The 57,671-nt window shown below is 62.1% G+C and carries 47 protein-coding genes (2 of these 47 only partly in view); 12 read left to right on the forward strand and 35 right to left on the reverse strand.

Annotated elements, in window-relative coordinates:
- Positions 1–2,318, reverse strand: the 5' portion of a protein-coding gene (locus D6B98_RS26825; RefSeq protein ID WP_126259970.1) for an alpha/beta hydrolase. It extends 190 nt beyond the left edge of the window; only the first 2,318 of its 2,508 coding nucleotides appear in the window; its start codon is at positions 2,316–2,318; its stop codon lies off the left edge, out of view.
- Positions 2,319–2,450: 132 nt separating this feature from the next.
- Between D6B98_RS26825 and D6B98_RS26830 the strand changes: the two genes are divergently transcribed.
- The 5 genes from D6B98_RS26830 to D6B98_RS26850 all read left to right on the forward strand — a co-directional run bounded on the left by D6B98_RS26830 (position 2,451) and on the right by D6B98_RS26850 (position 5,838).
- Complete coding sequence (locus D6B98_RS26830; RefSeq protein WP_126259972.1) at positions 2,451–3,377, forward strand: alpha/beta fold hydrolase; 927 nt, start codon at positions 2,451–2,453, stop codon at positions 3,375–3,377.
- A 35-nt stretch (positions 3,378–3,412) separates the two neighbouring features.
- The gene (locus D6B98_RS26835; protein ID WP_349644825.1) at positions 3,413–3,982 is read left to right on the forward strand and encodes a hypothetical protein; all 570 of its coding nucleotides are present in this window, start codon (positions 3,413–3,415) and stop codon (positions 3,980–3,982) included.
- A gap of 81 nt (positions 3,983–4,063) precedes the next feature.
- Positions 4,064–4,711 carry a CoA transferase subunit A gene (locus D6B98_RS26840; protein ID WP_126259976.1) on the forward strand — a complete coding sequence of 216 codons (648 nt, stop codon included), beginning with the start codon at positions 4,064–4,066 and terminating at the stop codon, positions 4,709–4,711.
- A gap of 4 nt (positions 4,712–4,715) precedes the next feature.
- Entirely contained in the window at positions 4,716–5,366 is a 651-nt protein-coding gene (locus D6B98_RS26845; RefSeq protein ID WP_126259978.1) for a 3-oxoacid CoA-transferase subunit B, read from the forward strand.
- A 13-nt stretch (positions 5,367–5,379) separates the two neighbouring features.
- A complete protein-coding gene (locus D6B98_RS26850; protein ID WP_126259980.1) occupies positions 5,380–5,838 on the forward strand; it encodes a MaoC family dehydratase in 459 nt (152 codons plus the stop codon).
- A gap of 181 nt (positions 5,839–6,019) precedes the next feature.
- On the opposite strand, the gene fabI is transcribed toward D6B98_RS26850, so the two are convergent.
- The 5 genes from fabI to D6B98_RS26875 all read right to left on the reverse strand — a co-directional run bounded on the left by fabI (position 6,020) and on the right by D6B98_RS26875 (position 12,392).
- A complete protein-coding gene (gene fabI / locus D6B98_RS26855; protein ID WP_126259982.1) occupies positions 6,020–6,808 on the reverse strand; it encodes an enoyl-ACP reductase FabI in 789 nt (262 codons plus the stop codon).
- Positions 6,805–8,019: an acetate/propionate family kinase gene (locus tag D6B98_RS26860; RefSeq protein WP_126259984.1), complete on the reverse strand. Its 1,215-nt coding sequence runs from the start codon at positions 8,017–8,019 to the stop codon at positions 6,805–6,807. The genes fabI and D6B98_RS26860 overlap by 4 nt, the downstream gene beginning before the upstream one ends.
- 5 nt (positions 8,020–8,024) lie before the next feature.
- Positions 8,025–8,987: a phosphate acetyltransferase gene (locus D6B98_RS26865; RefSeq protein WP_126259986.1), complete on the reverse strand. Its 963-nt coding sequence runs from the start codon at positions 8,985–8,987 to the stop codon at positions 8,025–8,027.
- A 29-nt stretch (positions 8,988–9,016) separates the two neighbouring features.
- Entirely contained in the window at positions 9,017–11,236 is a 2,220-nt protein-coding gene (locus tag D6B98_RS26870) for a DUF3141 domain-containing protein (protein WP_126259988.1), read from the reverse strand.
- A 64-nt stretch (positions 11,237–11,300) separates the two neighbouring features.
- Positions 11,301–12,392 carry an AI-2E family transporter gene (locus D6B98_RS26875; protein ID WP_164718880.1) on the reverse strand — a complete coding sequence of 364 codons (1,092 nt, stop codon included), beginning with the start codon at positions 12,390–12,392 and terminating at the stop codon, positions 11,301–11,303.
- A 160-nt stretch (positions 12,393–12,552) separates the two neighbouring features.
- Here D6B98_RS26875 and D6B98_RS26880 point away from each other — a divergent pair, with 160 nt between their 5' ends.
- From D6B98_RS26880 to D6B98_RS26890, 3 genes are all read left to right on the forward strand, one after another.
- A complete protein-coding gene (locus tag D6B98_RS26880; RefSeq protein WP_126259989.1) occupies positions 12,553–13,074 on the forward strand; it encodes a GNAT family N-acetyltransferase in 522 nt (173 codons plus the stop codon).
- Between the two features lie 77 nt (positions 13,075–13,151).
- Positions 13,152–13,529, forward strand: a complete 378-nt coding sequence (locus D6B98_RS26885) for an HdeA/HdeB family chaperone (RefSeq protein WP_235885158.1) — start codon at positions 13,152–13,154, stop codon at positions 13,527–13,529.
- A gap of 270 nt (positions 13,530–13,799) precedes the next feature.
- The gene (locus tag D6B98_RS26890) at positions 13,800–15,413 is read left to right on the forward strand and encodes a sensor histidine kinase (protein ID WP_126259991.1); all 1,614 of its coding nucleotides are present in this window, start codon (positions 13,800–13,802) and stop codon (positions 15,411–15,413) included.
- A 315-nt stretch (positions 15,414–15,728) separates the two neighbouring features.
- Here D6B98_RS26890 and D6B98_RS26895 read toward each other — a convergent pair whose 3' ends face one another.
- The 9 genes from D6B98_RS26895 to D6B98_RS26935 form a co-directional block, all read right to left on the reverse strand.
- Positions 15,729–17,051: an NAD(P)/FAD-dependent oxidoreductase gene (locus D6B98_RS26895; RefSeq protein ID WP_126259993.1), complete on the reverse strand. Its 1,323-nt coding sequence runs from the start codon at positions 17,049–17,051 to the stop codon at positions 15,729–15,731.
- Between the two features lie 166 nt (positions 17,052–17,217).
- A complete protein-coding gene (locus tag D6B98_RS26900) occupies positions 17,218–18,681 on the reverse strand; it encodes an aldehyde dehydrogenase family protein (protein WP_126259995.1) in 1,464 nt (487 codons plus the stop codon).
- Between the two features lie 38 nt (positions 18,682–18,719).
- A complete protein-coding gene (locus tag D6B98_RS26905; protein ID WP_126260149.1) occupies positions 18,720–19,889 on the reverse strand; it encodes an alanine racemase in 1,170 nt (389 codons plus the stop codon).
- A gap of 26 nt (positions 19,890–19,915) precedes the next feature.
- Positions 19,916–20,788: a GNAT family N-acetyltransferase gene (locus tag D6B98_RS26910; RefSeq protein ID WP_126259997.1), complete on the reverse strand. Its 873-nt coding sequence runs from the start codon at positions 20,786–20,788 to the stop codon at positions 19,916–19,918.
- 186 nt (positions 20,789–20,974) lie between these two features.
- Complete coding sequence (locus D6B98_RS26915) at positions 20,975–22,285, reverse strand: NAD(P)/FAD-dependent oxidoreductase (protein WP_126259998.1); 1,311 nt, start codon at positions 22,283–22,285, stop codon at positions 20,975–20,977.
- 67 nt (positions 22,286–22,352) lie between these two features.
- Positions 22,353–23,231 carry an ABC transporter permease gene (locus D6B98_RS26920; RefSeq protein ID WP_126260000.1) on the reverse strand — a complete coding sequence of 293 codons (879 nt, stop codon included), beginning with the start codon at positions 23,229–23,231 and terminating at the stop codon, positions 22,353–22,355.
- Positions 23,232–23,268: 37 nt separating this feature from the next.
- Positions 23,269–24,219 carry an ABC transporter permease gene (locus tag D6B98_RS26925; protein WP_126260001.1) on the reverse strand — a complete coding sequence of 317 codons (951 nt, stop codon included), beginning with the start codon at positions 24,217–24,219 and terminating at the stop codon, positions 23,269–23,271.
- Between the two features lie 74 nt (positions 24,220–24,293).
- On the reverse strand, positions 24,294–25,961 hold the full coding sequence (locus tag D6B98_RS26930) for a peptide ABC transporter substrate-binding protein (protein ID WP_126260003.1): 1,668 nt from the start codon (positions 25,959–25,961) through the stop codon (positions 24,294–24,296).
- Positions 25,962–25,997: 36 nt separating this feature from the next.
- Positions 25,998–27,659, reverse strand: a complete 1,662-nt coding sequence (locus tag D6B98_RS26935; protein WP_126260150.1) for an ABC transporter ATP-binding protein — start codon at positions 27,657–27,659, stop codon at positions 25,998–26,000.
- 650 nt (positions 27,660–28,309) lie between these two features.
- On the opposite strand from D6B98_RS26935, the gene D6B98_RS26940 reads away from it, so the two are divergent.
- On the forward strand, positions 28,310–29,635 hold the full coding sequence (locus tag D6B98_RS26940) for an NAD(P)/FAD-dependent oxidoreductase (RefSeq protein ID WP_126260005.1): 1,326 nt from the start codon (positions 28,310–28,312) through the stop codon (positions 29,633–29,635).
- Between the two features lie 115 nt (positions 29,636–29,750).
- On the forward strand, positions 29,751–30,227 hold the full coding sequence (locus tag D6B98_RS26945; protein WP_126260007.1) for an Lrp/AsnC family transcriptional regulator: 477 nt from the start codon (positions 29,751–29,753) through the stop codon (positions 30,225–30,227).
- A gap of 34 nt (positions 30,228–30,261) precedes the next feature.
- Here D6B98_RS26945 and D6B98_RS26950 read toward each other — a convergent pair whose 3' ends face one another.
- Complete coding sequence (locus D6B98_RS26950; protein WP_126260009.1) at positions 30,262–31,638, reverse strand: aspartate aminotransferase family protein; 1,377 nt, start codon at positions 31,636–31,638, stop codon at positions 30,262–30,264.
- A gap of 334 nt (positions 31,639–31,972) precedes the next feature.
- Here D6B98_RS26950 and D6B98_RS26955 point away from each other — a divergent pair, with 334 nt between their 5' ends.
- Positions 31,973–32,662, forward strand: coding sequence for a haloacid dehalogenase type II (locus D6B98_RS26955; protein WP_126260011.1), 690 nt, complete (start codon positions 31,973–31,975; stop codon positions 32,660–32,662).
- Between the two features lie 134 nt (positions 32,663–32,796).
- On the opposite strand, the gene D6B98_RS26960 is transcribed toward D6B98_RS26955, so the two are convergent.
- From D6B98_RS26960 to D6B98_RS26970, 3 genes are all read right to left on the reverse strand, one after another.
- Entirely contained in the window at positions 32,797–34,254 is a 1,458-nt protein-coding gene (locus D6B98_RS26960) for an NAD-dependent succinate-semialdehyde dehydrogenase (protein WP_164718881.1), read from the reverse strand.
- Positions 34,255–34,460: 206 nt separating this feature from the next.
- Positions 34,461–34,817 carry a cupin domain-containing protein gene (locus tag D6B98_RS26965; protein WP_126260013.1) on the reverse strand — a complete coding sequence of 119 codons (357 nt, stop codon included), beginning with the start codon at positions 34,815–34,817 and terminating at the stop codon, positions 34,461–34,463.
- 13 nt (positions 34,818–34,830) lie between these two features.
- Complete coding sequence (locus tag D6B98_RS26970) at positions 34,831–35,754, reverse strand: 2-hydroxyacid dehydrogenase (RefSeq protein WP_126260015.1); 924 nt, start codon at positions 35,752–35,754, stop codon at positions 34,831–34,833.
- A 374-nt stretch (positions 35,755–36,128) separates the two neighbouring features.
- Here D6B98_RS26970 and D6B98_RS26975 point away from each other — a divergent pair, with 374 nt between their 5' ends.
- Complete coding sequence (locus D6B98_RS26975) at positions 36,129–37,007, forward strand: GNAT family N-acetyltransferase (protein WP_126260016.1); 879 nt, start codon at positions 36,129–36,131, stop codon at positions 37,005–37,007.
- 227 nt (positions 37,008–37,234) lie between these two features.
- Here the strand turns inward: D6B98_RS26975 and D6B98_RS26980 are convergent, their stop codons facing one another.
- The 16 genes from D6B98_RS26980 to D6B98_RS27055 form a co-directional block, all read right to left on the reverse strand.
- Positions 37,235–38,563: an aspartate aminotransferase family protein gene (locus tag D6B98_RS26980; protein ID WP_126260018.1), complete on the reverse strand. Its 1,329-nt coding sequence runs from the start codon at positions 38,561–38,563 to the stop codon at positions 37,235–37,237.
- 80 nt (positions 38,564–38,643) lie between these two features.
- Positions 38,644–39,810 (reverse strand): phosphotransferase enzyme family protein, encoded by a 1,167-nt coding sequence (locus D6B98_RS26985; protein WP_245481473.1) that lies wholly within the window; start codon positions 39,808–39,810, stop codon positions 38,644–38,646.
- Positions 39,811–40,427: 617 nt separating this feature from the next.
- Entirely contained in the window at positions 40,428–41,603 is a 1,176-nt protein-coding gene (locus D6B98_RS26990; protein WP_126260020.1) for a Gfo/Idh/MocA family protein, read from the reverse strand.
- Positions 41,604–41,616: 13 nt separating this feature from the next.
- A complete protein-coding gene (locus D6B98_RS26995; RefSeq protein ID WP_126260022.1) occupies positions 41,617–42,672 on the reverse strand; it encodes a sugar phosphate isomerase/epimerase family protein in 1,056 nt (351 codons plus the stop codon).
- 477 nt (positions 42,673–43,149) lie between these two features.
- A complete protein-coding gene (phaC, locus tag D6B98_RS27005; RefSeq protein WP_126260024.1) occupies positions 43,150–44,868 on the reverse strand; it encodes a class I poly(R)-hydroxyalkanoic acid synthase in 1,719 nt (572 codons plus the stop codon).
- A 112-nt stretch (positions 44,869–44,980) separates the two neighbouring features.
- Positions 44,981–46,357 (reverse strand): sigma-54-dependent transcriptional regulator, encoded by a 1,377-nt coding sequence (locus D6B98_RS27010; protein WP_126260026.1) that lies wholly within the window; start codon positions 46,355–46,357, stop codon positions 44,981–44,983.
- Complete coding sequence (locus tag D6B98_RS27015; protein WP_164718882.1) at positions 46,347–48,188, reverse strand: sensor histidine kinase; 1,842 nt, start codon at positions 48,186–48,188, stop codon at positions 46,347–46,349. The genes D6B98_RS27010 and D6B98_RS27015 overlap by 11 nt, the downstream gene beginning before the upstream one ends.
- A gap of 49 nt (positions 48,189–48,237) precedes the next feature.
- Entirely contained in the window at positions 48,238–49,242 is a 1,005-nt protein-coding gene (locus D6B98_RS27020) for a cytochrome d ubiquinol oxidase subunit II (protein ID WP_126260031.1), read from the reverse strand.
- Entirely contained in the window at positions 49,239–49,481 is a 243-nt protein-coding gene (locus D6B98_RS42010) for a cytochrome ubiquinol oxidase subunit I (RefSeq protein ID WP_502699938.1), read from the reverse strand. Before D6B98_RS42010 ends, D6B98_RS27020 begins: the two co-directional genes overlap by 4 nt.
- Positions 49,448–50,377 (reverse strand): cytochrome ubiquinol oxidase subunit I, encoded by a 930-nt coding sequence (locus D6B98_RS27025; protein ID WP_502699933.1) that lies wholly within the window; start codon positions 50,375–50,377, stop codon positions 49,448–49,450. Before D6B98_RS27025 ends, D6B98_RS42010 begins: the two co-directional genes overlap by 34 nt.
- A 50-nt stretch (positions 50,378–50,427) precedes the next feature.
- Positions 50,428–51,750, reverse strand: a complete 1,323-nt coding sequence (locus D6B98_RS27030; RefSeq protein ID WP_126260033.1) for an NAD(P)/FAD-dependent oxidoreductase — start codon at positions 51,748–51,750, stop codon at positions 50,428–50,430.
- Between the two features lie 33 nt (positions 51,751–51,783).
- Positions 51,784–54,060 (reverse strand): NADP-dependent malic enzyme, encoded by a 2,277-nt coding sequence (locus D6B98_RS27035; RefSeq protein ID WP_126260035.1) that lies wholly within the window; start codon positions 54,058–54,060, stop codon positions 51,784–51,786.
- 173 nt (positions 54,061–54,233) lie between these two features.
- Positions 54,234–54,581 carry an acyl-CoA thioesterase gene (locus tag D6B98_RS27040; RefSeq protein WP_126260037.1) on the reverse strand — a complete coding sequence of 116 codons (348 nt, stop codon included), beginning with the start codon at positions 54,579–54,581 and terminating at the stop codon, positions 54,234–54,236.
- 54 nt (positions 54,582–54,635) lie between these two features.
- Complete coding sequence (gene phbB / locus D6B98_RS27045; RefSeq protein ID WP_126260039.1) at positions 54,636–55,361, reverse strand: acetoacetyl-CoA reductase; 726 nt, start codon at positions 55,359–55,361, stop codon at positions 54,636–54,638.
- A 125-nt stretch (positions 55,362–55,486) separates the two neighbouring features.
- Positions 55,487–56,659: an acetyl-CoA C-acetyltransferase gene (locus tag D6B98_RS27050; RefSeq protein ID WP_126260041.1), complete on the reverse strand. Its 1,173-nt coding sequence runs from the start codon at positions 56,657–56,659 to the stop codon at positions 55,487–55,489.
- Between the two features lie 48 nt (positions 56,660–56,707).
- Positions 56,708–57,671, reverse strand: partial view of a dicarboxylate/amino acid:cation symporter gene (locus D6B98_RS27055; protein ID WP_126260043.1) — the 3' portion only. The gene runs 407 nt beyond the window's last position; 964 of the gene's 1,371 nt are visible here — the last part of the coding sequence; the start codon falls outside the window, past its right edge — the gene reads right to left on this strand; it ends in the stop codon at positions 56,708–56,710.

Here is a 57,671-nt window from a genome sequence, read left to right on the forward strand (position 1 = left end):
GTCTCCGGATAGACCTTCAGCATCGGTCGGTTGCCCGCATTGGTCATGCGGGTCATGAACGGCGTGATGACGTCGCGTCCGAGGTCCGTCAGCCCGTTAAAGGCGGGCGTCGGGATGAACGGCTCCTTGTCGCCGAAGGCCAGGAAAATCGGCGCCTTGATCTGCGTTAGCCGCTCGTAGAGGTTCTTCGGATCATCCTGCTGGAGCTCGGCCCCGATCGTGTAGACGTCGAAGATGAAGACGTTGCACCACTGCTCGAGCTCCTTCGGGTTGCCCTTGGTCAACCCGACGCGCTGCTCGGTGTGGAAGCGGGCATATTCGCTGTCGCCGAAGAAGTAGCCGCTCTTGGCCGCGGACACGGCGTTCGTGTCGGGGTCGCGCTTCTTGAAGTAGAAGAAGTCCCGGATGTTCTGCTCGTTCCGCGCCTTCTCGGCGGCCAGGATCCCGGTCTGGTCCCAGGCCAGCTTCCACTTCTCGAAGTCACGGCCGAAGGCGTCGTCGAACAGGCGCGCCTTCTTGTCCTTGGCGATGGTGATGTCGCGCGGATATTCCTCAAGGCCGGACGGCGCTTCCAGGGCGAGCCCCTGCACCGCATCCGGCCACGTCAAGGCGTAGCCCATGACGAACTGGCCCCCGAGCGAATGGCCGAGGTAGTAGGCCTTCTTGACGCCGAGCTGGTTGACCACGAGGTCGTAGATGACCTCGCGCATGTCCTGCATGGTGCGTGCCGGGCTCTTGTCGAGATTGCCCGGTCCGGACATGCCGTAATGCGGCAGATCGGGCACGATGACGCGAACTCCGTTGCGCAGGGCATACCGCATGACGTTGCCGTAATGCCCGCCGAAGGCACCCTTGCCATGGATGATGACAAGCGTCTTCGGGTCCCTGTCGGTCCCCGCATATTCGTCCATGTAGCCGATCTGCCAGGTGGTGCCGTTCTTGTCCTTCGCGTTGGCGTATTTCACCGGATAGGGATAGGTCACGAAGTCCTTCCAGAAGGACTTGCTCGGGTCGATCTTCTCGGCCACTCCAGGCACGCGATAGTTCTTGTCGACGAACTTTTGTGCACGATCGAGCGCTGCGACGTCGTCCATGAAGGCGACGAATTTCGGATCGTTCTTGCGCTGGTTGATGATCGGGAAGACGCCGTAATGGGCGACCGGGCTTTCCTGCGCGATAAGGTCCGCGCCGGGCACGCGATCGACAGCCTTCTCGGCCAGCTTGAAGTTTAGCCAGAGATCGTTGGTGATGTGCATCACCAGCGTCCGCGCCTGGATGCGGCCGAGATAAGGATTGACGTTGTGCGTCTCGCCAACCCGGTTGCGCCAGACGAGATCGACCGCGTCGTAGAGCTTGGCACGATTGGTGACGTTCAAGCCGGCCTTCTCGTTCGGCGAGTCCCAATAGAAAATTTCGGGCTGGACGGCAGCCCAGTTCTGGCTCGTGCGGTAGGCGAAGTCATACCCCGTCATGCCGAGAATTGACCAGCCGAACGCCACGCCGGGGACCGGATGCTTCTCCTTGGGCAGCTTGTAATAATCGCCCTTGCTCGCCTGCCACACCGGATCGGATTCGATCGCCGCCGTCATCATCTGGAAGGTCCAGTTGCCGACGGGGTCGTCGCCGTCCGACTGCGTCGTGCCGCCGATCGGCATCAGCGCGTTGATGTATTCCGGATGCATGACGCCCCAGACATAGGTCTGCGTGCCACCCATGGACACGCCGGTCACCAGCGCGACGCGCGCAACCTTCAGCTCGTCGCGCAGCAGGCGGTAGTTGGCCTGCACCATGTCGTAATAGCTGTACTGCGGGAACTTGATGCCGAGGCCGTCGGACGGCTTGCTTGCGCCCCAGGTACCGAGCGGATCGACCATGATCACGTAATAGCGGTCGGTATCGATCGGCCGGCCCGGGCCAATGATCGGCACGCCGCCCGAGAGCGGTGCGCCCTTGACCCACTGCTCGTACATGTCGGTGGAGTCGCCCGAATAATAGGAGTTGATGACGATCGCATTGGTGATCTCGCCGGCGGCGTTGCGGCGTGCATTGCCGATCGCGATGTAGCCGGTCCGCAGCTTACCGCCGCCGAGCGATTCCAGCGTGACGCCGCCTTCACCGCCGCTCTCCCATTTGGACGGATTGGCGAGATCGTACTTTCCCCCGAGGCGGAAGTTGGAGATCTCGTAGGACTTCTTCAAACCATCGTGCTGCATCTGCGACGAGCGCCGCGTGAAGGGCTGGGCAACGGCTAGGGCCGTGCCGACCAGCAGCAAAACGAGGGTGACGAGGCAATGCCTCAGAGCGCCTCTCCCGGACATGACGTATCCCTCCCGATGATGTTTCTTGCGAAAACGCTAGGTGGGGCGACATGGGGAGGCTTGATCTAACTCAATGGAATCCTCTTCCGAGGATCGAGGATAGCGCGACAGAATATCTGGCTGGTCGTCCCAATGCCTTTCCTCGATCATGGCTCATATCGGATACGCTATGAGCTGGAAGGGCCGGCCGGCGCGCCCACCTACGTCCTCGTCAACGGCCTGACCCAGTATGCCGAGTTGTGGGCCGCCTACCGCGATGCACTCGTGGCCCGACATTTTCGCGTTGCGACATTCGACCTGCTGGGGCAAGGCGGATCCGACAAGCCTGCCCTCTTCATCAACCAGGATGACCAGGTTACGGCACTTCGTCTCCTTATCGACGAACTGGGCGACGGACCGGTCTTCCTCAGTGGCATCAGCTTCGGCGGCCTGATCGCGCTGCGCTATGCCATCGCGCATGGCAAGCGTCTGTCCGGCCTGGTGCCCATGAGCTGCTTTGCGGAACTCTCGCCGCAATTGCTGCTGATCGGCAATGCTTTGCGCACCGGACTGATTCTCGGCGGCACCGGCTATCTCCAGGATCTGCTGCTGCCCATGAACCTGTCCGACCAATGGTTGACGCCGCTCCTGGACAAGCTCGACAGCGTCAAGCGGCAGGGCTGGCTCGTCAACGACGTCTACGCGCTTCAGAACCTGATGGAATCTTTCCTCGACTTTCAGCCACTGACGCCGCAGCTCTCGTCGATCTCCGTCCCGACCATGATCCTCAACGGCGAGTTCGACTTCCTGACGCCGCGGCCTCTGCATGAAACGCTCAGGGTTGAAATTCCGGACAGCGCATTGGTGATCATTCCGAAGGCGTATCATGCGTTTACGCTTGAAAGAGGCGCACTCACGGCCGACCTGCTGGCACGCTTCGCCGAGAACGTGCTGGCCGGGCACTGGCAGGGCAACAAGGCAGTCTGGATCGCCCCGGAAGACCCGGGCGGCGAGCTTACGCCGTTCCCGGCCGGCTACGATCATCTGCGCGCGATCCCCGTTCAGAGGACGGCGACATGAGCGGATTTTTCGGCCCGCTCGATTCCGAGGGCCGCGTGCCGGCGAACCAGCAGACGCGCGTCGCGGCCTTCCTGATCTCGGCCCATGGGGCGCTGGCGCGCCAGTTCGCATTCACTCTGCCCTTGAAGCTCGACACCGCCTGGCAGACTGAACTGAACGCACAGCTCTACCGTGAGGCCGAGATCGTCTCGCTTCTGATGCGCGCGACGGCATGGGTGCCTGATCTTGCCCTGGGTTATATAGTTGCATCCTGGGAGACCGCCTGGCTTCCCGCACCGATCGACGGCGTTGCAGACCGTTCTCTTGCCGGCGCGATCCACCTCGCGACGCTCGCACACGCGATTCATGCCGGCATCCGGCCAGCGGCTCTTTTGCCAGTGAACGCCAAGGCCGACGAACCCTTCGTCATGGCGCTGCGCCGCATCGAATTCGAGAGCGGTCGGCTGCTGCAGGGCCAAATCCTGTTCCTGAAAGGTCCCGAGCTGGTGCCCTTGCGCGATGCCGTGAGCGCGGCGCTCGAAAAGCGCCACGCCGGCGTGCGCAAGCTCTGGCGAGAAGCGCTGGAAAGCGTCGGTATCACGTTCACGAATGATGCGGAGCGTTGACGCAGATCAAAGGACCGGAGCGACCGCCGACCAACATTCCCGCACCGCCGCCTTCGACACGCCCCGACCGGAGTTTCAATCATGAAGGCCGTCTCCATCGAAGAAGCCGTTGCCATGATCCCATCGGGCGCGACCGTCATGGTGGGCGGGTTCATGGGCGTCGGAACGCCGGAGCGACTGCTCGACGAGATGGTCCGGCAGCATAAGACCGGCCTGTCCCTGATTTCCAACGACGCAGCGACGCCAGGTAAAGGTGTCGGCAAGCTGTTTGAGGCTTCGCTGGTCTCCCGATTGACCGCGACCCATATCGGCCTAAATCCGAAAGCGCAGCAGCAGATGCTGACGAACCAGATCGCCGTCGATCTCGTGCCGCAAGGAACCTTCGTCGAACGCATTCGCGCCGGCGGATGCGGCCTGGGTGGCATCCTGACACCGACGGGCGTCGGCACCCTGGTTGCAGAGGGCAAGCGCCAGATCGAGGTCGACGGCAAGCCGTTCCTGCTCGAGACCGCATTGCGAGCCCAGTTCGCGCTGGTGCACGCCTTTCTCGCGGATTACCTTGGCAACCTCGCCTATGCGCTGACGTCGCGCAACTTCAACCCGATCATGGCGATGGCCGCCGACACCGTGATCGTGACGGCGGAGCACATTGTGCCCGTCGGCGTCATCGCACCCGACCACGTCGTGACGCCGGCACCGCTCGTCGACTACCTCATTGCGAACGGGTGACATCATGGATCCGCAGATCGTCATCGCCCGCCGCGTCGCCAAGGAGCTGAAGAGCGGCGACCTCGTCAATCTCGGCATCGGCATTCCGACGCTGGTTGCGAACTACGTGCCCGCCGATCTGAAGGTGTTCTTTCAGTCGGAGAACGGCCTCATCGGCACCGGTCCGATTCCCGAGCAAGGCATGGCGCATCCGACACTGACCGATGCCGGCGGCCGCCCGATCAGCGCACTGCCGGGGGCTTCGGTGTTCGACAGCGCGATGTCATTCGGGTTGATCCGCGGCGGCCATGTCGACGTTACCGTGCTCGGCGGGCTTCAGGTCGACGCACACGGCCATCTCGCCAATTGGATGATTCCCGGCAAGATGGTGCCGGGCATGGGCGGCGCGATGGACCTCGTCACTGGCGCCAAGCGGGTGATCGTCGCCATGCAGCACGCCGCCAAGGGCAAATCGAAGATCGTCAAGCAATGCAATCTGCCCCTGACGTCAGCACGGCAGGTCGACCTGGTCGTGACCGACATGGCCGTGATCGGTTTCCCCGAGGGCAGGGCCACCCTGCTGGAGACCGCGCCCGGCGTCAGCGTCGGCGAGGTCCTGGCGGTAACGGAGGCCGAGCTCGTCGTACCCGACAACGTTGCGGAAATGAAGCTCTGACGAGGCCACGATCATGCGGATATTCGGCGACTTCAACGAGATCAAATCGGCCGTCGGCACCGAGATCGGAGCCAGCGACTGGGTTGAGGTGACGCAGGACCGGATCAACCAGTTCGCGCAAGCGACCTGCGACGAACAGTGGATCCACGTCGACCAGGAGCGCGCGGCCAAGGAGATGCCCGGCGGCAAGACCATCGCCCACGGCCTGCTCTCGCTGGCGCTCGCGCCGCTCTTCATCCGCTCGGTCATCGGTCTGAAGGGGCTGCGCAACACGCTCAACTACGGCGCGGACCGGATCAGATATCTCGCGCCGGTGCCGGCGGGGTCAAAGCTGCGTGGCCGCGTCACCGTGGCGGAGACCGAGGACGTGCCGCCGGACGGCTTGCGTGTGAACTACCATCTCGTGATCGAGATCGAGGGCGGCAAGAAACCCGCTTGCGTCGCCGAGCTGATCGCCCTGCACTATCGCTGAGCAAAAAAAGGCGAAAACAACCCCATGCACAGTAGGCTGGGGCTTGAAGTCATTACGTTTTTTCGGTCGGCGACAGTCAGCCAGAAAGACGGTTGCTCCGTCGGGCAAAACACCGACATAGGTGGCATGATCAGTCCCTCGTCTCCGAGACTGCCGGACGCGACAGCAACAAGTCCGCGCCTCAATCGATGATGTGATAGCCGCCGTCGACGTAGAGCACGCCGCCGGTGATCAGCTTGGCGCCGTCGAGTGCGAGGAACGCCGTGGCATTACCGACATCTTCGATGCTGACGAGGCTGCGGGTCGGCGCGGTGGACTGTGCCTTGTCCATCAGATCGTCAAACTCGGGGATTCCGGACGCGGCTCGCGTGGCGAGCGGCCCGGGGGAGATCGCGTGGACACGGATGCCCTTCGGACCAAGCTCGGCTGCGATGTAGCGGACGGCGGCTTCAAGAGCGGCCTTGGCCACGCCCATCACGTTGTAGTTCTTCACGACCATCTGGCTGCCGTAATAGGTCATGGTGAACATCGTTCCACCATTCTTCATGAGTGGCTCGGCAAGATGTGCCATCCGCATGAACGACCAGCATGAGACGTCCATTGTCTTGAGGAAGCCGTCGCGGCCGACGTCGACGACACGGCCGTGCAATGCTTCCTTCGGCGAGAAGGCGATCGAGTGCAGCAGGAAATCGAGTTGCCCCCATTCCTTCTCGATGCGCTCGAATACCGCCTCAGTCTGCCCCTCGACCATCACGTCCATCGGCATGAAGATCGGAGCCTCCAGCGCCTGCGCCAAGGGCTCGACGTGCTTTTTGGCCCGATCGTTCAGATAAGTCACCGCGACCTCGGCGCCGAGAGCGCGGAACGCCCTGGCGCATCCCCACGCGATCGACTGATCATTGGCGATACCGACGACGAGGCCCTTCTTGCCCTTGAGGGCAACCTTGCTGTCCGGGAAAACGGGAATCATGACACCCTCTTGGTTCTGGAATCGTGCGATTTGCCGTTCATCAGGAGCGCCAGCGTGTGCTGCGCAATCATCAATTCCTCGTCCGTCGGCACGACGTAGACGGGAATGGCACTGTCGGGACGCGATATCAGTCGGGCGTGACGCGCATTCTCGGCTGCATCGAGCGTAACGCCGAACCAGCCGAGGTGCTCCGCAACGCGCGCGCGGATGCCGGCGGAGTTCTCGCCAATGCCGGCGGTGAAAACGAAGGCATCCAGACCCTGCAGGGCGGCGGCGAGCATGCCGGCATTGAGCCCGATCCGATAGACGAAACAATCGATCGCCAGTTTTGCGTTGAAGCTGTCGCTGGCTTCGAGCTCGCGCATGTCGTTGCTGATGCCGGACAAGCCTTTCAACCCGCAATCGCGATAGAGAAAATCCTGGACCTTCGCGGCGGACAGCCCCTTCTCCGACATCAGGTAAAGCACGACGCCGGGATCGAGCTGGCCGGGCCGCGTCCCCATCGGAAGCCCATCCAGCGCGGTGAATCCCATGGTGCTTTCGACACTCTGTCCGCCCTTGATGGCACACATCGATGCGCCGCTGCCGAGATGGGCGACAATGATCCGCCTGTTCGCGATCTCAGGGGCAATCTGGGGCAGCGTTTTCGAGATATATTCGTAGGAAAGCCCGTGGAAACCGTACCGCCGCACGCCTTCCGAATGAAGCTGATGCGGGATCGCGTAATGGTCCGCGACCGCGCTATGCGTGCGATGAAACGCCGTATCGAAGCAGGCGACCTGGGGCAGCTTCGGAAAGTTGACGAGGATCGAGCGGACTGGAGCCAGATTATGCGGCTGATGCAGCGGTGCCAGCGGGACCAGGCGATCGAGACGTGCCACCACGCCATGATCGATCAACACCGGCCGGTCGAACTCCGCACCGCCGTGCACGACGCGATGCCCGACTGCAAGCGGATTGACCTGCATCTCGTTCCGCAGCCAATCGCCCGCGACCTCCATCGCGGCCGGAACGTTTGCCACCGCCTCGATCGGATAGCAGCGGTCGGCCCGCGAATCGCCGTTTGCACCACTGGCCCGCAGGCGCGGCCGGGTGCCGATGCCATCCATCTGGCCTTTGATCTGACGGCGAAGAGTGCCTTCGCCCTCGACCGAATAGACCTGGAACTTCACACTCGATGAGCCGGCGTTGACGACAAGGATCGTATCCATGGCGATCACGCGGCAATCGTTGGCGTTTTCAGTCGTCTCGCGTTGGCGTAAAGCGCGGCGACCGCGCAGGAGGCCATTCGTGCACGTGGCGAGTCGGCGCGCGAGGTCAGGACAACCGGCACCCGGGCGCCAAGCACGATACCCGCACCATCCGCCTTGGCAAAATAGGCGAGGTTCTTCGCCAGCATGTTGCCGGCCTCGAGATCGGGGACAACCAGGATCTGGGCCCTCCCCGCAACGTCCGACTTGATGCCCTTGATGCGCGCCGCCTCCGGATCGATCGCATTGTCGAAGGCCAGCGGACCGTCGAGCAGTCCGCCGGTAATCTGGCCGCGATCGGCCATCTTGCAGAGCGCCGCAGCCTCGATGGTCGACGGAATCTTGGAAGTGACGGTCTCGACGGCGGAGAGGATGGCAATCCGAGGCAGCTTTCCGAAGCCGGTCTGCGTGTAGAGGTCGATTGCGTTCTGGATGATATCGCGCTTGGCATCGAGATCCGGGAAGATGTTGATGGCCGCGTCGGTCACAAAGATGGTCTCGGCATAGGCTGGCACGTCCATGACGAACACATGGCTGATGCGCCGATCGGTGCGCAGGCCGCCGACCTTCGCCGTGACGGCGCGCATCAACTCGTCGGTGTGCAGGCTGCCTTTCATCAGCAATTCGCCTCTGGCGGCATGAATGAGTTCGACGCCCTTCGCTGCCGCGGCGTCGCTGTGCGCGGCATCGACGATCTCGTATCCGGAGATATCGACGCTGAACCTCGCGGCCGTCTCCCTGATCTTGCTAGCGGGCCCGACCAGCACCGGCGCGATGATCCCAGCCTGGGCGCTCTCGACCGCGCCGCGGAGCGAGGTCTCGTCGCACGGATGCACCACGATGGTCGGGGCGGGCGATGTCGCCCTGGCTGCCGCGATCAGCCGATCATATTTGCTAGGAGACTGTGCCGGTCTCGTATCGGCTGACATGATGTCGCCCTCCATCCTTCCAATATGCGTCAGGACGCCCTCGCCTTGGGGTCGAAAGGGGCAACGTTCGACGTTGTCTCTCCCGAATCCACGCCGAACAGATCGGCAATGCGCTTCAGGCGGTCCGCACGTTCTCCGGAAATCGCCTCGCTGGCCGACAGCACCTCGCGGATGGCGGCAAACGCTGCGCGCCTTTGATTCAAGTCGTCGGGCAGCAGCTTGGGAATCGCGGCCAGCGTTGCGTCCCTATCCAGCAGCAGCATGAAGAACTGCTCGCGCACCAGCGTCTTGAACTCGGCAAGCGTCAAACGCGCGCCGCCATGTTCGCGGCGAACCTGGCGCAAGGCCTCGATGCTGCGCTCGTCGACCATGCCTCGCGCCGACCCCACGTAAAGCAGCGCACGCAAGGCCGCTTCGCGGAGTCCGCCCTCACCGATTTTCGCCTTCAATTCGGCGATCCGCTGCTTGAGCATGGCGCGGTGTTCGGGCGACATCTCCCGCCGGCGTGATGGCTCGGACGTCGGATCGACCCCGACAGCCGCCTGCAAGAGAGGCGAACCGTAGACGTTGAGGAAGATCGCTTCGCTGAGCGCCTCCTGCGAGTCGCGCCAGCTGTCCAGCACGTGCACGATCTGCTTGGACATCTGCTCCTGGAACGCCAGGAACGGATTGTCCTTCGCGACAGGCTTGCGGTTCTCCTCGACCCCCTCTGCCGCGGACTTCACCATCGCCATCCAGGGATTCTGGCTGCTCAGCGCTTCATACTGGAGTCGCAGCGGATGCAGATTGCGCATCGCTTCGGCCAATTGCGGCGTCGTCATGCTCTTGACCCAGGGCTGAACGAATTTCTGGTAGGCAGCAAGATTGAGTTCCGAAACGCGCTTGGCAGCCGCGAAGCGTCGCTCGTCCTCGGGCGAATTGCCGCCCATGGCGCGGATGTCGTCGAGCGTGCGCGCCTCGCAGCGCATGACCCATTGGCCGACGACGAGATCTGAACTCGTGGTCTCCTCGCCCTTGGCTTCGAACGTCGCCTCGTAGAGCCCCGGCGGCAGCACGTCGATCAGGTCAATATTGCTGGAGAATTCGGCATGCTCTTTCTTCGCGACACCGCCGGAGACGAAAATGCCGAGGTGCCCGATGCTCTCGTGAACCGTGTAGACGATGGTCTGCCCGTAAGCCCTGATCTCATCGACGTCGGCATAGCAATCGAGGATCCAGTGCAGCGCTTGCTGCGGCGGCGTGACGTTGTCGCCCTTGGAGCAAAACACCAGGATCGGCGACCTGATGTTGCGCAAATCCACCTTGCGGCCGTCGGACATCTCGATCTTGCCCGCCGCGAGATTGTTGCCGACGAAGAGCTCGTCGACGATGAACTGGATCTCCTCGGCGTTGAGATTGACGTGCCCGCCCCACCAGCGTTCGAACTCCAGGTAGCGGTCGGCTTCGGTGTCGACCTTGGAATAGACGTTGTATTGCTTGGTCCAGAGCGTATTCGAGGGATTCTGGCTCTCGAAGTTCTGCACCAGCCACGCGCCGTCGAACTTGCCGGCGCCAAGATCGCTGGTCAGCGCCGTCAGCCAGCTTCCACCAAGCAGGCCACCGGCATAGCGCATCGGGTATTTTCCGTGCACGCCGGCCCAGTAAGCGAGCGGGGCCCCGGCAATGATCAGCGGACCGAACAATTCCGGCCGTAGCGAGGCCAGGATCATGACGGCCCAGCCGGCCTGGCAATTGCCGATCACGCACGGCTTGCCGTCGGCCTGCGGATGCAGGCTGATGACTTTCTCCACGAACAGCGCTTCAGCTCGCGCGATCCGCTCGATGGTCTGTCCCGGCATCGGCTCCGGCAGGAAGCCGACGAAATAGCAGGGATGCCCGGCCTTCATCGCGACGCCGATTTCGCTGTCTGCCTTGAAGCCGCCGATGCCTGGACCGTGGCCGGCGCGCGGATCGACCACGATGAACGGGCGGCGCTCAAGATCGAGTTCCACCCCCGCCGGCGGGATGATGCGCACCAGCGCGTAGTTGACGGGCTCGTCGAGCTTGCGGCCGTCCATGATCAATTCGGCAGCATATTGCAGCACATGCGGCGCGGTCTGCGAGACGTGCTCGCGGTACTGGTCGCCGCGCTGGCGCATGATGTCGAGAAACAGCACGCTGCGCTGGCCTGCATCGACCATGTATTCGACAGCGGAGGCAACGACCCCGGACAGCGGGCCGCCGGGCAGGCTTGGGATTTCCATCGACATTTTCGGACCTCATCACCGCGCGGCTTGATCCAAGGCGCTCGGGGACGGCCGACGTTGATTTAGGTCAACGTTCGGGGACTGCATGCCGCGCCGGGCTGGTGCGGTCGGTCCCGATCCAGGCCACCGCAAGTTCCCAGGCCACCGACAGGATGATCGGTCCGATGAAAAGACCGATGATCCCGTGGCCCAGGGTGCCGCCGATGACGCCGATGAGGATGACGAGCGTCGGCGTCGTCAGGCCTCGCCCCATCACCATAGGCTTCAATATGTTGTCGAGAATGCTGACTGCGCCGAGGAACAACGTCAGTAGCACGGCCGTGGAGACGTCCTTGTCGGTCCATATCCATATGATGACCGGGAGCATGACGGGGGCGGCGCCGATCTGGACAATCGAGAGAAGCAGCACCACGAGCGCCAACAGGCCGGCGATCGGGATGCCCGCCAACTTGAAACCGATACCGGCCAGCAGCGCCTGGATGACGGCTATGCCGATCACGCCTTGCGCTACCGCCCGAATGGTGGCGCCTGCCAGATCCAGAAAGTGCTCGCTCTGCTCGGGTACGATCCGCGACAGAAAGCCCCTGCCTGCCGCGACCAGCTGCGCCCCATAGGGAAAGATGAAGCCGGCGACCGCGACCGAGAGCAGAAACTTGATCGTGCCTACGCCGGCATCGCCTGCAAGACCAAGCAGCGTACCGGCGAATGGCTTGAGATACGGCGCGATCATTTGCAGAACCGGTCGCAGATTGGTCGAGGCCTGATCCCAGAGCTCGTAAAACTGCGTGCCGATCAGGGGCCAGCTCTTGATCGCCTCGGGCGGCGACGGAACCGCCAGTTCGCCGACCGCCAATTGGGCTGCAAAATCCTTGATCCCGTCCGCCGCGCCGAGGCCGAGCCAGGCCGCCGGCCCGATGACGACGGCGAAACTGGCCGCCGTGAGAATGGTCGCCGCGAGCTTCGGGCGGCCGCCCAGGAGCTTGGCGAGCAGGACGAAGGCTGGATTGAGCGCGACCGCGAGCACGAGGGCCCAGACCAGAATCGTCACGAACGGGCGGATCAGGTAGAACGTCCAGAAGATCAACAGCGCGAGTAAGCCGAGCCGGATCACCAGCTGGATCACGTCCTCTCCGGTGAGAAGCTGGCGAAGTGTCTTCACGGGTGCCCTCAGCGGTAGCCGCGCATGCTGCGCGGGAAAGGCTAGCCCGGGGCGTCATTCAGCCTGCTTGATCCAGATCAAGCGGAGTGCGGGCGCCCCTGCGTCTCATGAGCGGCATCCCCGGCAGTACGCTGTCCGGCCCGCTGAGACGAGAGCCCGCATGTCGAACGTCGCCACCTACAACGTATGCGAGCACCTGCGGGACGGCAGCCGGGTCGAAATCCGGGCGCTTCGGCCGGACGACGAGGCCGACATGCTTGATGCACTGGACCAGACCAGCGTGCAATCGTTGCAGCGGCGATTTTTCGTCACCAAACGCCATTTCTCCGACAAGGAGCGCGCGTTCTTCATGAACATCGACTTCAGCAATCACGTCGCGCTGGTGGCCGAGGCCGAGCAGGCCGGCCGTACAATGATCATAGGAGGCGGCCGTTACGTCGTCTTTGAGCCCGGGAGGGCCGAGATGGCGTTCGTCGTCATCGATGCCTGGCAGGGCCGCGGCGTCGGCGTCCTGCTGGCGCGTCACCTCACCGCACTCGCTCGCAAAGCCGGGCTCAAGGAGCTGACAGCAGAGGTGCTGCCGGAGAACAGCGCTATGCGGCGCATATTCGAGAAGCTCGGGTTCAAAGCCGCGGCCACGCCAGACCCTCAGGCGATTCACTTGGTGCTGAAGCTGAGCTGATTGGATCAAACCGGGTCCACAACGCAGCGCGGATCCGACCGGTCTGCCCTGCGTCATTGTATGAGCAACTCATTCCTTTGATCCAGATCAAGCGCAAGGCGTTCCCCCCGCCGAACCCTCCGCATGAGCGGATGATCATTGTGGGACTTCAGATGGTTGGGTTCAGATTACGCAAGCTTGTCTTCGCATTGTTCGGCGCAACGGCTGCGATAGGAGCAGCCGAAGCCCAGGTCATGGTCGACGTTTCCAAAATTACCTGCGATCAATATATCACGCAGCGCATTACCCACAGCCAGACCGTCAATGTCTGGCTGAGCGGCTTTTACGCCGGCCGTCGGAACAATCCTATGGTCGACACTCAGGCTCTCAGCCGCAACGCCAACAGAGTTTCGCGGTTCTGCGAATCCCATCGCGACATGCAGCTTCTCGACGCCGTGGAAGCGGTAATGAAGTGACGGCGATGCCGATGCCACGTCTCGGTCAAGCTCCTAGTCCCACGCGTTGACCTCATCGAGCTCGCTGGCAAGGCCGGGTTACGGCCATGGCCAGCGGAGGTGCTCGCCGGCGTTGAACGTCTCCGCAAGCCAGGCTTCGAGCCGGCCTCCGGGAGCTTTTGGCATGAAATCGCGTTGTGACGCTCCTCTAGAGAACCGTCCACTTGACGCTTACGCTCAACTCGTTCTCACTGGCGGCGGCCGACCGGTTAATGTCATTGGGCTTCCTCCATGCCGGTAGATTCTCCTCACGACCTCCCGCTCGTGATCTCGTCGCTGCCTCCGACGCGCCAGCAGCGGGTCGCAGCTTCGGCTGCTGCGATCATCCTGCTCGTGATCGCCATGCTGGTTGCTCCGTTCGCCCACCTTCAGCTCGCACGGATCGACGTGTTCGTTCCGGTACTCCAGACGGTTCTGAGCCTGGTCGACCTGCTCACGGCGATCCTTTTATTTGCACAATACGCGATTCAGCCCCACAGGGCGCTGCTTGCCGTGGGCAGCGCTTACATCTTCAGCGGCGCCATGGCCTTTCTGCAGACGCTGACCTTCCCCGGCGGCTACGGGCCCGCCGGTGTGATCGGCGATGGCAACAACAGCCCCGCCTGGTTCTTCGTGCTCTGGCATACGACTTTTCCTCTCTGCATCATGGCTTACGCCTTCCTGAAGGACGAAAAGCCGACCTCTCGAATTGCGCCGGCGAAGAGCCTTGCGATGACGATCTGCGGCGTGGTGGCGACGATTGTTGTGCTGGCCTGGCTGGTGACCGCAAACGTCGCACTGCTGCCGCCATTTTACACGGGCAGCATCACGCAACAGACGCGGTTCGGAAACCAGATCAACATTGCGCTGTGCCTGCTCGGCGCGATTACGCTCGCCGTACTGTTTGTCCGCCGACGCACCATTCTCGACCTCTGGCTGATGGTGACCTTGCTGGCCTGGATTCCGAATTTCCTGGTCGCGGCGGTCGCGAGCTCGGTCCGCTTCTCCTTGGGCTGGTATGCCGCGCGTGGCTTCGCACTCGTCGCGAGCTCACTGCTGTTGAGCGTGCTTCTGACGGAAACGGCATTGCTCTACTCGCGCCTCGCCAGCGCGTTGACGATGCTGCGACGAGAAAGGGGCAACCGGCTCATGAGCATCGACGCCGCCACCGCGGCGATCGCCCATGAGATCAGATCGCCATTGGCGTCGATTCCGCTAAACGTCGAGGCCGCGCGCCTGCAGCTTGGTATGGAGCCTCCAGACCTGGCCAACGTCGATGTCATTCTGCAGGACATCGAGGCGGCAAGCCTGCGGGTCAATGCAACGATCTCGAGCGTCCGAGAGCTGTTCAAGGGCTCGGGAACCGTCACAACCACCATCCACGTGGAAGCCGTCGTGCTGCAAGTATTGCGCCTCCTCGAGCACGAGCTGCAGCTCCACAAGATTCGGGTCGCGGCGAATTTTTTCACGCCGGGCCACTATGTGCACGCAGACCCCACGCAGGTTCAGCAGGTCATTCTCAACCTGGTGAAAAACGCGATCGAGGCAATGAGCCCTGCATCGGGCAGGCGGGAATTGACATTGTCCTCACGGTCCGAGCGCGGCTCTGCGCTCCTGATCGTCCAAGATACAGGACCCGGTGTTGCTCCCGCGGATCAAGAGCGAATATTCGAACCGTTCTTCACCACGAGGCCAAACGGCATGGGTCTGGGCCTCGCGGTCTGCCGAACGCTTCTCGAAAGAGCGGGCGGCAAGTTGGCTCTTGCTCGATCAGGCCCCGAAGGGTCGATCTTTGAGGTCAGACTTCCCCTCGCACAGAATGAACTCAGCGCGTCCAAGCACGATCCGGGGCGGGACCTCGCATAGGCGAGGTCTCGGTTGTTCTCGACCTGTTTCGACGGTAGTCGAACGAGGCGATTCCGCCGCCCCTTGCGGCATAGACCTCGTCGCAACAGGTGCTCGCACCGCGCTGACGAGAATTTGGAGTTCGTACACAAGCCCTTCCGGACGATAGGTGACTTCCACACGATCGGCGAACCGCGTCGCCATTCCGCTCAGAATGGTAGTGCCCCAAGCTTAAATCCCGGGAGCGCAAGGACAGCCGTGATCTAGCCGACCGCCCGCACAGCTCCGAGTCCTTCTCGCCAGGGTGCGCGTCAGGCCAGGCTTCCGGCTCGATCTTCAGATGGCGGCGATGTCCAGCTTCGAGCCGTCGACCAGACGTGACAGCCGGAATGGTGTGGGATCGACGCTTGGCGTGTCGTTTACGACAAGCTCCGCAGCCAGATAGCCGAGCCCCGGACCCAAACCAAAACCGTGCCCCGAGCAGCCGGCCGCGAGGACGAGGCCTTCCACCCCGTCCACCTGCGACACCACAGGCACCGCGTCCGGCGTGCAATCGACGAAGCCGCCCCAGGCGCTATCGATCTTGATTTCGCCGAGCTGGGGGAAGGTTTTCCGGACACTCTCCACCACTTGGCTCACCAGCCATTTCAAGGGCGGTGGATCCAGCACGCGATTCTGTTCGAAGATCCGATCGTCGTTGGTCAGCAGCGCTGGCATCGAATCCGGCCCCGAAACGAACGATCGGCCGACGCCGAGCCTGACGTTCTTCAGCCGACGCAAGAACTGCGGCATGAATTCCCGGCTGTACCGGATCGCCTGGGGCGTGATCTCGAGGTTCGCCTTGCCGCTGATCGCAAGCGTGTAGCTGCCGTCCAGTCGGCGCGTGATCGTGCAGTAGGGTGTCGAGACCGCCTCGCCGATATTGATCGTGGGGGTGGAACGCAGCGCGGTCTGCCGGATGCTCGCTTGGGGGAAGCTGATCCCGAGGGGCCGAAGGAAGCGCGAGGACCAGGCGCCAGCGGCGCACAGCACCGCGCTGGTTCTGATGTAGCCCTTCTCCGTGTGCACGCCCGCAATCTTGCCATTGGCCAGGTCGAGCGCGCGCGCGGCGCATCCCTGGTGGATCGTGGCGCCCAGCACTCTGGCCGCATCGGCGATAGCCGGCGCGGCCAGCGCAGGTTCGGCCTTGCCGTCCCGCTCCGAATAGGTCCCGCCGACCCATTTGTCGCGCGCTTCGGGGACGCGCTCGGCCACCTCCGCCCGGCTCAGCACGCGGGTATCGACGTCGTACTCCCGGGCGACCTCGCGCCACTTTTCCCAGCCGGCGAGCACAGCCTCGTCATGGGTCGCATAGACGAGACCGCAGCGCCGAAATCCAAGGTCCCGATTGATATCGCGCGTGAGCTCGTCCCAGAGCCGCATGGAGAGCACCGAGAGCGGCAGTTCGCGCCGGTCGCGATTCTGCTGGCGGCACCAACCCCAGTTTCGGCTCGATTGTTCACAGGCGACGTGGCCCTTCTCGAGGAGCGCCACCGAGAGGCCGCGCTTCGCCAGGTAATAGGCGGCCGTAGTGCCGAGGATGCCGCCGCCGACGATGACGACATCGGCCTCGGCCGGAAGACGCTCATCGCTGTAAATGCGCTCGACGTGGGGCGACATGTTCCAACGAACCTTGGCTGCCAGGAATGCGGAAGCAAAGTTCCGATCAGCCCTTCATCGCACGATGCACCCGATAGAATGTGCTGAAATCATCCAGGACTTCGCAAGATGTTGGGGTTTTTGGCCGCTTGATTGATCGAAGCTGCTCTCGGTCGATCGCTGGCCTTCATCGGTAAAATCCGAGGACGGCCTTGGTCTCAAGATACTCCTCCATGCCCTCAAGGCCGTATTCCCGGCCGTTGCCGGAGCGCTTGTAGCCGCCAAAAGGTACGTTGGGGTCCCAGTCGGGATGGTTGAGATGCACTTGACCCGACCGGATTTGATGGGCGACCGCCCGTACCGTCTCCATGTCAGTGCCTTGTACATGGGCGCCGAGACCGTAGACCGTGTCGTTGGCGATCTCGATCGCCTCCTCCACGCTGTCGTAGGGAATGATCGACAGCACCGGGCCGAAAATCTCCTCCTGCGCGATCCTCATGTCGCGACGGACGTTCGAGAAGATCGTCGGCCGCGCATAGAGGCCAATCTGAAGGTCGTCGGGCCGCCCCGGCCCGCCGATGACGAGCTTCGCGCCTTCCTTCAGACCGATGCTGATCATGGTCTGCACGCGCTCGAACTGCGGCCGGTTGGCGATGGGACCATGGGTCGTGCCTTCCGCAAGGGGATCGCCGACCACCAATTCAGAAGCGGCGGCCGCCGCCAGAATCTCGATCTCCTCCATCTGTGAGCGGGACACAAGCATGCGCGTCGGTGCGCTGCAGGATTGGCCGAGATTGCGGAAGGCTGCGCCGACGCCGAGCGGAACAGCACGGCTCAGATCGGCATCCGGCAGAATGATGTTCGGCGACTTGCCGCCGAGCTCCTGGGCGACGCGCTTGACGGTGGGCGCCGCGGCCTGCGCCACGAGAACGCCGGCCCGGGTCGAGCCGGTGATCGAGATCATGTCGACCTCTGGATGCGACGCCAGAGCGGCGCCCACGATCGGACCTGTCCCATTGACGAGGTTGAAGACGCCGGGCGGACAACCGGCATCGTCCATTACCTCAGCGAACAGCAAGGCGCTCAGCGGCGATAATTCGCTCGGCTTCAACACCACCGTGCAACCGGCCGCGAGCGCGGGGCCGACCTTGGCTGTGATCTGGTAGAGAGGCCAGTTCCAGGGGGTGATGAGGCCGCAGACCCCGATCGCCTCGCGCATGATCGCGGTGCTGCCGCGTCGGGTGACGAACGGATAGTCCGCGAGATTGTCGCGTGCAACGCGGATATGTTCGGCAGCCAGCGGCACCTGGGCTCGCCGCGCATAAGTGATGGCAGCTCCCATTTCGCACGTGAGAGCCTGCGCCAACAACTCCAGCCTCTGAAGAAGCAAACCATGAACCCGGTCGAGCAGCGCCGCTCTGTCGGCAGGCGGCGTCATGGACCAGCCGGCGTAGGCTCGTCTGGCGGCTGCGATGGCGCAGTCCACATCATCGTCATCGCCGAGCGTAACCTCGGCGATCGGCTGCTCCGTCGCCGGATTGACGACGGTTGCTGCTGCCGCGACTGATCCGACCGGCTTCCGCCATTCTCCGTCGATGTAGAATTTTCCGAGGAAGCCGGCTTCCGTCAGGTGTCGGAGGGGAGAGGTCATTGGAAGCGATCCTTGATCCGATAATAGGTGCCGACCGCCTACCAGCCGCGCATTCGTCGCCATCGCGCTTGGATCATTTCGCTGCCGCCGGAGACGACGTTGTAGACCTCGTGCTGCGAGGCCGTTGCGCAGGCGTGATTGGGCAGGATCCTGACTTTTGCGCCGATCGAAAGATCCGGCAAAGCCTCAGCCGATCGGGGCCTGATGGCGAGGGTGCCGTGCTCCTGACTCGCCTGCACAACGATAAGGTCGGGATAGATCTTGCCGGAGAGATCGCAGACCAGGCCGTACCCCTGATCGACCCGCTGCGCCGCGGTGCCGCGATCGCGTGACAGCGCCATCCAGCCCGCGTCGACCAAGATCCAGCCCTTCTCCGGCTTCGTGCCGATCACGGTGGCGAGCACCGAGATTGCGATGTCATCGGTCGTGCAGACACCGACACCGTGCATCACGAGGTCGAAGAACATGTAGACGCCGGTCCGCACTTCCGTGACGCCGGTCAAGTCTTTCGCGAAATGGGCGGTCGGGGTCGAGCCGACGCTCACGACAGGGCATTCATGCCCCGCGGCCCGCAACACCTCCGCCGCCGCGACTGCGACCGCCCTTTCATTTTCCGCGGCTGCGATGAGGGCCTCGGGCGTGCAGAGGCTGTAGGACTCGCCGGCATGGGTGAGAATGCCGGCGAGCTTGACGCCGGCTTCGGCCAGGATGGCCGCGACCATGCCGAGCTTGGGATCGGCGGCGGTCAACCCACCGCGGTGGCCGTCGCAGTCGATCTCGATGAAGGCGGACGGGGTCACGCCGGCGGCGCGACCGGTCGCACCCAGCATCGTCGCCTGTTCAGGGGAATCAAGCAGCACCTTGAGATCGATGCCCGCTCTTCGCAGACGCATTGCTCTCTCTGCGGTGTGCGGCGCCAGTCCCACGGCATAGGTCATGTCCCGGAAACCGTGCTGGGCGAAGTATTCCGCCTCCGCCAGGGTGGAGACGGTGATTGGCCCGGGACCCGACCGATGAGCGCGTCGAGCGACGTCGATGGATTTCGCCGTTTTCATATGGGGACGCAGTACGACGCCGCGCGCCTGCATACGCGAAGAGAGGCGGGCGAGATTGCGATCGAGCCGGTCGCTGTCGAGCAGGAGGGCCGGCGTTGCCAGCGCGCCGATCGTTTCGGCCGTCTCACCGTTTCGGATATCTGCCTCGCGCATCTCCTGGCGTAGCACGTCGACGTCTCCTAGCCGAACGACTGGTTGGCGAGCGCGAACAGGCGCGCCGTTCCGGTTGAGTGCGCCGGTGTCCCCAGGATCATGGTGGTGGCATCGCTGACTTGCTGCAGGCCGATGCCTTCGAGCCACTCTCCGAGCTGCGATGTGGTAGAAGTGTCGATGCGGACGAAAGCACGCTCGAGACGTACGAGCGCAGCTTCGATCAGCGCGCGGGCATCGGCCGGGTTTTCGGCGACGACAGGGCCGATGACATGTCCGCGGCCGAAGAGGCGGCAGATGGCGTAGCCGCGCGGCGTGCCGTCACGCAAGAGAACATAGCCATCACCGCTCTGGAGGAGCCGGTCCAGCATCCGTTGCCTGTCCAATCCCGTAGCTTCCTGATCGAGCCGCGTGATGGCCTCAAAATCCGATACAGCCATCGGCCTGATGAAGCCGGAATGCGGCGCCTCAAAACGCCCTCTTGGGATGCCGTGATGCTGATGGATGATCCCGATGGGGACGAAGCCGCGGCGCCGGTAGAGCATGATGCCTTCGGCCGTCGAATTCAGCGCGATGGTTCGTGGATGCGCCGATGCCAGCAACGCATCCATCAGCCGCGCCCCATAACCGCGGCCCTGAGCGTCTTTCGCGACGATGATCATGCCCGCGGACGCATGGGTGTCGCCGTATGGCCACCAAGCCGCTGTCCCGATCACCACACCGGCACGCTGCAACACAAAGCCATGGCCCAACTGCAGCGCGACGTCCCAATCCTCAAGCCGATAGGGCCAGGACATCTCTTGCGAGAGCTTTAGGGCACCTTCCAGATGCGCTCTGGCGAAGGGAACCAGGACCACGTTCTCTTCGACACGATCTCCGTCCTGGTATGCTGCTCTTGTCATGATACGCCGATGTCTCTTGCTCGGAGTTGCCCGACTAATCGCCAGTGGCCGACAGGAACGACGGCAATCTGATGATCCTCTGATCGTCTGCAGCGTATCTTGAGCTCGACGGCATTATGCGAGCAACCAGGAGCAAAGTTCGGTATAGTATTTCGTAGATGATGCAGCATCGCATCCAATATGCCGTCAACGGCTGGCGCGCCACATCGCGATTCGGTCACGCATCCGGTAGCCCTGAATGAACGCAGGCATGAACCAAGGATTGCCGCGATAGAACGGGATGAAAGCCGGAGGCCGGAAGTCAAATGCACTGCGCGCCCGCTCCTCATGTCCCATCAGCTTGTGGGCCGCATGCATGCCGATCCATGGCGCCCAGACCACGCCCGAACCGCAGAAGCCGGTGGCGTAGACGATGCCGTCCTTCTCGAAGATGCGGGGTATCATGTCGCGGTTCATCGCCACGTTGCCGAACCAGCTGTGTGAGAGGCGAACGTTCTCGAGCTCAGGAAACAGATTGACAAGCCCCCTGCGCAGAAGCAGCTTCGGAGCCACGGGATCGCCGACACGCGAGCTGTCACGTCCGCCGAGCAGAATGCGTTTGCCGTCGGGCGATGGACGGTAATAGAAGCCGATCTCTCGGTTCTCGGTGATCATCATGCGTTTAGGCATCAGCCGCGCCATGACTTCGGGCGCGAGCTCCTCGGTCGCGATGATCCGGCTGCGAACCGGGACCAGCCTGCGGCGCAGGAAGGGGACGACGCCATCGGTATAGCCGTTCGTACAAACCAGCACCTGACGCGCCTCTAGCGCGCCGGCTGACGTCACGACGCGGAATCCGGAGCCATCCCTCTCGATCGAGGTGACTGGTGTTCCGCCGTGGACGGCCACCCCGGAAGCGAGCGCGACACGCACGAGTTCTGCGTGGAATTTCGCCGGGTGCAGCCCGCCGATGTCCATCCGAACCGTGCCGCCGCGATAGACATCGGTACCGATGTAGTTGCGCTGCTCGGCATAGGGAACTGCATAAGCTTCGATCCCCAGTTTCTTCGCGAGTCTCTCCGCGCTGCGTCCCATGGCTTCGTATTGTTCGTATCCAAACGCGCCTTTGAACTGTCCGACCAGCTGGAAGTCGCAGGTGAGCCCTTCCGTCTTGATGAAATCGTAGAGAAATTCTCGCGCGGCCTTGCCCTCCGCCTCGATCGCCAGCGCCTTCTCTTCGCCGAACCGCCGCGCCAGCGTGTCGTAGTCCGGCCGAATGCTTCCGCTGGTGATTCCGCCGTTGCGCGTCGAAGCTCCCTCGCCCGGATTCATTGCGTCAAAGGCCGCGACCGAGCGTCCCTCGCGCGCCAGCATCAACCCGGCCGCGAGTCCAGCATAGCCCGCGCCCACGATCAGAACGTCAAGCTTCTTGGGCAATGGCTGCTCAGGCAGCGGCGTAAGCGGGGCGGCTTCCCACCAGTAGGGCGTCGCCTTCTCGGCAATTGTCGGCGCGTGCATGGCTTATGGCTCCTAGATGTTCAGGCGACCGCAGGCCTGCACCTCGGCTTGCATTGAACTCAAACCGTCAAAAGTGGTCGTTTCGAACGTCAAGGGCATCTCGGAGCCCATCGCCGATGAAGTTGAAGCTCGTCACCGCGATCGTGATCGCAGCACCGGGAATGATGGCGAGCCACGGAGCGCTGGCCAGATATTGCTGCGCGCCGTTGAGCATGTTGCCCCAGCTGGGCAGCGGCGGCTGAATTCCGTAACCGAGGAAGCTGATATAGGCTTCCAGCAGAATCGCGCGGGCGACCGCCAGGCTCGCGGCGACGATGATGGGACCCATGGCATTGGGCAGGATCTCCCGGAACATGATATGCCTCCGGCTCAGTCCCACCATACGCGCGGCTTGGACAAATTCACGCTCGCGCAGCGAGCGGACCTCTGCCTCAACGATCCTGGCAGTCTCCATCCAGCTCGTGACCGCAATGATGACGGTGATCATCACCGGGCTGGGCCGCAACGTCGCGGCCAACGCGAGCACGAGGAAAATCGAGGGATAGGAAAGGAACCCGTCGACCACGCGCATCAGCGCCGCGCCGATCCAGCCGCCGCGATAGCCGGCCGTTACGCCAACCAGCGTCCCGATCAGCGTTGACAGCAGCATCGCAGAGAATCCCACCAGGAGCGAGACGCGCCCGGCCATCAGCAGCCGCGCAGCCAAATCACGCCCGAGGGGATCGGTGCCGAAGTAGTGATGACCGCTTAGCGGTGGGGCAAAACGAGCGCGCAGATCGATGTGGAGCGAGTCGTAGGGCAACGCATATGGACCGATGGTGCATGCCAACACAAGCAGGGTGATCATCGTGACCCCCACGAGCGCCAGATGATGGCGCATGAAGCGGTACACCGCACGGCTGTGCCACCAGCGAGTTGGAGGTAGATGCGCGGCAATTGCGGTCATTCTGCTGCCTCCTGTTATCAGGCGTAAGTCCGCGGGCTCAAGCCAGGCGAATGCGCGGGTCGACGATAGCGATAACGATGTCTGCGATCAGGTTGCCCGAGACGACCAGAACGGCCGAGAAGATCAACAGCCCCATCACGACCGGATAGTCGCTGTAACCAAGGCTGTCGAGAAACAGCCGCCCCATTCCCGGCCAGGTGAACACCGTTTCCGTGACCAGCGCGCCGGTCAGAATGCTGGGAAGCTGCATCCCAGCCAGCGTGATCATCGGTAACAGCGCATTGCCGACCACATGTTTCAGCAAGATGCGGCGCTCGCTCACGCCTTTGGCTCGGGCCGTCTTGACGAAATCCTGGCTTAGCGCGTCGAGTGTCGCCGTGCGCATGTAGCGGCTCCAGATCGCGACATGAACCAGCGACAGCACCAAGCTCGGCAAGATCAGGTGATGCAGGTAGTCCATGACCGACCCGTCTCCGATCGTGTACATGTTGCCTGCGGGCACCCAGCCGAGCTTCAGCGTGAAGATGTAGATGCCGATGAGGCCGAACCAGAATGTCGGGACCGACAATGCGACCATGGCGCAGATCGTCGCGCAGTAGTCGAACAGGGAATAGCGATGGGTGGCACCGCGGATTCCGATCCAGGTGCCGACCGCGATCGCCAAGGCGGTGGACGTGCCCATCAGCAGCAGCGTCGCCAGGAGATGCCGACCAATCACCGCGAGCACCGACGAGCCATCGCGGAAAGAGTGGCCCCAGTCGCCCTGAATCAGCCGCCAGGCCCAGTCGAGATACTGGAGCCACAGCGGGCGGTTCAACCCAAGCTGCTCTGCGAGCCGCTCGACGTCCTTCTGGGTCATGCCGGGATCAAGCCCGAACTGCGCGAGAGGACCGCCCGGCATGAGGTTGAGAACCGTGAAACCGATGATCGAGACGATCACAAGCAGCACGATGCTCTGCGAGAGACGATTGAGCAGGAACCCGGACATTCGAGTCTCCATGTAAGTTGGCTGTACCAGTTCGCCGCCGTCCTCCGGCTATGCAGGCCTCGAGCGGCGGCCGGTCAACTCGTCCAATACCAGGCCAACGCGTTCCATGATTCCGTACGGGTATTCCCGTTCGGCACGACACCCGAAATCCCCTTCTTGTTACCCTGGACCGCATTGCTCTGGTACAGCGGAAGGAAGGGCAGGTCCCGACGTACAAGCTCCTGTACCTTGTGGTAGATCCCGCGCCTCGCTTCCGGATCGAAGGTGCGCGCGCCCTTGTCGAGCAGAGCATCGACCTCTGGATTTGAATACTGCGCATTGTTCGAGCCGCGCCCGCCCTTCGCTGCGATCGAACGCGAGTGCAGGCGGTTGGTAACATCCGGATCAGCGCCGATCAGATAGGTGCTGCCGACGATCACGGAATCGAATTGCGATTGCTGCCAGAACTCACCCCACATCACGGCGGCGGGCAAGTTCGATATCTTCATCTCGATGCCCAGCTGCGCGAATGCCTGCTGCAAGAACTGCTGCGCCTGCTCGCGAAGCGGATCGCCTGATGTTGTCGAGTTGGCGAAGGACAGGCGGACGCCGCCTTTGGCCCGAATGCCATCCCGTCCAGGCACCCAGCCGGCCTGGTCGAGGAGCTTGCGCGCGCGATCGAGATTGAACTCGTGAGCCGGCAGATTGGGGTTATGATACAAGGACTGCTTGGGCATGAAGGTCTCAGTCGGCGTCGGCACTCCGTAATAGAGCCCCTGGATGATTGCCTCCTTGTCGATTGCCGCGTAGAGCGCCTCGCGAACCGCAAGTTCCTTGAACTGGGGACGCTCGAGGTTCAGGTAGAAGGACTCGAATGAGCTCCTTGGGACCAGGGCCACCACTCGGTTCGGCAGCGTCTTGGCTTCCCCGTAGTGGTCAGGTGTGATGTAGGGCTGCCCCACCAGATCCACATCGCCGCTCTTGAACTGAGTGTAGAGGACGGTGAGGTCGGGAATGTATTTGAAGACCAGCCTCTCGATGTGAGGGCCTTCACCAAAGTACTCGAGATTAGCCACGAGCTCGAGATGATCGCCGGCAACTCGCTTGCCCCACTTGAACGGACCGGTGCCGACCGGCGCCTGGTTGAAGGCGGCGTTGCTCGGATTGGCTTCCTTCTCGAGTATGTGCTTGGGAACGATGAAGGTTTCGGTCAGGAACGACAGATAAGGCGCAAAAGCCTCTTCCATTCGCCACGAGATCTCCGTGGGCGAGATCACCGTGATGTCGCGCACGAGAGCATGGCCGGCCGTGCGCCAGCTGCGGAAGTTGGGATTCATGATCAGCTCGAGCGTGAACTTCACGTCCTCGGCGCTGAAAGGCTTGCCGTCGTGCCAGCGGACATCGTCTCGCAGGCGAATACGCCATTTGCGACCGTCCTCCGAAATGCCACCATTCTTCTGGTTCGGCACTTCCACGGCCAGATTTGGTTGAATGACGCCCTGAGGATCGATGCGGAAGAGCGCATCGAAGACCGAGAAATGCACGCCATCATCTACTTCGATGTGGACCATCAGCGGATTGAAGACGGTCGGCTCCTGCCCAAGTCCGACGATCACCCGACCGCTCGGTTTTGAAGACGTCCGAGCGAAGGCAGGCTTTCCCAGCAGATTGGGCGCGATCAGACCGGCAACTCCGCCGATCGCAACCATTCGCAGCGCGTCGCGCCGCGAGTAGCTCGATTGAGTCGTCGAACGCTTGCTCATGACCTCTCTCCTCGCTTTTGATGTCCGCCGTGGGGTTTATGGATTTGCTACGTGTGCTGCATTCGCCGGCTGCTCCCCCGGGATCGCCGCCACCAGTTCTCGCGTGTAGGTGGATTTCGGGTCGAGGAAGATCTGCGAAGGCGGCCCATGCTCCACGATGTGTCCGCGATGCATGACGGCGATTTCGTCGCAGATCTGACTTGCAACCCGCAGATCATGCGTGATGAAGATCATCGAGACGCCCGTCTCGCGCTGAATCCGGTCCAGCAGCTTCAGGATCTGAGCCTGGATCGACACGTCGAGCGCCGAGACAGCTTCGTCGGCAATCAGCAATTTTGGCTCGAACATCAGTGCCCGGGCGATGCCGATGCGCTGGCGCTGCCCGCCGGAGAATTCGTGCGGATAGCGGTCAAAAGCTCCTGAATCCAAGCCGACATGGGACAGAAGCTCTCGCGCGCGCTCGGCAGCCTCGCCGTAGGGCATCCCATGCGCGACCGGACCCACCGTGAGGATTTGGCCCACCGTCGATCGCGGATTGAGCGAGGCGAACGGATCCTGGAAGATCATTTGGATCTTTGGCCGCAAGGGCCGAAACTCGGCTTCCGAAAGCGCGGCGATGTCGCGGCCTTCGAACAGGATCGAGCCGCTGTCGCTGTCCATGAGCTTGATCAGCAGCCGACCCAGCGACGATTTGCCCGAGCCGCTTTCCCCGACCACGCCCAGCGTGCGCCCGGACGCAAGATCGAACGTGACGCCATTGACCGCCGCAACGATGCGCTGCCTGCCAAAAAGCGAGCTGCCGCTGCGATAGGTCTTTGCGAGACATTCCACCTTGAGGATGGACGTTCTGTCCGCGGGTCGCAAAGCAATGCGGTCCTTGCCGGTGAGGTGTGGCACGGCCGCGATCAGGCGGCGAGTATAGGGGTGGCTCGGCGACTTGAGCACCTGCTCGGCGGTCCCCTGCTCCACGCAATGGCCCTTTTCCATCACCACAACGGAATCGGCAATCTCCGCCACGACGCCGAAGTCATGGGTGATGAACATGACGCTCATTCCCTTGCGGCGCTGAATGTCGCGGATCAATTGGAGGATCTGCGCTTGGGTCGTCACGTCCAGCGCCGTGGTCGGCTCGTCCGCAATCAGGATCGCAGGCTCAAGCGCCAGAGCCATGGCGATCATCACCCGCTGCCGCTGCCCGCCGGAAAGGCGGAAGGGATATTGGTGATACATCAGCTGCGGATCGGGCAGTCCCACTTCAATCAACAGGTCGATGGCCCGGCTGCGCCGGGATTTCGGCGTGCCGACATCGTGCGCCGCCATCACCTCCTCGATCTGTGCGCCCACGGTCATCAGCGGGTTGAGCGCCGAAAGAGGATCCTGAAAGATCATTGAAACGACGCGGCCGCGCAGGCTGCGGAGCTTGATGGGCGAGAGGCCGACGATGTTCATCCCGTTCAGGTGGACCGCACCCGAGGAGACCCTGATCGCCTTCGGCAGAAGCCCCATGATCGCGTTTGCCGTGACCGATTTGCCCGATCCGGATTCTCCGATGATGCACAGGATCTGACCGCGCTTCAGATCGAAGGAGACGTTCTCGACGGCGTAAGCTCGCTCCATTCCCTCAGGCAGACTGACGCTCAGGTCGCGCACCGAGAGCGCAACATCGGCGGGGGCCGCAGCCTGCACGTCAGAGGCCATAGGAAGATCCTCCCCTATTGACCGGGTTCGGTCATGCGGCTGCAAATCGAGCCTTTGGCTCTTTGCGTTGCCACGCTCCTTCGACAGGTCGACAATTTGCCGCTCAACTTGCCATTCCTTCGTTGGAGGCTGCGACATGATTCAGGCCTCCTCGCGCAACAAGCAAGAGCTGTCGTTCAGAGCGCGGCGCCGACCGAATTGGTCAACCCGATCGAAGCGAAGCACAGATGACACCCGCGTCATGGCTTGATCGCTTCTGCCAAGGTGTGCTGCTGGGCTCATGCAGGTTGCCTCTATGGACTTCGCCCCACCGATCGAGTGGTTCTCCCGATATTGGCGATTTCGATCTCCCCGGAATCGCCGAAAGCGGGCATCCGGGCAGCAGGAACTTCCGAAAACGAAGTCCGATTTGGCATTTCACTCTGTGCCGCCAGGCCAGCAGCAGCGCCTGCCCAGAAGGGAAGCCCATCGATTGCCGAAGCGCGTGCATCGGTCTCGCCGCCCGCTAGCCGCAGCATGCACAATGTTTTCGCAATAATAGCCTGTGTCAAAGGCAATGAACCGCAGGAAATTCGGTCTGATCGCGAAAGTCCGCGAGGGCTGCCGCTTCTTCTCGAATACGTTACGGCAGCCACCGGAGACCCTGTCTGATGAGCGCGCCGCTCCTGCATATCGAATCCAGCCCGTTCCTGCCTGGCGAGGCCGATGTCGTGGTGATTGGCGGCGGCGTGGTGGGCGTATTCACGAGCTATTATCTCGCCTGCCGTGGCATCAAGGTCGCCTTGCTCGAAAAGGGTCGCGTCGGCGCCGAGCAGTCCAGCCGCAACTGGGGATGGTGCCGCCAACAGAACCGCGATGCGCGCGAGCTGCCGATCGCAACCAAGAGCCTCGACCTCTGGGAGAGATTTGCCGAGGAAACGGGTGAGGACACGGGTTTCCGCCGTTGCGGCCTTCTGTATCTATCGAACGACGAAACCGAGTTGGCGGGCTGGGCAAAGTGGCGCGATTTCGCCAGGACCGTCGGCGTCACCACACATATGCTTAGCGCGGAAGAGGCGAGCGAGCGGGGCAAGGCGACAGGCCGCAAGTGGAAAGGCGGCGTCTTTTCTCCAACGGACGGAACGGCAGATCCCTCGAAGGCAGTGCCCGTTGCCGCCCGCGCGATCATGGCGGCCGGTGGCACGGTACACCAGAATTGCGCGGCGCGCGGCATAGAACTCGGTGCCGGCCGGGTCAACGGAGTGGTGACCGAAGCGGGCACGATCCGTACGAAGATCGCGGTCATGGCGGGAGGCGCGTGGGCCTCTTCGTTCTGCAACCAGTATGGAATTCGTTTTCCGCAGGCGTCCGTGCGCCAGTCCATTCTCGCCGTCGACCCCGGCGCCGCCGGTCTGCCCGACGCCTTGCATACCGCGCTCGTGTCGCTCACCCGACGCGCGAACGGCGGATACACGCTGGCAATCAGTGGGCGCGCGCGAGTCGATCCGACGCCGCAACAGTTCAGGTTCGGCCGCGAATTCCTGCCCATGTTCGCCCGTCGGTGGCGAAGTCTTGCCCCGGGAGCGTTCGAGGGTGTGCGCCATGGCCATGAATCTCTTGCAAAATGGGAGCTGGATCAGGCGACCCCCATGGAGCTGAACCGGACGCTCAATCCCCGTCCCGACATGGCGCAGATTCGGCTGACGCATCGACGCGCCTGCGAATTGCTGCCGGAGCTCGGGCGCGTCGCCATCTCGAACGTCTGGGCCGGCTACATCGACAGTACGCCGGATGGCGTTCCGGCAATCGGTGAAGTCGATGCGATTCCAGGTTTCATCCTGGCGGCGGGGTTCAGCGGACACGGCTTCGGGATTGGCCCCGGCGCTGGGCATATGATTGCCGACATCATCACTGGTCGTGTGCCGATCGTCGACCCGCGTCCCTACAGGCCGGAGCGGCTGAAACTGGGGGCCTGGGGCAAGGTCGCCGAGTTCTGAAGGGCAATTTTACCGCTCAGTGGGCAAAGATGCGGGTTGGTGCTATGACAGTGTGTATGACGCTGAAGCCTCAAAGCCTTGACGCTGCCGTCCTCCACAATCTCAAGGCATCGCTATGAAGCTCGACAAGATCGACATCAGGATTTTATGCGAACTGCAGAAGAACGGGCGGATTTCCAACGTCGAACTCGCAGAGCTGATCAACCTGTCCCCGAGCCCATGCCTGATGCGCGTCAAGAGGCTTCAGACCGAGGGCTTCATCACCGGCTATTCCGCCCAGATCGACGTTGCCAAGCTCGGACAGACACTGACGGTGTTCGCCGAAATCACTTTGAAGAATCATCGACAGATCGATTTCGCGCGCTTCCTCACGACGATTGAAAAGATCGATTCCGTCGTCGAGTGCCATCTGGTTTCGGGCGGGTACGACTATCTCGTCAAGTTCATCACCTCAGGGATCAGTGAATACCAGGCGATCATGGAGCGCCTCGTCGAAATGGATATTGGCATCGACAAATACTTCAGCTTTGTCGTGCTCAAGTCTCCTATCGTGAAGTCTCACCTACCCCTCGAGAGCATCTTCAACGGCTGAAGAACGATCTGGCCGCCGATCGCGAGCGCGCCGATCATCCTTTCATCGCCGCGCGGACGTCGCTATCTTCGAGCGTCTGGTCGAGCGTGGTCCTTGTCCGTTCGATGATGCCGTCGATCTCCGCATCGGTGCAGCAGAGCGGCGGCGCATAACCCAGCACGCCCTGAGCAAAGGCGCGGATGACGAGTCCATTGTCCCAGGCGCGGTCGAAGATGCGACGTGCCGCGTCGGCTTCCGCCGGCAGGGGCGTCTTACATTCCTTGTCGGTGACAAGCTCGATTGCGGCCAGCATGCCGCGACCACGGACGTCCCCGACAAGCGGATGATCGACAATCGTCCGAAGCCCTTCCATCAGGCGGTGGCCGGCCTTACGGCCGTTTTCCAGCAAGCCGTTCTCGTAAAGGTCGAGGCATGCGAGCCCGACGGCTGCGCTGACGGGATGTGCGGAATAGGTGTAGCCGTGACCGACGGCCGTCTTGCCGGCGCCGTCAGCGATCGTGTTGTACACGCGGTCCGACATGAGAACGGCCCCCATCGGCACATAGCCGGAGGTCAGTCCTTTTGCCGTCGTCATGAGATCGGGCACGATATCGTCCTCTTCACAGGCGAAGAGCGGACCGACCCGGCCAAAGCCGGTGATGACCTCGTCGGCAACGAACAGAATGTCGTGCGCCTTGCAGACGGCGTGCATCGCCTTCAGCCAGGACGGCGGCGGAACGAGGACGCCTCCTGACCCCTGTATCGGCTCGACATAGAAGGCGGCAATGCGATCGGCGCCCAGCTCGGCGATCTTGGCCCGCAGGGCCGCAACCGATGCGGCAATGATAGCCTGAGGATGGGTACCGACAGGATTGCGATAGGCATAGTGCGACGGGATCTTGTGCTGCCAGCTATAAGGCACTCCGAAGCCCGTGTGAAAGGCGGGCAGTGCAGTCAGGCCGGAGCCCGTCGTTGACGAACCGTGATAGCCACACTCCACGGAAATGAACTGGTCCTTCTGTGGCGTACCCTTCGCATGATAGTAGTAGCGGATGAACCGGATCGTGCTGTCGACGGCATCGGAGCCGCCCAGGGTGAAATAGACATGGTTCAGATCGCCAGGCGCCAGTTCGGCGAGCCTCGCCGCCAACCTGATAGCCGGGTCGGAGCCCAACCCAAAGTATCCCGTCGCGTATGGCAGTTCGCGCAGTTGCCTTGTGGCCGCTTCAATGATGCTGTCCTGGCCGTAGCCGGCATTGACGCACCACAGACCCGCGAAGCCGTCGAGCAACTGACGTCCCGAGGCATCCGTCAGCGTGGCGCCCTTGGCCGATTTCAGCACCCGCACGCCCGACTTTTCATGGCTGCGGTAGGATGAGACCGGGTGAATCAGATGCGCCCGATCGAGTTCAGTCAGCGAGTTGCTCAACATGTCGTCCTCCAGATCGGCCGCAACGCCGTGCGGCCGCCCGATCTTATCGGATGCAACGTACGGCGACGGAGACAGCAGTTGCTCGCATGCAGCGTATGGATGGAGGACGTTTTGACTTTCATCGATGATCGCTGCGGAATTTTATGCCGGTGCCGAACGACCGCCCGGATGACGCTCGCATTCGACACGTGGGCGCAACTCTCTGCCAAAGCTCCGACCCAATACGAAACAATCTGCTCCGGGTCGCCGCGACAGCGGTGCTTTATCTGGTTGCTCGCTCGCTATGTTGCTTGTCGTGCCGGCAAGCGGCGCATGAGGACTGAGAGGACGAGCGATGGCAACGTTTAGACCCAAGTACATCACCTTCGACTGCTATGGCACGCTGACGAATTTCGACATGGCCGGCGCCGCGACCCGTGTCTATGGCTCGGAGCTTTCGGCCGCGGCGATGGCAAAGCTCATCAAGGATTTTTCGGCCTACCGCCTGGATGAGGTCCTGGGCGCCTGGAAGCCGTACTTCGAGGTCGTGCACAATGCGCTGGAGCGCGCCTGCAAACGCAACGGTATCGTCTTTCGGCCGGAGCATGCCCAGCGCATCAATGAAGAAATCCACACGTGGGGTCCGCATGCCGACGTGCCGGCGGGCCTGGCCAAGGTTGCCAGGGAGATTCCGCTGGTGATCCTGTCGAACTCCATGAAGAACCTCATCATGTCGAACGTTGAGAAACTCGGCGCTCCCTTCCACATGGTCATCACGGCGGAGGAGACCGGCGCGTACAAGCCGCACATGAAGGGCTTCGAGTATATGCTGGACAAGCTGGGCTGCGGCCCGGAGGACATTACCCACGTCTCCTCCTCCTTCCGCTACGATCTGATGACCGCCTACGACTTGGGCATCAAGAGCAAGGTCTGGGTGAACCGCGGTCACGAGCCCGCCAATCCCTTCTACGAATACACCGAGGTCGCTGGCATCGACGGGCTTGCTGCGGCAGTCGGGCTTGAGCCCCCGCGCAAAAGCGCTTGAACGCATTCTTTTTGGGTTCTCTCGCAGTGCTTCAGCTCTGCGAAAGCTTCAATAGAGATCGGTGCACAGTGAAGGAAAAAAGGGGGCGGTCGACCGCCCCCTTTCTTCTTTCGGCTGCCGATCCGATGGGCCGCTCAGTCCAGCCCGCCGACATGGAGCGCCTTGGTCTCGAGGTATTCTTCTATCCCCAGCTGCGCCCCCTCACGTCCGAGACCCGACTGCTTGAAGCCGCCGAAAGGCGCAACCTCGGTCGAGATCAGACCGGTATTCAGCCCGATCATGCCGAACTCCAGCGCCTCGGCAACACGCCACGAGCGCTTCAAATTTTCAGTGTAGAAGTACGCGGCAAGGCCGAATGGCGTGCCGTTGGCAATCGCAATCGCCTCGTCCTCGGTCTCAAAGCGGAACAGCGGTGCGACCGGCCCGAAAGTCTCTTCCGAAGCCAAGAGCATCTCAGTCGTCGCCTCGCCGATCACGAGAGGACGGGCATATTGCCGACCTTCCGGCATCGCCTCACTCTCCGAGATGATCTTCGCGCCTTTGTCCAGGGCGTCGCTGACATGCCGCTTGATCTTCTCGATCGCCGCCGCGTTGATCATCGGCCCGATTGTGACCCCCTCTTCCGTACCCGCACCGACCTTCATCTTCGCGACCCGGCCGGCAAGCTTCTGTGCAAAGGCGTCGTAAATGCCCGACTGCACGAGAATGCGATTGCAGCAAACGCACGTCTGGCCGCCATTGCGAAATTTAGACGCAATCGCGCCCTCGACGGCCCGATCGACATCGGCATCATCAAAGACGATGAACGGCGCGTTGCCGCCGAGCTCGAGACTGAGCCTCTTGATGTTGTCAGCAGCACCTTTCATCAGCAACGCGCCGACGCGGGTCGATCCCGTAAAGGAGATCTTGCGGACAGTTTCGTTGGCCATCAGCTCCTTGCCGATGTCCGTCGGCATGCCCGTCACGATGTTGATCACGCCAGGTGGAATTCCCGCCCGCTCCGCCAGTACACCCATGGCAAGGGCTGAAAAGGGCGTGAATTCAGAGGGCTTGATGACCACGGTGCAGCCCGCGGCAAGCGCCGGTGCCACCTTACGCGTAATCATCGCGTTGGGGAAATTCCAGGGCGTGATGATCCCGCAGACGCCGACCGGCTCCTTCAGCACCAGAATGCGGCGATCGACGCTGGGCGCCGGGATCGTCGATCCGTTGATGCGGCGAGCCTCCTCCGCAAACCATTTGACGAAGGATGCCCCATAGCGGATTTCTCCGAGCGATTCAGCAAGCGGCTTGCCTTGTTCCAGCGTTAGCAGAAGCGCCAAGTCCTGCTCGTGGCGCCGCATGAGCTCATACCAGCGCTCCAGCAGCACGGCACGCTCTGCATGAGCCTTGGTCTTCCACAGTTTGAACGCAGCCGCCGCGGCGTCGACCGCCGCCCTCGTCTCGTCTCGGCCCATGTCGGGGATGGTGCCGAGCACTGTCTGGCTCGCAGGATCGATGACTTCAACGGTGGCTTTCGTGCTCGCATCGCGCCAGTTGCCGCCGATCAGTGCTTGCTGGCGAAACAGATCCTTGTCCTTCAACGCAATCATGGCTTGCTCCTTGTCTTCGGCCCTCCCCGCCATCACAGCCGGGATTTGCGATTGGCGAGACGATGCCGTCTCATGCGAGCAGTACAGGACCGCACGCCGCATTTTTCATCGAGAATGAATTGTCTGGCGGCGTTGCATCCGGTCAGACGCGGCCCTGAAGGTCGAATATTCGGTGCGCCGTTTCCAGTGCGGCCCTCGGCACCGCCTCAGTCATAATGGCAGACGTAGATCTTTCGCACCGTCTCGATCGTGCGCCAGACTCCGACGAAGCCGGGTTTCATCACAAAGCTGTCGCCAGCGCGGTAACTCCTGACCTCGCCATCCTTTTCCTCGATTTCGATGAGGCCCGAGAGGATGTGGCAGAACTCGAAGGTGGTGCCCTTGATGGAATGGGTCTCGCCCGGTGTCGCTTCCCAGACGCCGGTCAGCACCTTCTCGCCTTTCGAGGCATCCTGCGCCCAGGTCTTGAAGGATGGACTGCCCGAAATGAGCCGTTCCGGAGCGGGCACGGCGTGCTTTGGTTCGAAGTCCGGATTGGTGTCGATGGTGACCAGAAGTGACATGGCATCTTTCCCGTTAGTAGCCGAGTGTTCGATCGACGAGGCCGACCGGAATTTGTCCGGCGCGGTGAAGCCGGATGTTCTCTATGACGGATTGTGCCGCCGTATGCGGTTGTGTCACGGACGCGATATGCGGCGTGATGATCACCTTCGGATGGGACCAGAGTGCATGGCTCTGCGGCAGTGGCTCGGGATCGGTGACGTCGAGCATGGCTGCTGCCAGGTGCCCGCTGTCGAGCGCCTCGATGAGTGCGCCCTGGTCAAGCTGCGGGCCGCGGCCTACATGCAGCAACCTTGCTCCCGCTGGCAAACGCGAGAAGAGCTTTGCGTTCAGGATGCCGCTCGTTTGCTCTGTCAGCGGGAGAAGGCAGACAAGGATATCCGTCCCTTGCAGGAAGTCCCCAAGCTGATCGTCGCCCTGAAAGCAGGCAACTCCCTCGACCGTTTTCTTGCTGCGGCTCCACGCAGCAAGGGGGAATCGAAACGGCTTCAGGCGATCGATTGCAGCTTGCGCCAGCCTGCCAAAGCCCAGGAAACCCACGCGCCGATCGGTCGCCTGTGGCGTTGCCAAGGCCTGCCAAAGTCCCCTGCTCTGCTGCTCCCCATAGGCGAGCATCTCGCGATGCAGCGTCAGCACGCCAAGGACGACGTATTCCTGCATCATGCGTACGATGCCATCCTCGACCATGCGCACCAGCTTCACGTGATCCGGTATGGTCTCCGGCTTGAACTGATCGACCCCCGCACCGAGCGAGAAAAGCACTTCCAGATTGGGAAAGCGCGAGACATCCTCTGGCACGTTCCAGGTCAGCAGGTATCGTATGCTTTCCGGATCGATGGATTCGTTACAATGGTAGAATTCCAGATCAGGAAGCTCACGCGCAAACGCCTCGCGGAAGACCGCGCCCCTGGCCGCGTCAGAATTGAAGAGAAAGGCCATCGATGCACCCGCCGTGTCACGCGGACAGTCGCGTACCGGGATCCTCGGTCATTCTTGCGCATGAGGCGGCCTCATTTGGCATTTCGCCGCCGACGAAAGCGAATTGCCTCGCAAGATCTCTTCTAGCACTCATGGTGGCCCGCTCTGTCTGCGCAATTTGCGAATTTCGAGAGGGTAGCTGCAGGAAGGAGCTTTCCCTGCCGAATTGCGCTGCACGACAGCCTGAAGATTTCGAAAACTTGCCCTAAACCGGCGAAAACTGCTGAGTATTCGTGCCATAATGCGGCGGAGCACGTCTGCTGTCCTATTGTGCTTCGGGACAAAAGGCAGGATGTCCCAGGGACCTGGCATCGTGCAAGAATGGATGAGGCTGAATGGGACGAACGGTACGCGTGAAGTCCTTTGAACTCGCTGCGAAGGACATCAACGAAGTCGATGTGAAACTGCTCCATGCGCTCTCAATTGGGGTCGGCTGGCCGCATCGGCCCAAGGATTGGAATTTCTTGCGTCGCGCAGGCCATGGCATCGTCGCGGTCGACGGCATCGGACGCGTCTTCGGCAGCGCGATGTGGTTCCCACACGGCCGCGAATTCGCGACGATTGGCTTGGTGATCACATCGCCTCGCACCCAGGCGCAAGGCACTGGGCGATGGCTTATGGAACAGGTCTTTGAGCGCTGCGGCGGTCGGAATCTGAGCCTCAACTCCACTGACGCCGCGTATCACCTCTATCTATCGCTGGGCTTCACCAAAGAAGCCGTCGTATATCTTTGGCAGGGGGAGGTCGTATCATCTCTCCCGGCGGTGCCAGTTCTGGACGGCGAATTGCACTCGCTTTCGGCGGAGAATGTCGAAGAGATAGCGGCACTGGATGAGCGCGCCTTCGGAACGAACCGCCAGAAGCTGCTTGCGTTGCTTGCGGAGGGGGCATCGATCTGCGTTCTGCGCCGCGGCGGCGAGACCGTCGGCTACTCCATGAACCGCGAATTTGGACGCGGTCATGTGATCGGCCCCATCGTCGCCAACAATGATTGTGACGCGATCCATCTCACGGCCGTGCATCTCAGGGATCTCGTCGGACGATTTGCCCGCGTGGATACGCGTGAACAGATGGGCCCCTTTGCCGACTTTCTTCAACAAAGCGGCCTCGCAATGAGCGATACTGTCACGACCATGTCCAAGGGACGGCGATTCCTCAACCGAAAGGAAAACGAGCCGTGGGTCTACGGATTGGCCGGTCACGCCCTGAGCTGAATCCGCCAAGCGAACTGCCCCATTGATGGCTACAGAATACCCATAGCGAGATACCGACATCTGGGATTGTTTCGCAGCCGTGCTGCGCGCCAACAAGCTACTGACTTGTCCAGCAGGCACGGGCAACGATTTCCTCGGCCGCGCCGTATCGCGGACGATCGTCATTCGGCTTTAGCGCACGCATTCGGCCCGAACTGGCGCATGCCATCGGCTCGCAGAGTATGTATCTAGCCTGCGACCCTGATGAGGGCGCGCTCCATGGATGCAAGGAATAGATCAACATGCTCCGCCTGGCAAACGAGCGGAGGACGCACCTTTAATGTATCCTCATTGGCCCCTGTGGTGCTGATAAGTACGCCGTCATCCCGCATCGCGTTGACGACATCCAAAGCCATTGCGCGCCGGCCTGCCGCCGGGGTGCCCTCCGCCCCCATGTCGACGCCAAAGAAAAGACCGGCGTTTCGGATCGCGCGCACCTCATGACGCTGCTTTGCTAGCTTCTCCAGTCCGGCGCGGAGGCGCTCGCTCACCGCGAGTGCCTTTTGCGGGATTTGGTCGCGCTGCAGGATCGTTAGCACGGCCTCCGCGGCGGCTATTCCGACTGTGTTTCCGGCAAACGTGTTCGAGTAGCGAGAGGTGGCACCAAATTGCTCCATCGGCGCTCTGCGACCAACCACAGCGCCAATCGGAAATCCATTGCCCATCGGCTTGCCGAGGGTAACGAGATCCGGAACGATCCCATGTCGCTCGAAGCCCCACATGTAAGCGCCGGTTCGCCCAAAGCCCGGTTGAACTTCGTCGGCAATGACCAGACCACCGGCCTCTCGCACCGCCGCAGCTCCACCGGCAACAAAGCCGGGAGGATCTACCCACACACCATCGCTAGAGAAAATACTGTCGATGAGCAGGGCCGCAACGCCAATGCCACGACGCTTCAGATCCATGATGGCCGAACGAATCTGCATCTCGAAGAAGTCCGCAGCCTGGGCTTCCGGTACGCCCGCCGGCCCAGGCAGGGACACCATCCGCACGAATGGGCTGAGCTTGACGGCGTCTCCCAGGTTTGGCGAAACCGCGGCGGTCGCCGCGCTAGTCCCGTGATAGGCATAGGTAGAAACGATCACGCCTTCCTTGCCGCTCGCGCACCGCGCAATACGCAGGGCCAGATCGTTGGATTCACTTCCCGTGCACGTAAAAACCACCCGATCGAGCTCGTTCGGGAAAGTACCGACCAGCCGCTCGGCATAGTCGACAAGCTTTGGCTCCAGATAGCGCGTGTTGGCGCTTATTAGGCCCGCCTGATCGGCCATTGCCGCGTTTACTTCCGGGTGGCAATGGCCGAGACACGGCACATTATTGTAGAAGTCAAGATAAGCTCGGCCGTCGGGATCGTAGAGCCACATACCCTCGCCGCGAATGAAGTGCACGGGCCGTCGGTACTGGAGCCGATAAGAAGCGCCCAGAACCTTGTCACGGCGAGCGATGAGCTCGGATTCACGCCTGGGAAGCTCGGACTCGCCAGGTCGGTAGCGATTAGGCATGAGGTCTGTGGACATGTGCTGCTTGCCTTTTTGAAAGGGTACCCTGGTCACTTCGCAATTATGCGATCCTGTCGATCGAGCGAACCTAAACGGCGCTACGGCAAGGCCGACGATGCAGCTGCCACGACTGCCGCCTCGCCCGAGGTCACATCGAGAGGCGTTAGGATAGAAAGGCCGCGCTCGGCACGCGCGACGTTCTTCTTGATGTACTGGGCCTCGGCCGGAAAAAGGTGAGAGCGCCAACAGTTGACCAAGATCAATGCGCTTTGTCGCGCTCGCATCAGTCCGACCAGGAGTCTTGCTTCCAGCCTCGAAAGCGGAATGACAGAAGCATAGCCGGCAATAAGATGTTCGGCCCCGCCCAATGCAAGCTTGGGATCCGTTACGACGTGACTTGCTGCGATCGCCAGATCCTGGATCCTTGGGCTCCAGCAGCCGTCCCCAAAATCGATGAAACCTACTGCCTGGCCAGTCACAATCATGTTGAACGGGCTGGGATCGTTATGAGTAACCTGCCAGACGAGGCTCGAGATCTGTGGTTCAACAAACTCCACATACTCCACCATGGCGGCGCGAACGCTGTCCGCAATGCCCCCGCGTGGCAGGTACTGCTCTAGCTCCAGCAACCGCGACCAGCATCCGACATGCCAAAGAACGGGCCGATGGGCTGCGAGCACGTTGACTTGCGCTAGGGCTAAATCAAGCCGAGCGAGGGCGCGACCAGTCCGAAAAAGCAGGTCTGGACTGTGCGTCGCCTGGTGCAGCGGAATGCCCTCGATCCGGGTCTGCAGGTACCCGCAGACTCCCTCCTGCTCAAACATCAATGCGCCGGTGCTCGTACGGAGCACTGTGGGTGCAACAAAGCCAGCCGCCCCTTGTAAGCCTGCTATGGCTCCAGTTTGGAAACGAAAACTGTCAAGCGCCGCCGGTCTTGTCGACGTCTTCAGGATTAGCCGTCGACCGTCTGGTAGGTTGACTTCAACGGTGCGCTCGACCTCGGAGCACAGGTTCGCGATCGAAGCCGTCAATCCGTAGTGGCGCTTCAGCAATGTCTCCGACATATCCGGTTCGGAGGTGTCCGACCGCATGGTTAGGGCTGCGGCAGCCGCGCGAAAGTAGGCTTCCGTTGAGTGGGATGCACAAGAAAGATGGTCGCGCCTCGCGACAGCCGAGCCATTGCATTGCCCTACTTCTGCATCATTCACCGCCACGATCAGCCATTTTGAAATAATCCCAAGCCGTTCGTCGGCGTGCCATGGCAATTAGAAGTCACGCATTTCCGCCGGAAGCGGCCCTGTCGTTGGCTCCTATCCGTCTGGCTTGTTAACCGAGCATAGCCGTAGGCATCCGGCAGAAAGTATCGCAATCCACACTCATTCAGCAGAACGCCCTCCGGCCCCCTGGAAAACCGGCATGACCTTCCGGGACACTCGATGCAGCGTGAGCATGCTCGCGCTCGATCCCCCAGAACGCGATTCGTTCCTGCGACGCGATCGGCAAACAACTGGAGAGTTGAGCACACCGCCGGCTTTTGGCAATTCGAACGCGACGAGAGTTGGGTGCGCGACGAGCATCCGGTCGAACGGGGCCGGGAGACTGCGGCGCCGGCAAGCCAGCGCAGATGTGACTCGGGTGGCGGTCTCCACGCCAGCTGGCGCTCCGTAGCCTTCTCCGATCATCGGCACACATGCTGATCGCCTTTTGCTTTTGAGCTGTCCCCCGTCGAGCCATGGCGCGCGGGACTCGCAAGCGATCGAAGCTAGCCGGCCACCCGACCACCGAAGGGCGCATTGATCTGATCAGGTTCGAAGCGGCGAAGCGATCCCGTGGAACGGTACGTCGATGGCCTGACCGAGCGCCTCATGACAGACGCGAGCCGTTACGTGATCCGAACCCAGGTGCCTTTGCATGCCGAGGACTTTACAGCAGCATCGATGAACTTCACGCCCGCCAGGCCATCCTCAACGGTCGGGAAGATAACTTCGGGATCGGGCTTCTCATCGGTTCTTGCGCCGCGAATGGCGCGCGCTGCCTCGGCATAAATGGTTGCGAAACCTTCAAGGTAGCCCTCGGGGTGACCGGCGGGGATGCGGGTGACGCGGGCCGCTTCGCCCAAGGCACCAGCGCCGCCGCGGGTCAGCAGCTGCCTAGGCCGGCCGTAAGCCGTGAACCAGAGCTGGTTCGGATTCTCCTGTGCCCATTCGAGGCCGCCCTTGCTGCCGTAGACGCGCAGCGTAAGGCCATTCTCGTTGCCAACGGCGACCTGGCTCGCCCACAACATGCCCTTGGCGCCGCCTTTCCACTTCAGGAGTATCTGGACATCATCATCGAGGCGCCGGCCCTCGACGAAGGTCGACAGCTGGGCGAGCAGTTCGTCGAGCTCGAGGCCGGTGACGAAGCAGGCAAGATTATAGGCGTGGGTGCCGATGTCGCCGATGCATCCGCCGGCGCCGGACCGGGCCGGGTCCGTGCGCCATGCCGCCTGTTTGTGGCTGCTTGCCTCCAATCGCTCCGTCAGCCAGTCCTGGAGATATTCGGCCTGGACCAGCCGGATCTTGCCGAGCTCCCCGTTCAGGATCATGGCCCGGGCCTGCCGGACCATGGGATAGCCCGTGTAGTTGTGCGTCACCACGAACACCCTGCCCGTCTTCCTGACCAAGGCCACGAGCTCCTCGGCCTCTGCAACGGTCGTCGTCAGTGGCTTGTCGCAAATGACGTGAATTCCGGCTTCCAGGAACACCTTCGCGACCGGACTGTGCACGTGGTTGGGCGTCACGATCGAGACCGCCTCGATGCCGTCCGCTCGGGCAGCTTCCGCCTTGGCCATCTCCTCGAAGGAGCCGTAGGCGCGGTCGTCGGCGATGCCGAGCTCCTTCGCGGAGGCTTTGGCCCGGATCGGATCCGAGGCGAGCGCACCGGCCACGAGCTCGAACTGGTCGTCGATGCGAGCGGCGATGCGATGGACTGCGCCGATGAAGGCTCCCTGGCCTCCGCCAACCATGCCGAGCCGGATGCGACCGCGATGGCCGGCTTCGTTGCTTGCTTCGATCGTCATTTCGTCTCCTCCCTCAGGAGATGCCGAGCATCTTGCGGTTCGCGGCATCGTCGGTGCCGGCGCCTGCGAAATCGTCGAAGGCCTTCTCCGTGACGCGGATGATGTGGCTCTTGATGAACTCGGCACCTTCGCGCGCGCCTTGCTCGGGATGCTTCAGCGCACATTCCCATTCCAGCACCGCCCAGCTGTCGTAATCGTATTGCGTGAGCTTGGAGAAGATGGCGCCGAAATCGACCTGACCGTCGCCGAGCGATCGAAAGCGACCGGCACGGTCGACCCAACTCTGGAACCCGCCATAGACGCCCTGGCGGCCGGTCGGATTGAACTCGGCATCCTTGACATGGAATGCCTTGATGCGCTGGTGGTAGATGTCGATGTAGTCGAGATAGTCGAGCTGCTGCAGCACGAAGTGCGAGGGGTCGTAGAGCAGGTTCGCGCGCTTGTGACCGTTCACCCGCTCGAGAAACATCTCATAGGAGATGCCGTCGTGAAGGTCCTCGCCCGGGTGGATCTCATAGGCGAGGTCAACGCCGTGCTCATCAGCAAAATCGAGGATGGGCCGCCAGCGCCTGGCGAGCTCGTCGAAAGCGGTCTCGACGAGACCGGCCGGACGCTGCGGCCAGGGATAGACATAGGGCCATGCAAGTGCACCGGAGAAGGTCGCTTGCGCCGTGATTCCAAGCCGCCTGGACGCCAGGATCGCGCGCTTGACCTGGTCGACGGCCCACTCCGTGCGGGCCTTGGCGTTGCCGCGCACCTCCGGCACGGCGAAGCCGTCGAATGCCGCGTCATAGGCCGGGTGAACGGCGACGAGCTGACCCTGCAAATGCGTCGAGAGCTCGGTGATCGCAAGCCCGTGTTGGGCCGCGATCCCCTTCACCTCGTCGGCATAGTCCTGCGATTCCGAGGCCATCTTCAGGTCGAAGAACCGCCCATCCCAGCTCGGAATCTGGACCCCCGCGTAGCCGAGCGAAGCCGCCCATTCGCAGATCTTGTCGAAGGAGTTGAACGGCGCCGCGTCGGCCGCGAACTGGGCGAGGAATATCGCCGGTCCCTTGATCATCTTCATCGAATGCTTCCTTATACGCGGGGTGTGCCAGGCGGCGCAGCCGCTGAGCTCCCTATCCTACCAAACGCTTCTCCCCGCGCTTGTTTCCAGACGAGATTTTCATACCCACTTCGAACATTGCCCACGGGGCTGACGCGTGCCGCCTCACGGCGTTTCGGCGTCCCACATTGCCACTGTAAATTATCGTGTCTCATTGCTGGGGTGCAGTCCAGTGCACTCGATATCTCGACTGCACCCGCAGTCTCAAAGATTAAGTGCGGTCTACCGGACTTGATGATGTGATCCGCTTTTGCGTCGATGAGGTCGCGAAATTCACGATCTTGCTCGCTTCCGAAGAGGCCTCCGCCTGCACCGCCCAGCACTACATTGTCGACGGCGGTTGGGTGGGAGAATGCCAATACCGCCAAACCAACCTCGCCGCTTCGACTGCTTCGGAACGAACTCCGGCCTCCGGTAGATCCATGCGCCACAGACGCGTCAGTCCGCCTTGGCCTTCACATATCGACCGGGTGCGGATTCGCCCGGCGGATAACGATTGCTGCCGAGCTGCGCGCGCGCCGGATGCTGCACTTCCGCCCATGGCTTTAGCCACGCGATCCAATCGTTCCACCAACTGCCCGGCTTCTCGTCCGCACTCGCCAGCCAGGCTGCCGGGTCGTCACATCGATCGGACGATATCCAATAGCTTCTCTTGTTCTTCGCAGCCGGATTGATCACACCAGCAATATGCCCGCTCGCACCGAGAACGAAGCGGATGTCACCGCCGAACAGGCCTGTCGTGCGATAGGCGGACCGCCACGGCACGATGTGGTCTTCAACGGTCGCCAGGACATAGGCCGGGAGATCGACCCGTCCCAAATCGACCGGTGTGCCGCACATCGTCAACCTGTTCGGCACCCGCAGATTGTTCTCCAGATACATGTTCCTGATGTACCAGCAGTACATCGGTCCCGGTAGATTGGTGACGTCGGCGTTCCAGGCCAGAAGATCGAACCGCTCGGGCGGCCGTCCCTTCAGATAATTGTTGATCACGTTCGGCCATATCAGCTCTTTCGAGCGCAGGGTCTGAAAGACGAATCCGAGCTCCGCGCCGCGATAGATGCCACCTTTGCCGATCGTCTGCTCGCGCTGGCGCACGGTCTCCTCGTCCACGAACACGCCGAGATCACCGGGTTCGCGGAAATCGAGCATGGTCGTCAACAGCGTCGCGCTGGCGACCGATTCATCGCCGCGTGTCCGCAAGATTGCGAGTGCAGACGATAGAATGGTTCCTCCGACGCACCAGCCGACGGCATGGACCTTGTCGGCGCCGGATATCGAACGGGAGACATCGATGGCGCGCATCGCGCCATCCTCGACGTAATCATCCCAGCTGAAGTGACCGCACGAATGATCAGGATTGCGCCAGGACACCATGAACACCGTCAAGCCGTTGTCGACCGCAAAGCGCACGAAGGAATTGGTTGGCTGCAGGTCAAGAATGTAGAACTTGTTGATGCAGGGTGGCACGATCAGCAGCGGCCGAGCGGCGACCCGTTCGGTCGCCGGTTCATATTGAATGAGCTGAAACAGATCATTCTCGAACACGACCGCGCCCTTGGACGTTGCGACGTCCTTGCCGACCTCGAACGCGCTCTCGTCCGTGATCGTCAGGTTGCCCTTGCCCAGATCAGCCATCAGATTGTCGAGGCCCGCCTTGAGGCTCTGGCCTTCGGTCTCGGTGGCAAGCTTGATCACGTCGGGATTGGTTGCAACAAAATTGGTCGGGCTCATCGCCTCGACGAACTGACGCGTGAAAAAGCGCAGGCGGTGCTTTTCCTTCTCGTCCATGTCCAGCGCTTCGACGAAGTCAGTGCAGTAGCGCGAGTTCAGCAGGTAGCATTGCTTCAGTATGCGATAGAGCGCACTCTCCCGCCATTCAGTGCCATGGAACCGACGATCGCCGCGCGGGGTTTCGACACTCTCTTCACCCTGCTCTGCGCCTGCCGATTTGATGATGTGCTCCGAAAGCTGATACAAACCCTTAAGATAGTCGGCCTGCAGTTCGGCAATGCGTTCCGACGAACCCAGAGGTGAATTGACCGCCGTGCCCTCGCGCTCGCCATCCGCTGCCCCGCCCAGCGATCGCCAAAAGCTCGCGCCCGCCTTCATGAATCCATCGACAAATTCGTCCGGCATATTGAATGGCCGATTCATCAGATGCTCCTCACTCAGCAAAACGGGATGACGTGTTGCGTTTCCGATTCCGGGCAGCTTCTATCTGGCGCCCTTGGCTCTTGCATCCGTCAGTCGGATGTCATTGCCTTCGTCAGGTTCCGGAGCGGACGGTCGCGCCTTCGCGAATTCCGTCAACGTTCACGGCAAGGCGCTTGATCTTGTCGTATAGCGTCTGCTTCGGGATACCCAACAGCGCAGCGGTTGCCTGGACATCACCCTGCTTGCGCCGCAGCCCATCCTCGATGATCGACCGCTCGATGTTCTCGAGTTGGCGAGGCAGCGACGGATCCGAGGAGCCAAGCCCGGACTTTCCGATCGCCTTGCCGTCGAGAACGCCGAGCACAAAGCGGTCGGCAACATTGCGAAGCTCGCGTACGTTCCCCGGCCACGGATAGGCCAGCAGGTGCGACAACGTCTGCTCGTCCAATATCGGCGCGTCGCGCTCGAAGCGCCTCGCGGCATCCAGCGTGAAGTGCTCGAACAGCAGAGGAATGTCCTCGCGTCGCTCGCGAAGCGGCGGCAGCTCGATGAAGGCGACACCGAGGCGGTAATAGAGATCGGCGCGAAACTGCTTCTTTTCGCTCAGATCCAACAAGTTCGTCTTGCTCGCCGCCACGACCCGGCAATCCACGGAGATCGGCTTGTTGGTTCCGACACGCTCGATCGACCGATCCTGCAGCGCCCGCAGCAGTTTCACCTGCACGCTCAGCGGCATACTTTCGATTTCGTCGAGGAACAGCGTTCCGCCATTCGCATATTCGATCTTGCCGATACGCTGACGGGTGGCGCCGGTGAACGCCCCCACCTCGTGACCGAACAGCTCGCTCTCGACGAGCGATTCAGGCAGGCCACCGCAGTTCACCGCGACATAGTTGCCGGCGCGGCGGCCGCTGTGATTGTGCAGACAGCGCGCGACGACATCCTTGCCGGTTCCGGTTTCGCCATAGATCGTGACGTCGACATTGGTTGCGGCGAGCGTAGACACGAGCCGGCGCACTTCCTGGATCTGCGGCGACCGGCCGAGCAGGCTCGCTTCGATCCCGTGGCGGTCCGACAACGCAGATCTTAACAAACGCACTTCGAGGGTCAGGCGCCGCTTTTCCACCGCCCTGCGCACCACCGAGACCAGCTGCTCCGAGGAACACGGTTTCTCGATGAAATCGTAGGCGCCGTTGCGCATCGCCTGCACGGCCATGGAAATATCGCCGTGCCCGGTGATGAGGATCACTGGCAGATCCTGATCCAGCCTGCGCAGATCGGATTGCCATTCAAGGCCGCTCTTGCCACGCAGACGCACGTCGCAGACAACGACAAATGGCATGTCGGAGCGTATGGATGCGCTGGCGGTCTCAACCGAAGCAAATCCCGAGACCGATAACCCGGCAAGTTCGAGCGCCTGAACGCCGCCTATGCGGACATCCTCGTCGTCTTCGACATAGATCACGCCGATTGATTGGTCATCGCACATGCGAAGCCGCCTCTTTTACGTCAGCCAGTGGGAGGATCACGACAAACTCGGCACCGTCAGGCACGAGATTTCGAGCACGCAGTTCGCCGCCAAAGGAGCGCGCAATGTGGTTCGACAGCATCAGGCCGAGACCGAGCCCCTTGCCCGCGGGCTTGGTCGTCACGAACGGCTCGAACATGCGCTGCAGAACATCGGAGGCGATCGCGGGACCGCTGTTGCTGATCGTGATCCGGCAGCGGTCGGCCTGCCCCTCTTCCCTCGACGCCCGGATTAGGATCGATTTGCGCTCGACGCTCTCCACGGCGTCCAGCGCGTTCCCCACGATGTTGCCCAGCAGCTGCTCAAGCCGCGTCTGATCGGCAACGACCTTGAGATTTGCGTCAATGTCCGTCACAACGGCAACCTCGCCCTCCTTGACACGCCCCGCGAGGATCTTGAGCGATTCAGAGACAGCATGTTCGACGCAGACCGCGTCAAGCGGGCTGCTCGACTTGTAGGCGAAAACCCTGAGCTGGCCGGTCAGGCGCCCGAGCCGGCGCACCAGCTCGCCGATTCGGATGAGGTTTCCGCGAGCGTCGCCGACAGACCCGCGATCGACGAGCAATATTGCGTTGTCGGCCGCGGTCTGCAGCGCAGCCAAAGGCTGGTTCAGCTCATGCACCAAGCCGGCTGACATCTGGCCGAGAGCCGCCAGCTTGCCGGAGTGAACCAGTTCATCCTGCGCGGCCCGTAGTTCGGCGGTGCGTTCCTGCACGCGGGTCTCGAGCATGTCGTTCGCCGCCTGCAACGCCGCCTGGTTGGCCAGGCGCTGCTTGATCTCTCTGCGACGCTGCATCACCAGACCGAGCGCCAGCAAGGCAACGATGGAGGCAAGACCCGACAGTGCACCGATGATGAGCGCGGTTTCCCGTGTCGGCGCCTCGTCGTCGAGCAAGACAAGCTTCCAGGCACCGCGATTGATTGGAAGCTCGCTGACAGTATAAGCAGTGCCGCTTTCGGTGGTGATGCGTGCAGCGCCGCCTGCGGACTGAGTGACGACCTTCCATCCGAGCGGTGTCAGAGGGTGGTCTGCGTAAGGTTTGGACCGGGCAATGTCTTCGCGCATTTCACGCGACAGCGGCGCCATCGCGCGATAGCGCCACTCGTCGCGGGAGGCGAGTATCGTGACGCGGCGCTCGTCGACGAGCAGGATGTCGCCCGCAACATCGCGCCACCCGCGCTCGAACGGATCAAGATTGACCTTGACCGCCGCAATGCCCTTCGTCACGCCGCCGTCCTTAAGGGCATAGGAGAGATAGTACCCGGCACGCGCACTGGTGATACCAACACCGAAGAACGCCCCCCGGCCGCTGGCGAGAGCCTCGCTCACATAGGGTCGATAAGACAGATTTCGGCCGACCGGTGTGCCCGGGTCCTCGAAATCGGCCGCGGCCAACGCTTCGCCGGAGACGCTGAGGACGTAGAGGTTGTCGGCCCCGGCGAGCAGATTGATCGACTTCAGATACAGACTGACCGATTGCTGCAGCGCGGCATCGGCGGGATCGTCGAATAACCTGAACACGCTCGGAGACGTCACGAGCAACGACGGCAGATATTCGAACCTGGAGAGATGACCGTCGAGCCTTGCCGCTTCAACAGCAAGCCGCTGCTGGGCAGCACCGTGCAAATGATCCAGTCCGCGCTGGAACGCCACAGCATAACCTAGCCATGAAGCGGCAGCGATCAGGGCAAGGGCAGCCGTTCCACGAACAAGCCAACGCAGGGTTCCCGATACCACCAAAGGAGCTTCGGGCCTCCGCTTCGTGTTCACCAGGGATAGAAGCTCCGTCATCGTGAGAACCAAGACAAACCGGGGAGCGCCGACCACCGCAGACGACCACTCACGCATAATCCAACTCTATGGTCTTGCTCCGGAATACGCGATAGGAAAAGCCGGTATAGGCGACGATGACCGGCAGCGTGACGCAAACCCCGATCAGGATGACTTTGAGCGAATCCGGGCTGCTGGCGGCCTCCCAGACCGTGAGCCTGTCGATCACCACGAAGGGATAGATGCTGTAGCTGAGGCCGAGGAAGCTCAGCAGGAAGACGAGGACAAGCAAGGCAAACGGCAACCAGCACAGCGCGCCGCGCACGGCCGGCGAGTTGAGCAGGAGGCGCACTGTCAGCAGCGCGATGCCCGACGTGATCGGGATCGACGCCACCGCAATGATCGCCGGCAGGGTGAACCATCGCTCGCGAACGGACTCGCTGATCCACGGTGTCGCCGTCGAAATCAGGATGAGACCCAGGACCATCGGCGGCCAGGCGATCTTGCTCCACTCGATCGCCTTGTCCTGAAGCGGGCCGCCCGTCTTCATCACGAGCCATGTGGCGCCGAGCAGCGCGTAGGCCATTGGCAGCGCCAGCGCAATGGCGCCGGCAAAGATCGGAAAATTCCAGCCCTCGCCGAAACCGCTGATATAGCGACCGAGCATCCAGCCCTGACACACGGACGCGAGCATTGAGCCTGCGATGAACAGGCGGTCCCACATCGCCTTCCGGCTGGCCTTGGCCTTGACCCGGAAGTCGAAGGCTGCACCGCGCAGGATCAGACCGACCAGCATGAGCGTCGTCGGCAAGTAAAGTTCCGAGAGCACCAGCCCGTGCGCCTTGGGGAAGGCAACCAGGAGAAGACCGACACCCAACACCAGCCAGGTCTCGTTGGCGTCCCAGAACGGGCCGATGGACGCGACCATGGTATCGCGCTCCTCAGGCGTCGCCCGATGCATCAGCATCCCGACCCCGAGATCGTATCCATCGCTGACGACGTAAACGAGCAGCGAGACGCCCATCAAGCCAATGAAGATCAGCGGAAGCAGTTCGTCGAACGACATCGAAGTCATGCGAATTCTCCCCGGCCCTGATATTGCTGGCCCGCTGAAGGACTCACCGTTGTGATTGCGTTCAGTTTCTTGTCGGCGGTCTCCGACATGTATTTGAGCACCCCGACATAGGCCAAGAGCAGTGCCAGATAGACCACAACATAGATCGCGAGCGTCAGGGCGATGCTCGATGACGGGACACGCGAGGCGACGTCGCTGGTCCGAATCAGGCCGGCAACGATAAAGGGCTGGCGTCCGATCTCGGTGGCAGGATCAGGCTGGCGAGCTTCGGCACCGCCAGCTCGAAACGGTTGGTTCTGGCCGCATCGTCCGGGATCGCGAACAGCAGCAGCGGCGCGCCGCGCGTCGTTTCCCAGATGCCTTCCATCGCCGCGATCTTCTGCGGCTGATGCTTGAGCGTATTGAGCCCGTGAAAGTCACCCGCCACCATCTGTGCCGGCGCCACCAGCGCGGCGAAAACAAGCCCGGTGCGCAGCACGCGTGATGCGCTGGTTGTCGCGACTCCCTTCAGGAGCTGCCAGGCACTGATCCCGATCAGCAGGAACGCGCAGGTCAGCGCAGATGCCAGCACCATATGAACCAGACGATACGGAAAGGATGGATTGAAGATGATCTCCAGCCAGCTCCGCGCATGAAACTGGCCATCGACGATTCCGTATCCCGCCGGCGTCTGCATCCACGAATTGAGCGCAAGGATCCAGAATGCGCTCATCAGCGTGCCGAACGCGACGAGGAAGGTCGCGCCCAGGTGAACCATCTCGCCGACCCTGCGATGGCCGAACAGCATGACGCCAAGAAATCCCGCTTCCAGAAAGAACGCCGTCAGCACTTCATAACTGAGCAGCGGACCGGCGATATTGCCGACGCGCTCCATGTAACCCGGCCAATTCGTGCCAAACTGGAAACTCATGGTGACGCCGCTCACCACCCCGAGCGCAAATGTCAGGGCAAACACCTTGGTCCACAGGCGGTAGGCGCGAAGCCAGTCGAGCTTCTGCTGCGCATCCTTCGCCCGCAGATGCTTCATCCTGAAGAACAGCAGCACCCAGCCGAGCGCAATCGAGATCGACGGAAACAGGATATGGAACGTGATGTTGGCGGCGAACTGTATGCGCGCAAGGAATACGGCATCCATGAACATTCCTCCCGCTTCACGCGGACCCCCGCGCCCGAATCAATTGCGCATCAATGAAGCTTCACATGCGGCTCGGTGCGCCGCGTGATCAGCCGCGCCAGCGTGTCGAGCGCAACCTTCACCGAGCCATGCAGCGCGTGTTCGTGCATCTTGTAGAGCGATAGGTACATCATCCTTGCGAAGATGCCCGCGAAAACGAGATTGCCGCCCACCAGCGCGCCCATCATCGAACCGACCGTGCTGAACTCGCCGAGCGACACCAGGGAGCCGAAGTCCCTGTATTTGTAATCCTTGATCGGCTCGCCGCGCAGATAGCGCGGAATCTGGGAATAAAGATGCGAGGCCTGCTGGTGAGCCGCCTGCGCGCGGGGCGGCACCGTTCCGCGCTCGCCCCATGAACAGGCGGAGCAGTCGCCAATGGCAAAGATGGCGTCGTCGTGCGTTGTCTGCAGCGTCGGCCGGACCGCGAGCTGATTGATGCGGTTGGTCTCGAGGCCGGCGATGTCCTTCAAGACATCAGGCGCCTTGACGCCCGCCGCCCAGACGATCAGTTCGGCGGGAATGGTACGCCCGTCGGTCAGGCTCACATAGTCGCAGCCAACTTCCGAGACCTTGGCGCCAACAAGCACATCGACGCCCAGCCTGCCGAGCAGCTTCTCCGTCTCCTTCGACACCCGTTCGGGCAGTGCGGGAAGCACGCGATCGGCGGCTTCGATCAGCGTGATCCTGATGTCCTTCTGGGGATCGACCTGGTCGAGGCCGTACGCCACCACCTCACGCGTCGTCCGGTGCAGTTCGGCCGCGAGTTCGACGCCGGTCGCGCCCGCGCCGATGATCGCGACTTTCAACTGGTGCGCACCGAGCGGCGCCGACTGGGCATGGGCGCGAATGCAGGCATTGACCATGCGTTCGTGGAACCGCCGCGCGTCCGCCTGCGATTCAAGCTTGATCGCGTGGCTGACGACGCCCGGAGTGCCAAAGTCGTTGTTCTGGCTTCCGATGGCGATGACAAGGACGTCATAGTCAAAGGTCCGCTTCGGCGTGACTTCGCGGCCTTCGGCGTCGAAATACGCCGCCACCTGCACCTGTCGGCGGTCCCGATCGATCCCGATCATGTCGCCGATGCGGTAGCGAAAGCCGTGCCAATAGGACTGCGCGAGGTAGTCGACCTCGTGAGCCGAGATATCCATGCTGCCGGCGGCGATTTCATGCAGCTTCGGCTTCCACACATGCGTGCGGTTGCGCTCGATCAGCGTGATATCGAGCTTGCCCTTGCGCCCATACTTGTCACCAAGGCGCGTCGCAAGCTCCAGTCCGCCGGCTCCGCCTCCGACGATCACGATCCGGGATTTTCCCGATTGCGGCTTACCCATGCTGGCCTCGATCGATCGGGTTCGTCCTCTGGGTCAGGCTCTATCGGAGACCGCGTCTGCGACCGCGACCGCCGCCATGTTCACGATACGCCGCACCGTGGAGGACGGCGTGAGAATGTGGGCAGGCTTGGCCGCTCCGAGCAGGATACCGCCCACCGTCAGTCCCTGGCCCGCCGCCATTCTGAGCAGATTGTAGGAGATGTTGGCGGCGTCGAGATTCGGCATCACCAGGACGTTCGCCGGTCCCTCGAATCCGGAATCGGGAAACTCGTGGTGGAGCACGGATGGCGACAGCGCGGCGTCCCCACGCATCTCGCCCTCGACCGCCAGATCGGGAGCCCGCCCGCGAATGATCGCCCGTGCCTCCCGCATCTTGCCGGCTTCCGCATCAGCGGAGCTACCGAAGCTCGAGTGCGACAACAACGCCACCCGGGGCGTGATGCCGAACCGCCTCACCTCCGCCGCCGCCAGCAAGGCGATGTCGGCGACCTGTTCGGCGGTCGGATTGAGGTGGCAATGAGTGTCGCAAATGAACAGCTGATGCTGCGGCAGAATCAACATCTGCATCACCGCGAGCGTCCGCGCATCGTCGCGGGTGCCGATCACGTTGCGAATGGCGGCCAGATGGTCCGATGTCCTGCCGATGACGCCGCACAGCATCGCGTCGCCGACGCCTCTTGCGAGCAGCAGCGAAGCCAGTACGGACGCATTGCTTCGGGTCTCCGAGAGCGCCAGGCCCGCCGATACGCCGTCGCGCTTTCTGCGCGAATGGTACACTTCAGCGCATTTGGAATAGATCTCCGCGTCATGGGGATCGATGATGTCGCAGTCCGTGCCCGGCCGCAGCCGGAGGCCAAACGCCTCGATCCGCTGTTCGATCGTCGACGGCCGGCCGATCAGCAAGGGCCTTGCAATCCTCTCGTCAACGACCACCTGCGCAGCGCGCAGCACGCGCTCATCCTCGCCTTCCGCCAGAAGCAGGGATTTTCCGCTTCCCTTCGCCACCGAGAAGACAGGCTGCATCGCGTTGCCGGATTGATAGACGAACCGGCTGAGCTGTTGGCGATAGGCTTCCATGTTCGCGATCGGACGCCTCGCGACGCCGCTGTCGGCCGCAGCCCTGGCTACGGCCGGCGCGACGACCTCGATGAGGCGCGGATCGAGCGGTTTGGGAATGAGATAATCCCGCCCGAAGCGGAGCTTTTCCCCCTTGTACGCGGCAGCCACCACCTCGGGCACTTCCGACATCGCCAGATCAGCCAGGGCCCGGACGGTTGCCCGCTTCATTTCTTCGTTGATCGTGGTCGCTCCGCAATCGAGAGCGCCCCTGAAGATGAACGGAAAGCACAGCACATTGTTGATCTGGTTCGGATAGTCCGAGCGTCCGGTCCCGATGATCGCATCGGGACGGGCCGCCAGCGCGTCTTCCGGCATGATTTCCGGGATCGGGTTGGCCATGGCGAAGATCAGGGGATCCCGCGCCATCTTCTTGACCATGTCGGTCGTCAGCACATTGCCGGCCGACAGGCCAAGAAAGATATCTGCGTCCCGAATGATGTCGTCCAGCTTTCGCGCGTCGGTTCTCACCGCATAGCGCGCCTTGTTGTCATCCATGCCCTCGGTGCGGCCCGCATAGACGACGCCTTTTGCGTCGGTCACGATAATGCGGTCATGCCGCAGGCCGAGGCTGACGATGAGATCAAGACATGCCAGCGCCGCCGCGCCGGCGCCGGAGCAGACGAGCTTCACCTCCGCAATGTCCTTCTTGACGAGCTTCAGGCCGTTGAGGATTGCAGCCGCGGCGATGATCGCGGTCCCGTGCTGGTCATCGTGAAAGACCGGAATCTTCATTCGCTCGCGGAGCTTCCGTTCGATGTAGAAGCATTCCGGCGCCTTGATGTCTTCCAGATTGATGCCGCCGAAGGTCGGCTCCATCCTGGCAATGGTTTCGATCAGCGCATCGGGGTCTTCCTCGGCAAGCTCGATGTCGAACACGTCAATGCCAGCGAACTTCTTGAACAAGCAGGCCTTGCCTTCCATGACCGGCTTGCCCGCGAGCGCGCCGATATTGCCAAGGCCGAGCACGGCCGTGCCGTTGGTGACGACAGCCACGAGATTGCTGCGCGCGGTCAGTTCATCGGCCTGCAACGGGTCCTTGGCGATAACCAGGCAAGGCTCCGCCACGCCGGGTGAGTACGCCAGCGACAGATCACGTTGCGTCGCCATCGCGGTGGTCGGCACCACGGAAATCTTTCCCGGCCTCGGCAGGCGATGATATTCGAGTGCGGCTTCCCTGAGATCCTGATCCATCGTATTCCCCGATTTGACGCTTCGGCTCGAGGGACAATGCGCCCCTCATTTGCTTCTTGTGCTCGACAACTTCAGGCGCTTCCGCCGCGGCCGCGCAGCGCCGCCATTCCTGAGCCCCTGTCGGCCTCGTTTATTGTCTTGCTGTCGGACATTTCGTTTCCTTCAATTGGTGACTATTGCCTGCCCTCCGCGGCCACGATTGGCGCGGGTCGGCCGTCGGCATCCAGTGCAACGAACGTAAAGATTCCTTCCGTCACTTTGACGCGTTCGCCCAGCCGCTTGCGCAATGCCCAGGCTTCCAGGCGGATTGCGACCGAGGTCCGCCCAACACGCTCGGGCGCCGCGTAGACACACAGGACGTCACCGACATGAACCGGCTTGATGAAATGCATCGCCTCGATCGCAACCGTTGCGACGCGGCTTTGCGCACGCTGCCCGGCATGAATGCCGCCGGCGATGTCCATCTGTGACAACACCCAGCCGCCGAAGATATCGCCGCTCGGATTCGCATCCGCGGGCATGGCGAGCGTCCGTGTCGTGAGGTCCCCTCGTGGCTGGATAGTAATCACTGTCGATCAGTCCATATGCTGGCCGCCATTGGCCGATATCGTCGATCCCGTTATGAAGCCGGCATCGTCCGATGCCAGGAACACGACGGCTCGCGCGATCTCGTGCGGTTCGCCCAGGCGGCCGACCGGGATCTGAGGCAGAATGTTCTTGGCTACGACCTCCGGGTTGATCGCCTTGACCATCTCGGTGGCGATATAGCCCGGGCAGATCGCATTGACGGTGATGCCAGAGCGGGCGCCCTCCTGGGCCAGCGCCTTCACGAAGCCGATGTCTCCCGCCTTGGCCGCCGAATAATTGACCTGGCCCATCTGGCCTTTCTGGCCGTTGATCGAGGAGATGCAGATCACGCGACCGAACTTGCGCTCGCGCATGCCTTCCCACACCGGCCGCGTCATGTTGAACAGCGAATTCAGGTTGGTGTTGATGACGCCGTACCATTGCTCCGGCGTCATCTTGTGGAACATTCCGTCCTTGGTGATCCCGGCGTTGTTGACCAGCACCTCCACCGGCCCCAGTTCGGCCTCGACCTGCTTCAGGCCCGCGACGCAGGCGTCGTAATTCGACACGTCCCATTTGTAGACGTTGATGCCCGTTTCCCTCTTGAACCTCGCCGCCGCCTCGTCATTGCCGGCGTAACCTGCCGCTACCTTGTAGCCCGCCGCCTTGAGCCCAATCGAAATCGCCTCACCTATGCCGCGCGTTCCGCCGGTAACCACTGCAACCCTGGACATGATTCCCCTCCTGATCCTGATCGGTTCATGTTGTATTCGCCGGCCCTTGCGAGCCTCGATCCTTCGCGGACGACTGATGCCGTCCGCGTTCGCATTTTTCGGAGCCGATAAAGCCGGCTGCTTGTCTAGCGCTCGACCGTCAGGGCGACCCCCATGCCGCCGCCAATGCACAGCGTCGCAAGGCCCCTCCTGGCGTGCCGCTTCTGCATCTCGAACAGCAGCGTCGTCAGAACCCGCGCACCGGATGCCCCGATGGGATGACCGATGGCGATAGCGCCGCCGTTCACGTTGACGATCGACGGATCCCAACCCATGTCCTTGTTGACGGCTATCGCCTGCGCCGCGAAGGCTTCATTGGCCTCGACGAGATCGAGATCCTCAACCTTCCAGCCGGCTTTCTCGAGCGCCTTGCGCGAAGCCGGGATCGGCCCCGACCCCATCACCGCCGGATCGACGCCCGCGGTCGCCCAGGAGACGATTCTCGCAAGCGGCGTGAGCCCGCGCTTCTTGGCTTCGTCCGCGCTCATCAGCACCAGCGCAGCCGCACCATCGTTCAGGCCGGAAGCGTTGCCGGCGGTCACCGAGCCTTCCTTGTTGAAGGCGGGCTTCAACTTGGCAAGCGCGTCCAGCGTCGTGCCGGCGCGGATGTACTCGTCCTGATCGACCACGACGTCGCCTTTTCGGGTCTTGACGGTGACGGGAACGATCTCGTCCTTGAACCTGCCGCCCTTCTGCGCGTCCTCGGCCTTGTTCTGCGAACTGGTGGCGAAAGCGTCCTGCTCTTGCCGGGTGATCTGCCACTTGGTGGCGATGTTCTCCGCCGTCACTCCCATGTGGTAGCCGTGGAACGCATCCAGCAAACCGTCTTTCAGCATGGAATCGACGAACTTGACGTCGCCCATCTTGGTGCCACCCCGCATGTGCGACAAATGCGGCGCCATCGACATCGACTCCATGCCTCCGGCGACGATGACCTTCGCGTCACCGTTGGCAATCTGCTGCAGTCCGAGTGCAACCGATCGCAGGCCCGAACCGCAAAGCTGGTTCATGCCCCACGCCGTCTTCTCCTGCGGAATGCCCGCCGCCATGGCGGCCTGCCGCGCCGGATTCTGCCCCTCTCCGCCGGAGAGCACCTGGCCCAGGATGACCTCGTCGACGTCACCGGGCGGGACCTTGGCGCGCTCGAGCGCCCCCTTGATCGCCACCGCGCCAAGCTCGTGGGCGGTCAGCGATCCGAATGCCCCGTTGAAAGAGCCAACCGGCGTTCGCGCGGCAGACACGATTACCACTTCAGTCATGATCAACTCCTGTTTAACGTTCCGCCTCAACCTCTACCGTTCTCATCATCAAGCGACGACTGGCCGAGGCGCACCTGCCTCGATCTCGTCATCTGCAATCTTCACGGACTCCGGATCGTCGGCTTCGACGTCGCTCTCCTGGTTCAAACGCCGATGGAGCATTCTCTCATCGAGCGCTCCCTCCCATTTGGCGACAACGACTGTGGCAACGCCGTTTCCTATGAGGTTGGTGAGCGCGCGCGCCTCCGACATGAAGCGGTCGATGCCAAGGATCAAGGCGATGCTCGCGACCGGAATCGTTCCGACGGATGCAAGAGTTGCGGCCAGAACGATGAAGCCGGACCCCGTCACACCGGCTGCGCCCTTGGATGTGAGGAGCAGGACGCCAATGATGCCGAGCTCTTGCCAGATCGACAGGGGGGTATTGGTCGCCTGCGCCAGGAAGATCGCGGCCATTGTCAGGTAAATACAGGTGCCGTCGAGATTGAACGAATAGCCGGTCGGAATGACCAAACCGACGACCGACTTTTCGCAGCCAAGATTCTCAGTCTTGGCGATCATGCGCGGCAACACCGATTCGGACGATGAAGTGCCAAGCACGATCAGAAGTTCTTCCTTGATGTAACGGATGAACTTGAAGATCGAGAATCCGCTAAGGGCAGCAACGGATCCGAGCACGACGAAGACGAACAACAAGCATGTTACGTAGAACGCCAACATGAAGTTTGCCAGCGAGACCAGGGTCGCCACGCCATACTTGCCGATCGTGAAAGCCATTGCACCGAACGCTCCGATCGGGGCAACTTTCATGATGTAGCCGACGATCTTGAAGTACACGTGGCTCACGACATCAATCAGCCGCAGCACGCCCTCTCCGTGCTGACCGAGAGCCTGCAACCCGAATGCAAACAGGATCGCGAAGAACAACACCTGCAAGATTTCGCCGTTGGCAAAAGCGCCGACGACCGTCGACGGGATGATGTCCATCAGAAACTGGACCGTGCCCTGCTCC

Source organism: Bradyrhizobium sp. LVM 105 (genome assembly GCF_003957705.1).
Lineage (GTDB): Bacteria > Pseudomonadota > Alphaproteobacteria > Rhizobiales > Xanthobacteraceae > Bradyrhizobium > Bradyrhizobium frederickii.

What these genes read in the sequence shown, in the direction of transcription:
- D6B98_RS26830 (WP_126259972.1), top strand. Translation starts at nt 2,451, where the DNA reads ATGCCTTTCCTCGATCATGGCTCATATCGGATACGCTATGAGCTGGAA.
- D6B98_RS26840 (WP_126259976.1), top strand. Translation starts at nt 4,064, where the DNA reads ATGAAGGCCGTCTCCATCGAAGAAGCCGTTGCCATGATCCCATCGGGC.
- D6B98_RS26845 (WP_126259978.1), top strand. Translation starts at nt 4,716, where the DNA reads ATGGATCCGCAGATCGTCATCGCCCGCCGCGTCGCCAAGGAGCTGAAG.
- D6B98_RS26850 (WP_126259980.1), top strand. Translation starts at nt 5,380, where the DNA reads ATGCGGATATTCGGCGACTTCAACGAGATCAAATCGGCCGTCGGCACC.
- fabI (WP_126259982.1), bottom strand. Translation starts at nt 6,808, where the DNA reads ATGATTCCCGTTTTCCCGGACAGCAAGGTTGCCCTCAAGGGCAAGAAG.
- D6B98_RS26860 (WP_126259984.1), bottom strand. Translation starts at nt 8,019, where the DNA reads ATGGATACGATCCTTGTCGTCAACGCCGGCTCATCGAGTGTGAAGTTC.
- D6B98_RS26865 (WP_126259986.1), bottom strand. Translation starts at nt 8,987, where the DNA reads ATGTCAGCCGATACGAGACCGGCACAGTCTCCTAGCAAATATGATCGG.
- D6B98_RS26870 (WP_126259988.1), bottom strand. Translation starts at nt 11,236, where the DNA reads ATGTCGATGGAAATCCCAAGCCTGCCCGGCGGCCCGCTGTCCGGGGTC.
- D6B98_RS26880 (WP_126259989.1), top strand. Translation starts at nt 12,553, where the DNA reads ATGTCGAACGTCGCCACCTACAACGTATGCGAGCACCTGCGGGACGGC.
- D6B98_RS26890 (WP_126259991.1), top strand. Translation starts at nt 13,800, where the DNA reads ATGCCGGTAGATTCTCCTCACGACCTCCCGCTCGTGATCTCGTCGCTG.
- D6B98_RS26895 (WP_126259993.1), bottom strand. Translation starts at nt 17,051, where the DNA reads ATGTCGCCCCACGTCGAGCGCATTTACAGCGATGAGCGTCTTCCGGCC.
- D6B98_RS26900 (WP_126259995.1), bottom strand. Translation starts at nt 18,681, where the DNA reads ATGACCTCTCCCCTCCGACACCTGACGGAAGCCGGCTTCCTCGGAAAA.
- D6B98_RS26905 (WP_126260149.1), bottom strand. Translation starts at nt 19,889, where the DNA reads ATGCGCGAGGCAGATATCCGAAACGGTGAGACGGCCGAAACGATCGGC.
- D6B98_RS26910 (WP_126259997.1), bottom strand. Translation starts at nt 20,788, where the DNA reads ATGACAAGAGCAGCATACCAGGACGGAGATCGTGTCGAAGAGAACGTG.
- D6B98_RS26915 (WP_126259998.1), bottom strand. Translation starts at nt 22,285, where the DNA reads ATGCACGCGCCGACAATTGCCGAGAAGGCGACGCCCTACTGGTGGGAA.
- D6B98_RS26920 (WP_126260000.1), bottom strand. Translation starts at nt 23,231, where the DNA reads ATGACCGCAATTGCCGCGCATCTACCTCCAACTCGCTGGTGGCACAGC.
- D6B98_RS26925 (WP_126260001.1), bottom strand. Translation starts at nt 24,219, where the DNA reads ATGTCCGGGTTCCTGCTCAATCGTCTCTCGCAGAGCATCGTGCTGCTT.
- D6B98_RS26930 (WP_126260003.1), bottom strand. Translation starts at nt 25,961, where the DNA reads ATGAGCAAGCGTTCGACGACTCAATCGAGCTACTCGCGGCGCGACGCG.
- D6B98_RS26935 (WP_126260150.1), bottom strand. Translation starts at nt 27,659, where the DNA reads ATGGCCTCTGACGTGCAGGCTGCGGCCCCCGCCGATGTTGCGCTCTCG.
- D6B98_RS26940 (WP_126260005.1), top strand. Translation starts at nt 28,310, where the DNA reads ATGAGCGCGCCGCTCCTGCATATCGAATCCAGCCCGTTCCTGCCTGGC.
- D6B98_RS26945 (WP_126260007.1), top strand. Translation starts at nt 29,751, where the DNA reads ATGAAGCTCGACAAGATCGACATCAGGATTTTATGCGAACTGCAGAAG.
- D6B98_RS26950 (WP_126260009.1), bottom strand. Translation starts at nt 31,638, where the DNA reads ATGTTGAGCAACTCGCTGACTGAACTCGATCGGGCGCATCTGATTCAC.
- D6B98_RS26955 (WP_126260011.1), top strand. Translation starts at nt 31,973, where the DNA reads ATGGCAACGTTTAGACCCAAGTACATCACCTTCGACTGCTATGGCACG.
- D6B98_RS26960 (WP_164718881.1), bottom strand. Translation starts at nt 34,254, where the DNA reads ATGATTGCGTTGAAGGACAAGGATCTGTTTCGCCAGCAAGCACTGATC.
- D6B98_RS26965 (WP_126260013.1), bottom strand. Translation starts at nt 34,817, where the DNA reads ATGTCACTTCTGGTCACCATCGACACCAATCCGGACTTCGAACCAAAG.
- D6B98_RS26970 (WP_126260015.1), bottom strand. Translation starts at nt 35,754, where the DNA reads ATGGCCTTTCTCTTCAATTCTGACGCGGCCAGGGGCGCGGTCTTCCGC.
- D6B98_RS26975 (WP_126260016.1), top strand. Translation starts at nt 36,129, where the DNA reads ATGGGACGAACGGTACGCGTGAAGTCCTTTGAACTCGCTGCGAAGGAC.
- D6B98_RS26980 (WP_126260018.1), bottom strand. Translation starts at nt 38,563, where the DNA reads ATGTCCACAGACCTCATGCCTAATCGCTACCGACCTGGCGAGTCCGAG.
- D6B98_RS26990 (WP_126260020.1), bottom strand. Translation starts at nt 41,603, where the DNA reads ATGACGATCGAAGCAAGCAACGAAGCCGGCCATCGCGGTCGCATCCGG.
- D6B98_RS26995 (WP_126260022.1), bottom strand. Translation starts at nt 42,672, where the DNA reads ATGAAGATGATCAAGGGACCGGCGATATTCCTCGCCCAGTTCGCGGCC.
- phaC (WP_126260024.1), bottom strand. Translation starts at nt 44,868, where the DNA reads ATGAATCGGCCATTCAATATGCCGGACGAATTTGTCGATGGATTCATG.
- D6B98_RS27010 (WP_126260026.1), bottom strand. Translation starts at nt 46,357, where the DNA reads ATGTGCGATGACCAATCAATCGGCGTGATCTATGTCGAAGACGACGAG.
- D6B98_RS27015 (WP_164718882.1), bottom strand. Translation starts at nt 48,188, where the DNA reads ATGACGGAGCTTCTATCCCTGGTGAACACGAAGCGGAGGCCCGAAGCT.
- D6B98_RS27020 (WP_126260031.1), bottom strand. Translation starts at nt 49,242, where the DNA reads ATGACTTCGATGTCGTTCGACGAACTGCTTCCGCTGATCTTCATTGGC.
- D6B98_RS27025 (WP_502699933.1), bottom strand. Translation starts at nt 50,377, where the DNA reads ATGGATGCCGTATTCCTTGCGCGCATACAGTTCGCCGCCAACATCACG.
- D6B98_RS27030 (WP_126260033.1), bottom strand. Translation starts at nt 51,750, where the DNA reads ATGGGTAAGCCGCAATCGGGAAAATCCCGGATCGTGATCGTCGGAGGC.
- D6B98_RS27035 (WP_126260035.1), bottom strand. Translation starts at nt 54,060, where the DNA reads ATGGATCAGGATCTCAGGGAAGCCGCACTCGAATATCATCGCCTGCCG.
- D6B98_RS27040 (WP_126260037.1), bottom strand. Translation starts at nt 54,581, where the DNA reads ATGCCCGCGGATGCGAATCCGAGCGGCGATATCTTCGGCGGCTGGGTG.
- phbB (WP_126260039.1), bottom strand. Translation starts at nt 55,361, where the DNA reads ATGTCCAGGGTTGCAGTGGTTACCGGCGGAACGCGCGGCATAGGTGAG.
- D6B98_RS27050 (WP_126260041.1), bottom strand. Translation starts at nt 56,659, where the DNA reads ATGACTGAAGTGGTAATCGTGTCTGCCGCGCGAACGCCGGTTGGCTCT.